Source organism: Actinobacillus delphinicola (assembly GCF_900638385.1).
GTDB classification, from domain to species: domain Bacteria; phylum Pseudomonadota; class Gammaproteobacteria; order Enterobacterales; family Pasteurellaceae; genus Actinobacillus_C; species Actinobacillus_C delphinicola.
In genome coordinates this window covers 1,614,802-1,672,472 of the sequence record NZ_LR134510.1, presented here as the reverse complement: position 1 = coordinate 1,672,472, position 57,671 = coordinate 1,614,802, and the positions used below count along the sequence as shown (strand labels likewise).

Here is a 57,671-nt window from a genome sequence, read left to right as displayed (position 1 = left end):
CAAATTACTGCTAAAAATGCTGATTTAAAAGATGATATTGTCACCTTAGATAAAGATGTACGTGTACTTAACTTACAGCCCGATCCAGTAGTCAAAACGCTAACTACTGAAAAAGCGTTTGTCAATCTTAAAAATGGTGACTATCAATCACCAAATATAACAACCATTACTGGTCCACAACTTAGTGCTGTTGGGCGAACTATGTCAGGGAATTTTAAACAACAACAAATTACCTTAGAAAATCAAGTAGATACCCATTATGAATTTAAACAACCGTAAATCTATTCTCTTACCGCTGGTATTAGCAACAACAATTTTAGCAATGGCTCCTCAAGCTTTTGCATTAAAGGATGATACCCGTCAACCAATTAATGTGCTTTCCGATAAGCAATCATTAAATTTGGCATCATCACAGGCAGTATTTACAAAAAATGTTTATATCACGCAAGGTTCAATCCAAATAAAAGCCCATAAAGTGATTGTCACACGTCCTAAAGACAAAAAGAAAAGTGAAACATTAGATGCCTATGGTTCACCTGTTTATTTTCAACAAACACTTGATGATGGTAAGGTCGTAAAAGGGTCGGCTGATTTTGTACATTACGATCTAAAAACAGAATTTATTACCCTTATCGGACACGCTAAGCTACGTCAAGCAGAAAGTCAAATTGAAGGACGTAAAATCACTTACGATGTGAAAGATCAACAACTCAAAGCTGATGGTTCAACTCAACGTCGTGTTCGTACAATTTTAATTCCATCACAATTAGATGATGCGAAAAATGCGCATGCTCACCAAGTTAAAGAGGAAGACGCACCTGTTATCAATTTCAATACTCGTGCCCCTCTCACTCAAACAGAAGATGTGCAAAAATTACATAATGAGCAAAAAATGGATGAGCAGTCCACATTGCCTATGCAAACCACGACAACAATGCAAACTACCTCATCCCAACAAAAATAAGCAAGGAATTATCTATGGCTACTCTTTCGGCACAACATTTAGCCAAAAGTTATAAAGGACGTCAGGTTGTTTCTGATGTAAGTTTTAATGTTCATTCTAATGAAATTGTTGGCTTACTCGGACCTAATGGCGCTGGTAAAACGACTTCTTTCTACATGGTTGTGGGACTCGTTAATAACGATGCGGGAAAAATCTTTATTGATAATGAAGATTTAAGCCAACTTCCTATGTTTAAACGTGCGCAAAAAGGTTTAGGTTATTTACCCCAAGAGGCCTCTATTTTCCGTCACCTTTCTGTATATGATAATCTCATGGCCGTTCTTGAAATTCGTAAAGAATTGACCCTTGAAGAGCGTCGTAAAAAAGCTGATGATCTTATTGAAGAATTTAATATCGGGCATATCCGTGATAGCTTAGGTCAATCCCTTTCAGGGGGGGAACGTCGCCGTGTCGAAATTGCCCGTGCTTTAGCAGCCGATCCTAAATTTATCTTGCTAGATGAACCTTTTGCAGGGGTTGACCCAATTTCTGTTATTGATATTAAAAAAATTATCCTCGATCTACGTAATCGTGGATTAGGCGTTTTAATTACTGACCATAATGTACGCGAAACACTAGACGTTTGTGAGCGTGCCTATATTGTGAGTGCAGGGAAAATGATCGCAACTGGTACACCGGATGAAATTTTAAATAATGAACACGTGAAACGTGTTTACCTTGGTGAACAGTTTAAACTTTAATTAGAGAACTTTATTTTGTTATTTACACAATTATTAACTTTAGAGAATATCCGCCAAGGGATTACTTGTGCGAGTAAAAAACGGACTTTTGAAATTATTGGACAAATTCTTGCACCAGAAGCGGATATTCCCGTTGAGCATGAAGAATCTGAATGCCAAGAAGATGATATCGTTAAAGAAAAAGAAATTTGTTGTACAGATTGCCTTTTTACGCGTGAAAAAATTGGTAATTCAGCATTAGGTAATGGTATTGCCATGCCTAAAGGTCGCTTGCCGCAAGGAACAAAGCCACTCGCTGCATTTTTACAATTAACAAGCGGTGTAGATTATGATGCACCTGATCATCGTGATGTAGATTTAATTCTCGCTATTCTTATTCCAAATGAAATGTGCGCAGAATTTTCAACAAAGTTACAAGAAATTGCAAAACGTTTAGTTGATAAAACCCTATGTAAAAAACTACGTGCAGCTCAAAGTGCAGAAGAAATCTGGCAAGCCTTCAAAGAAAGTGATATTCAGTATCTAGAACAAGCTACTTTCGATCCAGATTTGGAAGAAGAAAATCAAGATACTACTGAAGAAACTGAGACGTTAAACTAAATTTAAATTAACGGAGGGAGAAAATGAACATCATTATTGTTAGCGGTCGTTCTGGTGCAGGAAAATCTATTGCACTGCGTGCCTTAGAAGATATCGGCTATTACTGCGTTGATAACCTCCCTCTTGATCTTTTGCCACAACTTGTAGATATGTTAGGCAAAAGCCAAAAATCTGTAGCTATCAGTTTAGATATTCGCAATTTACCTCGTTGTCCAGATACCCTCACGGAAATGATTAAACAGCTTGAGCAGAAAAATCATATCCATATTGTCTTTTTAGATAGTGATCGTAATGTACTCATTCGCCGTTATAGCGACTCTCGCCGTAGTCATCCGCTTTCACAAGCCCAAGATTTATCGCTTGAAAATGCTATCGATCAGGAGTATGCCTATCTCCTGCCCCTTCGTGAACAAGCGAATTTAATCATTGATACATCTAAATTATCCGTGCATGAATTAGCTAGTCAATTACGTCTATTTGCCGTAGGAAAAGACGATAAAGAGCTTAAAATTATCGTTCAATCTTTCGGCTTTAAATATGGACTTCCTTTAGATGCTGATTACGTTTTTGATGCTCGTTTTCTTCCTAATCCACATTGGATTCCAGAATTACGTCCACACACAGGCTTGGAAAAAGAAGTACAGGATTATTTAGCCGCTCAAACTGAAGTACAAGAATTTCTACATAAAACAGAAGCATACTTAACAGAATGGTTACCAATGCTCGAAGCCAATAACCGTAGCTATTTAACCATTGCTATTGGTTGTACTGGTGGAAAACACCGTTCTGTTTATTTAGCAGAAAAACTTGGCGATTATTTCAAAGCCTTAGGAAAACACGTTAAAGTTCAACATGCAGCATTGGAACATCAGAATAAGAAAGCCTAATTAGGCTTAATCTTATTTGCCATGTAGTGCTTTTAAAATTGAGCAATTTGGATTTTCATCACCGTGACACCCAGCATGGAGGTGGCGCAGAATATCAAGCATTTCTTGTAATTGTGCAATTTTTTCTTCGATTTTGCTAATCTGCTCTGCGGTGATTTCTTTCACTTCACGACTCGTACGATTTGAATTGTCATTAAGCATCAATAATTGCTTAATCTGCAATAATGAAAAATCGACTTTGCGTGCATTACTAATAAAAATTAAACGGGTAAGATCCTCTTCCGTATAAATTCGATATCCGCTTTCAGAACGTTTTGCATGTGGGAGTAATCCCATTTTTTCATAATCTCGAATCTGTTTTGCGGATAAGCCACTCCGTTTTGCGACTGCGCTAATGTTCATATTAACCCTCAAAAAAATAGGACATCAATAACTCATACTGATGTCCTAATTAAAATTATAAATTTACGAGTGCTTGTTCAAAAGTATGTTTATGTTCAAGTAATTGCGCTTTAGTTAATGCAAAAACACCTAAGCCACCATTACGTAGTTCAACCCAATTAAATGGCACATCTGGGAAAATTGCCATTAATTCAAGCATACTATTACCCACTTCACACACTAAAAGCCCGTCATCATTGAGATAATCGCTTGCTTTAGCCAGAATTTCTTTGGTAATGGTTAAACCATCTACACCAGAACCTAATGCAATATCAGGTTCATTATGGAACTCTTCTGGCATATCTGCTAAATCTTCTTCATCTACATACGGCGGATTGGTCACAATGAGATCGTAACCATCTGTCAATAAGTTTTGGAATAGATTGGATTGTAGTGGAAAAACACGATCACCTAATTGATAATGCTCAATATTAATTTCCGCAACATTTAACGCATCAACCGAAATATCTACCGCATCCACTTCCGCATCAGGGAACGCATTTGCACACGCAATCGCAATACAGCCACTGCCCGTACATAAATCTAAAATACGTTTCGGTTCTTGAGAAAGTAGTCCTGCGAATTTATCTTCAATCAACGCACAAATTGGCGAACGTGGCACAATAACACGTTCATCTACATAAAATTCTAAACCACAAAACCATGCTTTATTGGTTAAATATGCCACTGGAACACGTTGCGAAATACGTTCAACCACAAGTTGAATTAACTGATTTTTTTCTGATTTGGTTAAACGTGCATTAAAAATATGTTCAGGCGTATCTAAAGGTAAAGATAAAGTAGATAACACAAGGTGAAGCATTTCATCCCACGCATTATCACTGCCCTGCCCAAAATAAATATCGGATTGGTTGAAGACGGTATAGCCCCAACGCAAAAAATCTTGAATAGTATGTAAATCTTGAGCCACATGATCTGCATAAATCTGTGCAACAAGTTCATCATTAAATGATTGCATAAAGATCCTTTATTACTTTATGATGATAAAAATAAGACGCCTTTATACCACAATGCCATAGGCGTTTTAAGTAAAATTTTATAGAATTAACCATAATATCAGCTATCCGCTTGCAATCCAATTATGTCAACACAAAACCAAATTCAAATTCTGCGTCAACATATTCAACAATGGCAAAATCAATTTAGCCATGAATGCGAACAAACTATTCATATGCCGTTTGAAATTGGGCTATTTAGCCAAAATTTTGAAACACTCGGCTATTATTTTGCTGAAATTATGCGTAATATCGATTACCTTGCTAAGGTAAGTACGGATGATATTCAAAAAGCCAATTTTATCAGTGAAAAAATTATTAACCAATGTGCCGCCTTACGTGAAGCCACTCAACGTCAATTCCGTGCTACACCAATCAAAAAAGCTCCACAACGAATTAGTGCGGAACGTGAAGCACTTTTAAAAAGAATTAATGCCCTACCGCCACGAGAACGCCTAGAAAAATATTACGAAGGATTAAATGCATTAAATGCATTGATTGAAAAAATCAAAGATCAACTTGCAACCTGCCCCCCACAACAGCAAGTGCAATTACAAAAAAATCTTGAATATCAACAACAAAGACGCCAAAAAGCCCTATCTGCGATTGATAATCTGGAAGAATTTTTAGCCAGAAAACGCTAAAAACACGACCCAATTTTCTGAAAAGTTTATTAAGTTTATATAAAAAACTGCCCTTCCAGGCAGTTTTTTAGTCCTTTCATCACTACTAAGAAATCTCATTTTCTAATTTAGATTGTTTTTTAGCATGATGTGCATAGTAAAAATATAAATAGATCCAGCAAATCGGAGCGAGAATAAAGCTAAGTTGTAAACAAATTACCATGGTAAATAGTTTTACCACTAAAAATATCCATGAATTAACAAGAAATGTGTTCTCTCCCAAGAAAAAGCCAACAATGCTTTCATAGAGAAATCGTGAATAAGGATACAATAAAGAACATATTAAAAGTACGCCCGATATTACAGAAATACGTGCGATACTACCAGCATCTGCGTGATGCATGTCTGAGATAAATTTTAAGATAATTGCTACGCAGACCAGTATAGCGAATATAAATTGACGAAAATAATATTCTTTACTTAATCCAAAGATCGTTCTGTTTAAAATTGTTTTTACATTCATAAGATTCCTTACTATAGGTTTAAACAGGGTTAAATTGTACAAAAAAAAAACAAAAAGTAACCAGTTTTTTATTTTGCCTCTTTAACCCTAATTAAGATCATCTTATGAAATCATAACCGCCTAAAATCAGAGGATATTTTTCCTCGCTTTAACGGCGGAAAAGGCGAGCAAATAAGCCGCCTTTATCGCTGTTTTCACCGAAACGATGATGGATTTTGTCCACTAATGAGCCTGTTAATTTTTCATCTAAGAGTGGTTGTTCAAACATAATTTCGCAGGCTTGATTGATGTCGGATACCGCCCATAAGGAAAAAGCATTATCAGCAACCGCTTGCTGCAATTCGTCAGATAAACTTAATTGCTCAAGGGTGGCTTTTGGAATAATTACACCTTGTTTCCCCGTTAAACCACGAGCTTTACAAATTGCAAAAAAGCCTTCAACCTTATCATTCACGCCACCAACAGTATGCACACAACCAAACTGATCGATAGCCCCAGTAACCGCAATGGATTGTGGCAAAGGTTCATCAGCAAGGCTACTTACTAGGCTTAGGAAACACGCTAATGATGCACTGTCACCATCGATTTCGCCGTAAGATTGCTCAAAGGCAACTGTTGCGGAAAATGGCAGTTGTGCAGGCAAATGTAAAACGTTGGCTAAGCAGGATTCAGCGATCATTAATCCTTTACTATGGACGTTCCCTGCAAGTTCATTTTTACGTTCAATATCAATTACTTCCCCATCACCAAATTGGACAAGACAACTAATACGAACAGGCTCGCCAAAAGTTTTCGGCACACCTGCATATTCCACCACCGACAAACCATTAATTTGCCCAACAACTTCCCCATCAGTGGCAATATAGACCTGATCTTGTAAAATAGCTTGATAGGATTGCTCACGAAGTTGGCTTTGTTGTTTATCCTTATGAATAAAATATTGACGTAACATTTCCTTATCTAATACGTCTTGTTCCTGTTTAAAAGCACTTTGTTGGAAAATTTTTGCAATCCGCCACGGCGATAAGCTCACCCAGTTTTTGCTTTCTGTTTCACGCACAAATTGTTGGTACAAAAGATTAATTGCATCATTTTCAATGCGTTTTTCTTGTGCGTCCGCTAAACATTGCACCCACCAGAACCATTTATTTGCATTATCAGATTGCGTTAAGTTAATCACCTGTTCCAATTCAGAATAATCCGCAAGGTGATAAAGATTTAATTCGGCATCGTGAAAACTTGCTAATTCTTCTCGTGTTCCAAATAAAATAACTTTTAAATTCAATGGATAATCTGCGATCTCATACGGGAAATAGCCTTGCATGTCCTCACCTTGCCACACAAAATTTTGTGTAACAAGCAGTGATTTTAAACGTTGCCATAAGCGGAAATTATTTAAAAATTCCGCCACATTAAGCATCAATACGCCACCGCTCGCCTCTTGCACCATACCAAGCTGAATGGATCCTTGCTGATGTTTTTCATCAAAATACAACTTCCCAAACAATCGTGCGCTATCAATATAAAGCCCTGTTACAACTTCTGGGGCTTGCGACTGAGTCGCACGAGTGAATACGGTTTGTCCCGTTTCAGTGCGTTCAGATTGATAATAAAATTTATCGATTTTTGTGGCGTGATTTTTTTGATAAAACGACTCAATAAATCCTTCTACAAATGGGGCATACTCTGCCATATTCTCCGTTTGTAAAACCAAGAGGCGTTGAGTATCAAGTTGTAAAAATTCTTCTAATACCTGCTTGCTTTGCGATTGAAAAGAAAAGAAATTCAATTCATTCGGAAATTCTGTCAGCGGAAAATCTTCAATATTCGGCGCTAAATCTGCTACGTTCAGTTGATAACGATGACGTCCTTGCGCCCTTACTGTATCTTTCTGTTTATCCACACTTGGTGTCTTCATGCACTTTCTTCTTAATCATCTTAAAAATTAAACGTAGCATTATGGCATATTTTTTGCTATTGCGGGCAATTTCTCTAAGATTTTATAAAATACTGTCTTAGATCATTGATTTCTGAGAAAGAGTTGCGGAGAATAAAATTTTCGCCCATTTTTTGGAGTATTTTTATGCAAAAAGTTTATGAAGTAAATCCCAAAGGCAGTATGGATCAACTTTCTCATTTAGAAGTTGAATCACTCGCCAAAACCGCAAAAAGTCCACTTTATCAACTTTATCGTAACTGTTCACTTGCCGTACTTAATTCAGGTATTGCAACAGATGATAGCCGAGCATTATTAAGTCGTTATGAAAATTTTGATATCGAACTGCTACGCCGTGAACGTGGTATTGCTCTCGCTCTCTACAATCCGCCTGAAAGCGCCTTTGTCGATGATAAAATGATCATCAATATTCAGTATCATCTCTTTGCTGTACTCCGTGATATTTTATTTGTCCATATTCTTAAACATCGGACTAATCCGTGGGATATTCAAGACAGTCGTTATTTAACTAACCAAGTTTTCGATATTTTGCGTAATGCCCGTGCATTGCATAGCAATGTCAAACCTAATCTTGTCGTTTGTTGGGGCGGACATTCTATTAATGAAGTAGAATACGCTTACTGCCGTGCTGTAGGTTGCGAACTCGGCTATCGTGAATTAAATATCGTGACAGGATGTGGGGCGGGCGTCATGGAAGCGCCGATGAAAGGTGCAGCGATTGCTCATGCAAACCAGCGCTACAAAGATAGCCGTTTTATCGGAATTACAGAGCCTTCTATCATTGCCTCAGAAGCACCAAATCCAATTGTTAATGAATTGGTCATTATGCCAGATATTGAAAAACGTCTTGAAGCCTTTGTACGTCTTGGACATGGTATTTTAATCTTTCCAGGTGGTCCTGGTACGTTTGAAGAGTTTCTTTATGTCTTAGGCATCAAAATGCACCCTAAAAACCAAGATCTTGTTCTCCCACTTATTCTAACGGGACCAAAAGAATGCGAAGGCTACTTTAATGCAATCAATCAATTTATGGTGGATGTATTTGGTGAAAATATTCGTCAATATTATGACATCATCATTGATGATCCAAATGCCGTTGCCAAAGCGATGAATAAAGGTATTGAGGAAGTCACGTTACAACGCCAAGATCGTAACGATGCCTATTGCTTTAACTGGTCACTTTATGTAGAAGAAGAGTTACAAAAACCATTTCAACCAACCCATGAAAATATGGCAACACTCAATCTTTATCTTGATCAGCCTGAAATGGCATTAGTGGCTAATTTACGCCGTGCATTTTCTGGGATTGTGGCGGGAAATATCAAACCTGCTGCGCAAGATGCGATTGCCAAATATGGCAAATTTAAACTTCATGGTGAAAGTGCATTGATGCAAAAAATGGATAAACTATTACGTGCTTTCATTCAACAAGATCGTATGAAACTCCCTACTGGCACTCCGTACGAACCTTGCTACGAAATCGTCCATGACCACTAAAATAATAAAAAAGGGAAAGCATCGGCTTTCCCACTTCACTACTTTATTTTATTGATTGATTAGAGCATTGGTCGCTTTGATTGCACTTCCTAAGTTTTTGGCAACCTCTTTAAATTCATCAATCTGTACTTTTTCAATATTTAAATCATCACAAATATTTTCTAAAAATTGGCGTTGATTTTCGGTTAAATCACCAGAACCATATGCAAACATAATCAATTCTAAAAGGAGATATTTTTTATCTTTTAACGTAAAGGTCGCATTGTCTTTTTGTAAACCTGCCAACGCATTGTCAATACATTGTTTTGCGGTTGCGGTGAGAATTTCAAAACGTACCTTTTCATATGAGAATAAATAAAGACTAAGCATATTTTCATTAATTGAGAATAAATCTGCTCCACTGGCTAAAATTTTCTGGATAATCTCATTTTTAAGGACAGGATCGTTACCGTAACGTGCAAAAATATGCGATAAAACCACAACTGCGGTGCGATTAATATTGGCAATTAACGCAACCAAATCCGTAACCACATCAACACGTGAGTATTTTTTCTCTGCAACACCAAAAATATCCGCACTTTGGTAGTAATAAACACTTTCATTGATAACGGCATCTAATAATGCAAGTTTGAGATCGTCAACACAACCATTAAAATAATGACTAAATTTTTCGAGTAATTCGTTATGTGACAATGCTTTCCACAGATTAAAGGTTGGCAAAGTATCAATATTATCGTTTTGCGAATACGCTTGAAAGAAAGCTTTACTTTCTTCATCAACTTCATTTAATAGACGATTCGTTGACACAAATTCATCATCCACTTGCGACAATAAAACGGCAAGTTCTAAATACAATTTTTTTATATTGAAATGCGATAACTCTTTTAAATACATAGAAAATTTCCTTGTGACTTTCCTCTGGCAACCGATTTTTCTCATTAACGCCATGCAAAGGGAATGGTTTAGTCATTTTATCGCTTTTTATAACTCTTTTGAATTATTTTTGTAATGTGGTACATTTGCTTTGGTTAAAAGTAACTCGCTTTTTAACCTGTCATGCTTTATAATATCATTAGTTACAACGTCACATTTATTATCTATGAAATACCAACAATTAGAAAATCAAGAAGCAAAATGGAAGTGGCTTTACCTTATGCGTAAATATCGTAATCAAGAAAATATTTGTCGCTATCAGGAAAGCAGTACGAATCAACAACTCATTCAAGCTTTAGTTGATAATGAAAATAATGCAGAATTTATTGAAAATTGGGTTAAGCAACACCTGCATCCTGATCTTAAAATAAAATTAGATCAGGCAATTCGTGCAAAACGTAAACGGTTTTTTAATGCTGAGCATCAACATACTCGTAAAAAATCCATTGATTTAAACTTTGCAGTATGGCGTCGCCTTTCCGAATATTCTAAAAAAATGAACATGACGCTCTCTGAAACTATTATTTATATGATTGATGAGCAAGAGAAAAAACATTTATATGCCAATCAAGTAACCGATATGAAAAGTAGTTTAGAGGCACTTTTAGATCACGACCATTAGAAAATCACGCCGTGTTTTTCGTAAAAATTTATGCAAAATCCCCTTTTAATACACGTTTAACATGTATAAAAAGGGGATTTTTATTAGATACGAGTAACGTCAAAATTTGCAATATCTAGGGTTTTATCAGTCCCATAAAACTCACATAATGCCTCACGTAATTTTGCTGTACGTGGCGGTAAACCATTTGCAATGTAAGTTTTGACTTGTTCATAAACCGCTCGTTTAAATGGTGCGGTATCGCCTGCATTGCCATTTAAATTATCGCTACTTGCAAAAAAACGATGCCCTGCAGCTTGCGCTAAAATTCATTCGGTTGCTTGCGGTTTGACTTCGACCTTTTCAAACTCACGTTGGCGTTCTTCAGAGCGTCCGTCTGGTTCATACCAATAACCAAAATCTTCTAATAAACGACGTTCTTTGCCAGCGATAAGCCAGTGAGCAATTTCGTGTAATGCACTGCTATAAAAGCCACGTGCAAAATAAATTGCATGATAAGGGCGTTCCTCATTTGCGGGCGAATAAAGTGGCTCATCGCCACCTTTTACCAAACGTGTATTAAATTCTTCACTAAAACATTGATTAAAAATTGAAATAATATCATCCAGTTGATGTACTTCTTTTGTCATAATTTCCTCAAAAATTGCCAAAGAAAAAGCAGGGACTTCCCTGCTTTTGGAAAATTTTCTTTTTATCTTATTGCATTTTTTGCAATGCTTCGATACGTTTTTCAAGTGGCGGATGGCTTAAAAATAAATCCATAACATTGCCACGTTTTCCATTAATTCCGAATGCAGCTAAAGAACCTTCCATTTCATGCGGTGCAGAAACTTGTTCTAAACGACGCAATGCATCAATCATTTTTTGTTTACCCACTAATTGGGCAGCCCCCGCATCAGCACGGTATTCACGGAAACGTGAGAACCACATCACAATGATACTCGCAAGCACCCCAAAAACAAGTTCTAAGATCATAGAAACAACAAAATAAATCCCATAACTCAACTCACCGTTATCTTCTTCATCGCTACGAGTTGTTGCCACCGCATTTGCGATAAGGCGAGATAAGAACGTTACGAACGTATTTACAACCCCTTGTAAAAGTGCCATTGTCACCATGTCGCCATTTTTGATATGGCTCATTTCATGCGCTAATACGGCTTGGACTTCCTCTGGAGTCATCCCTTCCATTAATGCAGTACTCACCGCAATTAATGATTTACTTTTGCTCGGACCTGTTGCAAAAGCATTCATATCTGGAGAGGCATAAATTGCCACTTCTGGCATTGGTAATCCATCTTTTTGTGCTAAATAGCTAATGGTTTGCATTAACCAATCTTCCATTTGGTTACGTGGCTGAGTAATCACTTCACCATTTACCGCACGTAACGCAATTCCTCTTGAAAACCAAAGAGAAATAAAAGATCCTACGAAACCAAATAATGCGGCGAGGATAAGTAATCCCATTGCGTCTTGCGAACGAATCCCCGTTAATGACAAAATAATGTTAAAAATAAACAATACCGCTAAGTTGGTTGCGAGGAACAATAAAATTCGCATCATAAAAAACTCCTTAATTTATAACTTTATAATATTCTTGCGGAATATAGCCTTTTTCCTAAAAAAATTTCAAGCAAAATTTACCAAAGACTCATTTGCTGACTATCTTTAACTTCGTTTGGCATTTGAACTTGTACACCAATTAAGCGCACTGCTCGCCCATGACTTCTTTGCCAAATTTGCGTTAATAAATGCCTAAAACTCTCCAGCTCAAAACTAAGACCCGTTTTTTCTAATGTCGTTTGGCTAAAATCATCAAATTTTAATTTAATACTCAATTTCGTGAAATGTTGCAAAGGAACATGAGGAGATACACGAAAAATCCGTTTTTTTAATAAATCAAAAAGTTCATCTAATAACGGTAATGCTTGCTCATAAGTAGCAAAATCATGGATAACCGTTCGCTCTACCCCTATAGATTTGCGTTGCCGATGCGGTTGTACCTCTCGTGAATCCAATCCATGACTAAATTGCCAGATACGTTGCCCTAATTTCCCAAATTGACTAAGAATTAAATGCTGTTCGACTTTCTGCACATCACCACAGGTATGCAACCCCATTTGATTGAGTTTGTCATTCGTTACCTTGCCTACACTTGGAATTTTTTTTAAGGGTAATTGATGAACAAAGGCATCTACGTCTTGTGGTTTTATCACAAAAATACCATTCGGCTTATTTTGATCCGAGGCAATTTTGGCTAAAAATTTTAGCGGTGCAACACCTGCTGAAGCGGTTAATCCTGTTGTTTTGAAAATCCGTTGCCGAATTTCCTCGGCTATCCACGTTGCAGAACCTTGACAACGTGTACAATCCGTAACATCTAAATACGCCTCATCTAATGATAACGGCTCAACTAGATCGGTATATTCACGGAAAATCTGCTGAATTTGTTGAGAAATCTGACGATACAATGGCATATTCACAGGCAATAACACCAAATCAGGACATTTTTTAAATGCCTGTGCAGTGGGCATTGCGCTATGCAAACCGTATTTACGTGCGACATAATTACACGTGGATAATACCCCACGCTCATAAGCACTTCCACCTACAGCAACAGGCTTATCACGCAAATGTGGCTTATCTCGAATCTCAATCGATGCGTAAAAACAGTCCATATCAATATGAATGATTTTGCGTTGTTTCTTAGTCATCGTACCTTATAGAAAAAGAAAATTTTGGAGTAGTTTAGCAGTTTTACTGTAAAAATAAACAGTACAATTTGAATATTTTTAATCCAATAAAAAACCGCTAACGAGGTAGCGGTTTTCTGCTTTTATGCGCTAAGCACGGATTAATGAAGATTTAATTGTTGACGCTCAGCTGGTGTTAACACTTTTTGAAGATCGGTCAACGCAATATTTGCATTTGAGCTTGCAAGTTGATCTTCAGATTGGCTTGCTTTAAGGAACCAATTGTACGCATCGACATTAGATTTTTTCACAAATTTACCAGTGCGATACATTTCGCCTAATGCGTAAGCTGCATCACCATCTTTTTTATCTGCGGCACGCATATACCATTTATACGCTTCTTCGTAAGATTTTTTCACGCCATAGCCGTGTTGGTACATGTAACCTAATTCATATTGAGCTTTAACCACACTTTGATCAGCAGCACGTTGGAAATATTTAAATGCTTTAGGATAAGATTTTTTCACCCCATACCCTTTCAAATATAAACGACCTGCCACGTATTGTGCTTTTGCAAAACCATTTTGGGCTGCACGTTCATACCAAATCGCCGCTTCTTTTTCAGAGGCATAAATTTGACCAAAACCGTAGTAATAAATTACGCCAAGTTCATATTGCGCTTTTGCGTAACCTGCTTCTGCTGCACGTGTAATCCACTCAAAGGCACGCATATCAGATTGTTCTACGCCTTCACCTTTATAATAAAGGTAGCCCAATGCATATTGTGCTTTTACATCACCATTTTCAGCCAAATGCGTTAATCTAGCATAACTATTTTCCGCCATAGTGCGCAATTTAGTGTACATATCTAAATTAACCGGCTTTTCTAAATAAAGAGAATTACCATTCTTAGTCATATTAGCAGGTTGGTTAATACCCAAAATAGGATCGGTTTTCACTGCTGAACTGTTATGCATACCTGCTGTGACGGCAACAGGTGCAGTTGCGGTAGTTGTTACTGTTTCTACTGCATATGCAGTACCCATCATTGCTAAACAAACAAGACTAATTGAACAAATTTTTTTCATCGTTGATTTCTCCTCATTCTCATTTCGCACAAAAATCAAACGAGCCATATTCTAGGCAAATAATTTCATCACATAAAGCTGTAACTCGCTTAATAAGTTCATTTTTTCTTCATTGCCTAAATTTTCTTGATGTAAATCGTAAAAACGGGCTTCAAATTCGGCTGCTTTTTGTTCGATTTTATTTAAACGGTATTTTTTCCACTTAATTTGTTCAGGTCGTGATAGATTTTTAAAGAAATAACGTGCTTTAAAATGAAATAAAAGTTGTGGAATACGTGGGTCTTCAAATTTCAATCCACAATCATCCCATTTTTCAACAGGTAACGTCCGTAAAATTGCTAAATTATTCATATCATTACGACTAAAGAACCCTGAATAAAGCGCGGTTTCTACATTTTCATCCGCAGGGTATTCACGCTCTGCACCACAAATATCTAACGTAAAATCACGGATATAGGCATATTCTCGCAATAATGCTAAATTCCGCTGACATTTTTCCATATCAATACCTAGCCGTTCCAGATCTTGCGGACGTAATGTATTTAATGGTGCGATAAATGGACATTTATTAATATGTACGCCTTTAAGCGGTACGGGCGCAATGCCTTGTTCTTCAAGCTCGGTTCGCTTGGTGTAAAGAATTTGTTGATTTTCTTCTGCAGGGCGCTGCAACATGGCTTCCACGTCACCCATCAAATCACAACAATGCACGAGGTTTTTATTTTTTAAATCCCACGCTAACGGCACAATGACGGATACATTTGAACGTGCATTACCAAACATGCCAGAAACATGCACTAACGGCGTTAATGTCGCCGTATCCATCATCTTTTCAACATTCTTCTTATCACGATTTTTAAAGTAAAAATCAAAAAGGCGCGGCTGTTTCTGCTTAATTAATTTCGCCATTTCTAAAGTCGCATAAACGTCCGCCATCGCATCGTGGGCATGGCTATGTTCAATGCCATTTGCTTTGGTTAAAAGTTCTAAACGGAAAGACGGCAAACCATCATCGTCATACACCCAGTTAATCCCTTCTGGACGTAACGCATAACACGCGCGCACGAGATCTAATAAATCCCAACGGGAATTCCCATTTTTATAACTATACGCATACGGATCACGCAAATTACGATAGAAAGTGTAGCGAGTCATTTCATCATCGTAACGAATATTGTTGTAACCCATGATACACGTATTCGGCTGGCTAAATTCGGCAAGGATCTTATCGGCAAATTCATATTCTGGAACGCCCTTTTCATTACATTCTTGTGGCGTAATCCCTGTAACCATCACCGCATCTGGTGACGGCAAATAATCATTGGTTTGCTGACAATAAAACATCACAGGTTCACCAATGATATTAAAATTCTCATCAGTACGGATTCCCCCAAACTGGGCGGGACGATCACGAGCAGGATCGATACCAAAACTTTCATAATCGTAAATAAAAAAACTAAAATCGTTACTCATAATAAATCTATATCTATTTTAATGAAAAGAATGCCCCATTTTAGCGGAAAAACCGCCATGAGGCATACTGATTGCGCCACTATTTTGGCAAAACGAATTGGCATTACGCCATAAATTTATCTAAATAGAATAAACACCAAATCGCTAAAACCCCTAATACAAGCCCTAGCCAATTGATTTTACTAATTTTTTCTTTGAAGTACGCTGCCCCAGCTAAGGTTGCCAAAATAATGACACCAATATTCATACTCGCAAATACTAATGTCGGATTGCCGCTAAAACTTTGGTGTGCTTTGATATAAAACAGAATATTTCCAAAGTTTAAGCAACCTAAGAATAAACCGCCTAGCACACTCGGAATCGTCCATTCCACACGTTTTAAGACAAGATAAATAAAGAGAATCCCGCCACCCAGTACAAATGAGGCAAATAAGGTATTTGGGAATGCCCCGCCCATTTTTGCGACTTCTTTAAACAGGATATCAATCACCCCATATCCTGCCCATACGAGTAACAGGCTCACTGCCCCTATAACACCCAATGCACCTTTTTCCGCATTCGGTTTTTTAACTAAACAGAAAAGCGCTAAAAACGCTAAAATAATGCCGATTAATCGAGCGTGCGTTAAGGTTTGCCCAAATAAAAGGAAAGAGGCTAAAATCGGTAAAATTAACGAAAGGCGTTGTGCCGCATCCGCCCGCACGATTCCCGCAACATTAATCGCCTTCGCCATAATGATAAAAACTGTTGGCAATAAAAAACCTAATGCAATAAAAATTGACATGTGGGAACTGGTCATCAAAAATTGATTAAACCCTACCCCATCAAAATTGGGCTTTAACACATAGTACGCCAACGCCCCCGCGGAAATATAATTAAACGCAATCGCTTGATCGATTTGGATTTTCCCCCGTTTCGCCACTTTCAAAAGCACCGACACCAAAACACTAAAAAGTACCGCAAGTCCTAAATTCTGCATAACTAAACCCTTTATAACTGTTTAAAATTACATCATTTTATAGAATCGCGGATTGTAGCACGATTTTTATCAATTTGGTTGTTTGGATAAGCAAGATAATGCATAAATTTTGCGGGAAATTGGGGCGTGATTTAGGGCGGAAAATAAAAAATCCCCTGGTGGGGATTTTTAAGATTATTCTGAAGGTAAGATTTCTATTAAATTGCTACGAAAGAGATTAAAGGTCAGAGAAGAATCCTCATTAATAATCTCTTGATACGCTTTCAATAAGTCTATTACCAAGTTCCAACTCTTATCTTCACCCTGTAAGTCTTCTAAGTGTTGTCCAACCCATTCTAGCATTAAAATTTGCTCTATATCTTTAAACATCTGTGCTTGAGGAATGGCATTTTTCTCACTAATTTTTCTTGCTTCATCGATAAACTCTTTAGCAAGTTGTTTTTCCGTATCCCATACTTCAGTAATTTCAATATCCGATGTATCGATATCACGTGCGCTAATTACAGAACGTTTAAGAGAAGTGATAAGCTTAACATTATACCCATTTCCAGAATTGAATATTTGAGTAATCACATCAACAAATTTAGTACTAATTTTCTGTAACGTTGTAAGATGTGCCTTTAATTTCTTATTCTCTTTAGAAAATTGACTAGAAATATCTTCCAAGCAATCATACACCCTAGACCTGCCTTCCGCGTAGTTGTCGGCATTCAGCTTAAAAGTTGCGTCTTCAATTGCATCTATATAGCGTTGCTTAATACAAATTTCGCGCCAAATAGCACGCTGATAGTGTTCATCAATCGCATAAATTTTAGCAATAAGTTTATCTAGCTTTGGCTGTGCGTGATTCAATGCCTTTAAAAAAGCGTGTAACGTTGCTGGTGTCTCTGAATTTGCGGGCTTTGCCAACTTCCTCGCTTTTCTAGATAGTTTTGATTTCACTGGCTTCGTATTCGTAAAAGAATATTCCTCTCTCATGCTCGAGCTATATGCGGTGATACCATAATAGGCAATTTCTGCATTATCGAGAACACGCTTAATTTCATGCAAAATGAGTTTAATATCCTCTTTATCTCGTTGATCAGCGCGATTTAAAACAATATAAAGCGGTACATCAGGTTTCTCATATTTGATAGTACTCAAAAATTGTAAATCACTATTTGGCAACGTCCCATTAATAGCACCATTGACCAACCAAATAATGGCATCAGCATCTTGCAAATATTGTAAAGCCGTTTTTTCATCGTCTTTAGTAGAAGATTGTCCACCGCTTGCAGGGTTATACCCAGGTGTATCAATAAAGCATAGATGTTTATAAGCTAATGGCGTCGGTAAAAACATATAAGGCATAATGCTTTTAAGCGGAAAACCGAAGGAATCCATAAATTGGTGAGTTAATTTCTCACTAATTTGTGGGTCAATTTCGCTAAGATTAACTTTCGCGCCCTCTCTATTCACCCCAATTAGTTGCCCTTGTTTACCATCTAACACAAAGGTAGGAAGTGCTGTCGTTGGTTCAATATTTGATGGTAAACTAAAGCGCTTATCTTCAAATAAGCTACTAATAAATTGCGATTTGCCCGCACTAAAACCCCCACCAACTGCCACAGTACATTTCGTATGAAATTCTGGGTACGCAGAAATGAGCTGTAATTCTTGCTCAATCGCTTGTAAATCTAAGAGGACTTGTGCCTCATCTGCAATAGACGATTCCTCGTTAGCAAACGCCATAAAATCGCTATACAGCATCTTTTGAAAAGCTTTAAAGGCTTCATTCGTGTTTTCGCTATCTAATAACGCCGCTACGACCTTGCTACGCAATTTTTCTTGAATTAAATCATCTTTTAACTTTTCCGTTTGCTGTGCGTACTCTTTTTTCTGGGCATCTAATTCATTCTGGGCTTTTTGAGCCTCAGTTTGCGAGTCTGTAAGTTTTTGCTTAGTTTTCTCTAAATCATACTCCAGCTCATCGATTTTATACCCTAAATCATCATTTTCATTTTCTAATTTCTTACACTTTCTTTTCCAAGGATCTAGATCTTCTGTATTTTCTTGAATCAACTCATCCTTTAACTTTTCATCAGTTTGTTGTTTTTTTTCCATATCTGTTTGCGAGTCCGCAAGCGCCTGCCCAACTTTCTTTAAGTGATGTTTCTCCTCCAACTCGTCATTTTTTTCTTGTAATTTATTATAATTTATCTTCCAGCGATCTAGTTCTTCCATATTTTATTTTACTCCATCATCCTATAACGCTTGGTTCACTTTATTGCTTAATTGTTGTGCCGCCACACGTATGCGTTGATAACGTGTAATATATTCTTTTTGGTTTTTGATTGCTTTATCAAGTTCCTCGGCTTGCTTTTGTAATGCAAATGTTATATCTGTGCCGAGTTTAACTGCTTCTAACTGCTGTGCTAAATCTGTAACATAATTGGCATTAGCATGTTTTAAGTTTTGAATAAGTTGATCGCAAATATAAGTTTTCGCTTCTGTATTAAAACGCATTGCGTCACTACCGCTTAAATTCCCAGATCGGTTTTTAATAGTATCAGGAATATTATCAGCTAACTGAATTTTACGGATCGGCAAATTCGTAATCAGTTCACGCAATATCGCATTAATTTCACTACGACGTAATCTTTCTCCGCCTACCTCTCGGTTACATTCACGGATAGTTGCCATCACTTCCCGTATTAAGTCATTTTCCCAGTCTATTTTCAAAGAGCCAATTTGAGCGTTTAAAGCTCTTGTAACATCATTTCTTACAGTCTGAATAGCGTCATTCACTTGCGTCGCATTGATCGTCACAACGGTATAAGATTCCTTATGCGTTCCTGCAAATAAGCCAAAACAATTCCAGAAACTTGCATCATTCCTGACTTCTCTAGTTTTCTTTTGCTCAGTAATCTGATTAACGTCAAAAAAGGCTTTGGTGGAGTTATCGGTAGTAATATCCAATTTATATGCCCAACCATTTTCAATCACAATGTCATAAATAGCACGTCGATAAACCGCATCAATTTCGCGTTTGGCAGCGTGTTGAAAGCGTTTAATGGAATCAAGTTGCGCTTCCGCCTCGGCAGACGAGGTGGTTTCAACTTTCATAATCATCTCATCGAAGTGATCATTGACATCGTCTAAAAGCGCTAACATATTAGTTTTTTTGGTTTCAATAAAGGTGTCTTGATTGCTAGCACGGATTTTATCTTTATTCGCACGCACTTCGTCTAACACCGTTTTCAATACGGCAATATTTGCCATTTTTTCTAAATGGTGTTTAGCTGTCGCATCCGAAGTTAAATAATCGCGATAATAATGAGTAAGATTTTTCCAAACCGTTGCTATATTTCCCTGCCAGCTAGCTTTATTACTAAAGTTTTTCAGCATATTAAATGCCATAGATGACGTGCAAATCACTTGGTGTTTTTCAAATAACGCACGCAAATTGCTATTTTGACTTAATACTTTATGCCCATTTAAGGCACGTTCTGCCTGATGTGTTAATTTTTGAGCAATCTTTTCAAGGACTACGGTAGGCGAACCACCATTGCCACCTTCACTTGGAGTACACATATCATTATCTACTTGGCTTGCCACCAAATAGACTTCCTGAATTCCCTCATTGACGGTAACGCGTTGCATCAATGCTAAATCTTCATTGCTTATAAATTGTGCTGATGGCGAGACCACAAACACTACGTCGCATTGTTTTAAAAATTCATGAGTCCGCTCTTCACGTGAAGCAACAGGATCGTTTACCCCTGGAGTATCAATGACTTCCAAATCCTTTAATGATTCTTCTTTTAGGTATAAAGTAACCGACTTGGTATAAGGCATATATTTCCCTGCTGCACCTACATAATCATTTAATTTTTGCATTAATTCCTGATGAGAGTTCGCAGTCAGTGTTTGCATAGTTTTACGCTCGCTCATAGAAAGTGGATGAGCATGCATGGCTTCGACTTGTTGATGTGCTGCAACCAGTATCGGATTAGCCTGATTAAACGCCTCGATAATTTGTTGACGGTATTCAGGATTATTTTTGCGCATCTGTTGTGCTACTTTTTTCCCCATATTTTTAGCCTGGTTACCTAAATTTCCAAACCATCCATGATTTTCATTCTCCGAGCTATCATTTTCGGATAATTGTGCTACTGAATCAGGGGAATTCGCTTCATTTTCAGGAATAATATTCGCTTCAATTGCTTTCTTTAATTCTTGTTCATAAAGACGACTATCCGCTTCTAATTTTTCAATATCATCATTGGTATAAAAATCGACTTCTGCTTTTTCCTTATCACCATATTTCATAACGGTAAGTGCAGCTGTCATTGGTGTTGCAGCTTGCGGTAATACACTTTCCCCATTAAACAATAAAGCATTTAAAAGTGAACTTTTCCCTGCTTTAACACGCCCAATAATCCCTACACGCAATTCGCGGGAGAGGTTATTTTTATCTTTCCATTCCGCTTCTAAGGTAGCGCTTGTGAGGACTCGATTTTTAAAACGTACATCGTCTTTAAGTTCGGGTTGGGTATTAAAAAAATGATTAATTTCATCATTTAATTCAAATAATTTGGCTTTACTCATAGTATATTCCTTCACGGTTGGGGCTAAAAAATCACATTTCGTGCATTGACACTTAACGCATCGCGTACCTGTTTTAACGCTTCTACTTGTTGAACACGTTGCGCTTTTTCACTAGCTTCTTTATCTAAAATTTGTTGAATTTCCGCCTGGTAACCCGCAAGTCGTTCTTCAAATTTTATAGTAATTTGACTCATCATCTCAGCTAGCCCTTGAGCAATTTGCGGTTGTAACGTTTCTCGTAATTTACTACGCAGCACGGGAATAATTTCATGATTTATTACGTCGCTAATACGGCGACGTTGATCTTGTTCTGAATTTCCACCGCTAAATAAACTGGCTAGTAACCCCAAAACTGTACTCACTACTGGGAGCATCGTATGAGAAACAATTTGGAGGATAAATTTCATGATGGTGCTTAACATGCCAGGTCCTAATACACCAATCAGCTGTGTTAAGACTTCTTGAACCACACCAACCGTAGAATTAATCGTACTGCCGAGGTCAGAGAGTCCTGATTCATTAAAGTCAAAGCCTTTTACATTGACAAGTGAAGCTCCAACAGTGCGTTCAATGCCTTGGAGCATTTGTTGGTTGGCTTGAGCAAAGAATTGTTGAATGCCCGCTAATAGGCTATCTTTAACAATCGCACTTAATTCATTTTCAAACTGTGGCATCCCACTACTGAGTACCGTAGAAACCAAGCGATACTCATGGCTCTGAATTGCGTTTACTACACCATCAATAATGTTGTCTATATAAAGTTTATTTTCATAACGCTTTAAGTTTTCTAACTCCGTATTTTTTTGTTGTTGAAGTTTACGAATCGTGGTTTCAAGTTGGGTTTTTGCCGCAATATTTTCTTCACGACTCGCATTTAAAGCGCTAATTTTTACATTAATATTTTCTTCTAATTGAAAGAAATTATCTTGCAATGTATTTAGAAATACCTTTTTAAAAAGGTCATCAGGATTGATACTTAATAAAATTTTATGAAGATTTTCCCCGCCATTATCATCAAGCAGAATAATTGGCTCATGATAATCGCATTGTGTCGCTAGCTGGCGTGCGAGTTGATCGCGTACTTCTGCTACGGTTTCTGGTGAGCGTAAATTGGTTTTACTAAGGCAAAAACTGTAGCCTTTACCAACCATCTGCGTATTGTGAATTTCTTGAAGCATAGAACGTGTAATCGTGCCATCTAGCACACTGGTTAAAAAGACAAAATACACGCCACGGTTTAGATAATTTAAAATTGCTTGATGATGGTTCGCAATTGGTGACTCAAATCCTGGCATATCAACCAGAACTAAAGGTTCAATTTCTTTAAGTTTGGGATTATTTAAGAAAAGTTTTAAGAATTGGTAATCTTCAGATTTATTTTTGATTTTTTCAAAATCAGTAAGAGCAAAGCGTTCAAAATCACTTTCTGTGGTGTAGGCTTCGATATATTCTTCCGTGCCATAGCGTAATTCGGTTGCGAGTGCTGTTTCTGCTGTAATATTAGTCGGTAATATGTTCCTTCCTAACATTGAATTGATTAAGGTACTTTTCCCCGCCGAAAATGCCCCAACTACGGGAACAATTAATTCTTTTTCCTTAATTTTGGTGATTAATTCATCAATATTGAATGGCAATTTGATGTCAACTGGTTGAGTAATGTGTTGAATATTTTGCACATAGTCAATTAGTATTTGTTTAGCTTCCATAACGACCTCTTCACGCTGGAGAAAATAGATATATCGCTAATGAGCTGATATACCATTAGGAATTTTATTGTGAAATAAAAGGGCGTAAATTGTGCAAAAAAAAAACAATCCGTCAATTTAATTAGCTTTTTTCCTTTATTTTTAAAAAGATATCCTATCTTTTTTTGAAGTAGATCAAAAAAATAAAATAAAGAGTCTTTTTTATACATTTTAAAATCAAAAATAAAACTCACGCCCCGATTTTCGTAAAATTTTATGGAGATTTAAGTAAACAGGGGTGAAGACAGTAAATTAGGTAGGCTTAGAAAGAAAAAATCCCCCGAGGGGGATTTTAAAATATTAGTAGGAAATAATGGCATTGTTTAAGACGAAGTAACACCCTACGATAGGCATACTAATAATCCCTTTTACATGTATTTTTTCCCCATTTCTGAGTTGACTTACATCAATACCCGTTACATCTTTTGCAATAAATTTATAACCATGTCCTTCAATACCTAAATTTAACCCACCGAATAAATCTTGAATAGATGTAATTCGACCACTTGTTGAGACGTAACGACCATCCCATTTACGTCGTGCCATCACTTCATTAGAACTATAATCTCGGCAAACTTGGCTTAAATTTTCAGGTTTTGCTGCTGACATAGCTTGTGCTTCATTCATCTTATCCTTAATTTGTCCCATAACCCCATCCATGGTACTACATCCAGAAATAAGGATTGGTAATAACATGACAGGAAGTAATTTAGTACGAAATTTCATATTTTCTCCTTAGGTTTATTTCTCAAATTGCAAAATAATAAATAGTCGTTATTAGTAACTATCAGTGGCGTGTAAAATTTGGTAGATTCTTTGAGCTATCTCATCGGGATTATTGGTAGTCGAATCAAAGCATTTTCCTTCTCTTGAATAGATTTCTAATTTATCTACAAGACCAGTGTTAAATACTTCTGATACGTTTTGAGGAAGTTTATCCACCACTAAATCGTGATGTTCTGGCGGTACATAACGAGGCTGAATACCTATTTTTTTATGTCCTTCTGCTCTTTCAAAGGTACTATCTAGACTGACTTCTTGCGGACAAGTACAAATAATAAGATCAACACTGTAACCATGTTTTTTAAAATTTGTTAACTCTCTAATCGGCGTTTCAGTCGTTCTGAATGTACCTTCAATAACAATATTTAATTTTTCTTTTAACGCCCGTTCTCTAAAAAGATGCACCATAATTCCTGCAAATTCACCCGTATATTTACTTGCATCTTTTCCATGCTGTTTATAAATTTCTTCATATTCAGGGTGCAATGCTCTAAATTCATCACCATTAATAACAACAATATTATTATTTAATTGATGTAAAGCCTGTTTAGCTCCAAATGATTTACCAGCACCAGGCTGACCGCCTAATAAAAATGCTTTAAGATTATCCGATTTTTTGATTTGTGGATTATCCTCTAGCATTTGTTTCCAAGCTTCTTCAAACTTACTGAGAATTAACATATCACCAGTTAATTCATTATGTAGGGATAAATCAGGAAGGGATAAAAGTGTTTCTTTTAATAGATTAATTTCTTGGAGTATTTCATTAAAATCAATCTGTTGAGGGGAACTTAAATAAATAATATTTCTTAACTGACCGAGCCTTTTTGAGGCTGGATGTTTTCCTTGATGTTTATTGATTGAAATCGCCTTAGCATTCGCCACCGCCTCAATCAACACATCTTTTTGCATAAGTGTACTCATAAATATTCCTTCAAGCTACAGATGCCGTGATCCTATACCTTTTTAAAGGTAGATGCTATAAATTTAATCTATGTAATACATCCAAAAGTTAATTATTTTTGATAACTATTTGATAGTATAATTATTTTAAAGAGGTACGACTTGTTATTAATGGATTATACAAATCAAATAATTAGGAATTGTTTATTTCATAAGTTTACTACTAAATAAGTAATTTTTAATAATATAACTTATTGATATATAAATATTTTTTATTTGATTTGTCTATGTGTGTTTGTTACTCTACTTAAGTCGATTACTTAGGTCATTTCTCATCAATATAACATTGAGTGAATAACTCGGAAACATTGTTTCCACCTAATCCCAATAGGCACCTTTAGGCAGTCATTAAGTAACCTTTAGGAAATCTTTTGGGCACAGCACTGTGAGTAGTGCTGTGCATTAGTTTAGCAGAGGAGAATGATACTGGAGCTATCATATTTTAGGTGAGGGAGCGAATTTATTCGCGGTATAAAATATGAGAAAAGGAGCTAATATGACTAATAAAATTAATCGACCTGTATCAGATACCAAAAAAAGTTTATCATCTAGACTAAGTAATTTTGTTAAGATACTTACTTCAATTTACTTAATCTTGAATGTGCTTGCTAGAGTTATCAAACGTCTTATTGATATTTGTATTCTTCTAGAGATGCTATGGCACGTTTTTCCACACGAAAAATTAATTGATATCCTAACGTGGTATACCTCTGCTTCCTACCCTACTAAACAGCCAGACTCAAAATCAAATTATGACTAAACTTAATACTAGAAATAAAAGCTATAATTTAGAAGAAAGTCCACTTTATAATATTCAGTATGAACAAAAACTCTTAAAGATACTTAATATTTCTCAAAACGATCTAATCTTTGTCCGTGAAAATTTAAAAGATTTTTATCATTCATTTTCAAAAAAACATCGTATTATTCAAACACCTAAAAATCTCTTAAAGCAAATTCATTATCGAATTGGTGATCTCCTTGCTCGAATAGCGATGCCAGATTATCTCATGTCAGGTAAAAAAGGTGCTTCTCACATTGAAAATGCCAAACTTCACCTCCAAGAGGATTTACATGTATTCACAGCCGATATAGAAAAATTTTTTCCATCTACTAAAAGACAAGCAATTTTTAAATTTTTTAAAAATAAACTTCAATGTTCTCATAACATCGCTACTATCCTCTCGGAACTATGTACCACACATGAAGGAAGGTTGCCTACTGGGAGTCAACTTAGTATGCATTTAGCTTTTTGGACAAATTTCAATATGTTTGAAAAAATCGCTAAGCTATCCAATCAATATGACTTACGTTTTAGTATTTTTGTAGATGATCTTACTTTTTCAGGGAAAACAATACCTCATAATTTTAAATATCAACTTAAAAAAATCATTACATCTTATGGTTATCAAATAAATACTCAAAAAATTTTGCTTTTCAAGCCATTTAAAATTAGAAGGGTGACAGGCATATATATAAAAAATGGTGATACTCACCTTCCAAATACTTTCCTACGTGAATTACATACCGCATTACAATCATGGAAAGATATATTAAAAACGTCACCTGATAAACTAGATAAGAAAAAGCTCGAAACCACTTATAACAAGCTTTTAGGCTCCATAAATTATGCAGCTTTACTAGATAAAAAGTATAAACAGATCCGTAAAAAAGTTATTGCAGAAAAACAAAAGATAACCCAATACCAATAATCCACACGCCCCGATTTTCGCAAAATTTTATGGAAAATTGGGGCGTGATTAAATCTAGTGGATACAAAAGCTCAATTATTCCTCATCAAAGAAATCATTATCTGGTCGGCAGATTTCTACGATGTAATCCGTTTCTACGCCTAGTTTATATTTAATCATGAGTTCTGCGAGGCGATCGCCGTCAATTAAGGCGATAGTAAATCGTTGGTGTTCACGCGCATATCTTTCGGCCTCTTTAGAAAAATAAGACGTGGTGATGAAGACACCTTTCGGCGTGTTTTTATCTGAAATAGCACCTGCAAATTTTTGTAGCTCAGGGCGACTAATTGGATTTTGCCAACATTTTGCCTGGAGATAAATTTTATTTAAGCCCAATTCATCTTCATAAATAATGCCATCAATGCCACCGTCCGCTGTATTTTGAGTGAGGCGATGATGTCCATTGACTCCATATCCCATTTTTACCAGTAGTTTGAGAACTAATCTCTCGAAAAATTGTGGGCTTTGTGCTTGAATTTTGGCTAATAATTCTGCTTTTAAATTCGCATGTAATTCCCCAGCACCTTGTTCAATTTGTTCTTGAGGTGTGAGAGGATACGCAACTATTTTATCTTCTGTGTCTCGCGATTTTGTTTTTGCCTGTCCATTTCCATAGGTTTTCTGATACCAGTTGAGATAGGCATTTTTATCTTGTGCTAATTTTTTCCCTAGTGGCGTAATTTGATAGGTAGCACGCTTTGTGCGTTGCAAAAGGCGTGTCGTATCATTGAGCGCTTTCGTGTAGGATAAATAGGTAATCGCCCATTCAATACGGCTCCGATAGGTTAATCCGCCAGAATTTAGTCTTTCTTCTAATTCTTGTGGAGAAAATCCAAAATGGCTTTTCCCATAGTCACAAGTTTCTGATTTGGTATGCACTTCCCCATCACTAAAAAACTGTAAAACGGGGAACATTAATTCGGTATGAGATTGCATTGTTACTCCATTAAAAACAAAAACTCACGCCCCGATTTTCGCAAAATTTTATGGAAAATGGGGGCGTGTTTTTTAAAGGTTATTCTTCTCGGGCGCCGAAGCCTCTTAGACCGACCACGTGGACGTGTTCGTGGTTGTTGGTGATTTTACGCACCAGTTTGTAGGTTGTTCCTTTTTCTGGGCTGATGTTTTCTGGGGCGGCGATAAGCAGTTGCATATCGAGGCGTTCGCAGAGTTCAAACAGTGTTGCGATAGATTTCGCATCTAGACGTGCGGCTTCATCGAGGAAGAGTAAACGACATGGCAAGATATCTTTCGCACGGATACGGCGACTTTCTTCTTCCCAGCTTTGTACTACCATTAATAAGATAGACATACCTGTACCGATAGCCTCACCTGTAGAGAGTGCGCCACTTTCTGCACGTAACCAACCGTCTGTACCACGGTAAACTTCAACTTCTAAGTCTAAGTAATTACGGTAATCAAGCAATGCTTCACCGATGGTTTGCGCAGAACGTTGCCCCATATCGATTTGTGGGTTGAGGCGTTGGTAAAGTTTTGCCATCGCTTCCGAGAACGTAATGCGGTTATCGTTAAACAAGTCTTGATTTTCGGCTTTATTGGTCAATGCATCTAATAATGCTGCATGACTTTCTCGAATATTCACCACCAAGCGTACTGATTTCACCTGACCAAATGCGATATTTTGTAAGCCTTGGTTCAGCATACGAATACGGTTTTCTTCCCGTTGAATCGTTTTACGCATGATGTTCGCCACACTTTCAGAACTAATTGCGAGTTTTTTCTCACGGGTTGTCAATTCTTCAGTTAAGCGTGCTAATTCCACTTCCATTTGTTCGATTGCATCAATCGGATCATCGGTTTTAATGATGTCTTGGCGGATACGTTCACGAAGATGTTGGTAAACCGCAATGAAGAATCGCACTTTATTTTCAGGCTTACGGTTGTCTTCTGAGGCACGTAAACTATCACGCAAGTATTCATTATCCGCTACCGCTGTGCGTAATGCCCCGAGGGCTTTATCCGACATTGAGCGAAGTTCTTCGCTAGAAAGATACGCAAATTCACGGCGATTGAGGCGTTTTTCCATATCGGCTTGACGAGAAAGGCGCAATACCACTTCCCAACTTGCTTTAGCCGCCACCACGATTTCACGTTGCGTATGGTAATCGCGTTCTGCTTTGTGAATACGGCGAGTAAGGTTTTCGCTTTCGCTTTCAATTAAGGTTAATTGTTTTTCAACGAATTGACGGCGTTGGCGATTGTTCGCTAATTGTTGATGTAAATTATCACGACGTTCGCGCGCCAATTCTTCTGAATTTGCATCAACACGTACACCAAGCTGTCCTACTTCGGTGATCAATTCTTGCAACATTTTATTTTTTTCTTGCAAGGCACTGGTTAATTCGATTAACACTTGGCGATATTGCGTTGCGCGTGCGTGTTTTTGGCGTACGTTTTCACGCAAGGTTTCACGACGTTGTTGTGCTTGCTCGAGTTGCGCACGTAATTGTTTATTTAATTCACTGGTTTCAGCGACAGCAACATCCGCATAGGCAAAGTGCGCTTGGCGTTGCACCACCTCGGCAAGTAAGAAACGATGTTGTTGTAAGCGTTTTTGTTGTTGCTGGATTTGAGCGTAATCGGCAACCAGTTTGTCATAATTTGCCGGATCGCTACGTAACGCATTGACGATTGGCATAAATTGTGACATTGTCACATTATTTTGACGAACAAATTGTTCATCTTCTTCTGCTTGAACTAGTTCTTCACGGCGTAGCTCATATTCTTCCATTAAACTTTCATCAGCGATAAGATCCAATGCAGGGGTAATTTTCGCAATAAGCTGTAATTGCCCTTTAATTGATGAAAGCTGTTGTTGAGCCTGTTGTTGTTGATTTTGTACGGCGGTTAAATCACGTTCCACTTCGTTGCGTTGTTGTTGGATAATCGCTAACTGTTCTTCTGGATTCGGTTGGAAAGCGAGTGCTAAATGTAGCCCAACAAATTGGCTGAAGTTTTCAGATAGGCGTTGGCATTTTTGTACGTCAAACGCAACGCTTGCGTATTCTTCTTGGACAATTTCACGTTCTGTTTGTAAAACTTCTAATTGTTTTTCACGTGCAGCTCGTCCAAATAATGGAATTTGTGGGAAAGTAGAATAACGTAATTCACGTCCAGATACTTGAACCACTACCCCATGTTCACATTCTTCTGAAGTGTAAACATTGTCATCAAAGCTTGCTGGATCGCCTTCGATAAAATATAGATCATCAGGGCAATCAGTTAAGGTCGCTAATTCATCTTTAATCGCTGCAAGATCGCGTACCACGATACCATGGCGAGCAGGTCCATAAAGTGCGGAGAAATATGGCGCGTCCTCAACAGGCACATCATCATACAATTCTGACAGCAAGACACCTTGGAAACGTTCTGCTAACTGAGTTAAGCGTGGATCATCTGCGCCATCTGGTAAGCTTAGGCGTGCGATTTGATCGTCTAATTGTTGACGTTTTGCGGCAAGCTGTTCACGTTTTAAGCCTAATGCACGTTCTTTTTCTAAAAGCGTTTGCATAAACTGGGTAACGTCTTGGCTTGAGGTAAATTGCGTACCACTTTGTTCACTTAAACGGTCTAATGCGGATTGTGCCACCAACCAACTTGGCGCAAGCGCAGATTTTTCTTGATATTGCGCATTCAATGTTGCTTGATTTTGGCGAAGTTCAGAGCGTGTTTCTGTTAATTCCACTAATTGCGCTTCTAATTCTTCCGCTTCAGCTGTTTTTTCTTCTGCATATTCAGCGAAAGCCTCAGCCGTATCAAGCGTTAAGCCTGTGCGTTGATTAAACTCACGTAATTGTTGGAGTGCATTTTTTTGTTGTGCAAGACGTTTATCAAGCTCTTGTAATTTCGCACGAAGTTGTGGCGCCAGTTGGGCTTGCATTTTTTGTTGTGGATACATATCCAACACTTCTTGCGCAATTTGCCATGCATCTTCACGAGCAACATCACCAACCATTTTACGCAATAATTGATATGCCTCGTCAAACTGATTTTTTGCGGTATTAGAGATTGCCATTTTTTGTTCAAAATCTAATAAGGTTTCCATCATCTCATCAAGTTTTTGTTCAAACTCGAAGTGGAAATCCGCTGCATTTTCTGGCGTAAGTTGTGGAAGACCACATTGTGTTTTAGCTTTTTCAAGCGCTTGTTGTGCTTGTTGATATTGCAACGCACGAGTTTGCTGAGCATCAAGCGCTTGTTGGTAGTCCGCTAATTCATCACGTAAATCATCAATTTGTGCCTCAAGGGTTTCTAATTCCGCTTGTTGCATTTCCTCTTCTTCGGAAACTTCTTCTAAGACGACTTGTTGCTCTTCAACTTTTTCACGTAATTCTTCAACATCTTCTTGATAGCGGTCAATTTTTTCTTGATGACGACTTGCGTTAAGTACTAAGTTTAAGAAATCAGATGCCGCTTGATATTCTTGCTCTAGTCCTTCTTCACTTTCAGAAAGCATTGCGGCTTCACGGCTAAAATCGATTAAGCGATGTTGCGCTAATTCTTGTTCTGTTTTAGCTTGGAAAAGCGCACGACGAAATTCTAAGGCTTTTTCAACATTACCACGGCGTTCATTCGCATTACGCATATAATCGGCAGCAACGTATTGCGTAGTTTCAGTGATTAAATGTTTAAATAAATCACGGTCGCCTTGCGTCATTTTGATTGCTTCAAGAGTCATGCGGTTTTCACGCAACGCAGATTCCATATCTGCAAAGGCCTTTTTCACGCCTTGGTTTTCTGGCAATAAATAATCACGCAAAGAACGGGTAATCGCACTAGAAATCCCCCCGTATAAAGAGGCTTCAATCAATTTATAGAATTTAGTACGGTCCGCAGAGCTACGTAAGCGTTTTGGCAACATTCCTAAGTCAAACATCACTGAATGATAATCTGCGATAGAATGATATTGTTTAAATTCACCACCTAATTTTTCTACTTTAGCCGCTAAATCGTTTAAGGATAAAACGCGCGCTTGTTGTCCATTAATAATATCGGTTAAAAGTGCAGTTGGTGTAATATCGGCACGGACTTTTAATAATGAAAATGGTTTGATATCAACTTTCTTATCACGCCCCGCCACTTGTTGCAGACGTACGCCCATAAAAATACGTTCATGGCGGGAATTTTCTGCCTCTAAAACCGCATAACACACGCCCGGGCGTAATTTACCATGCAAGCCTTTATCACGGGAACCGCCACTGGCGCCTGCTTCCGTGGTATTACGGAAATGTAGTAAAGTTAAATCAGGGATTAATGCGGTAACAAACCCTGCCATCGTGGTTGATTTCCCTGCCCCGTTACCACCAGAAAGCGTAGTAACTAATTCGTCAATATCAAAAGTACGGGCAAAAAAACCATTCCAGTTCACTAAGGTTAGGGAACGGAATTTGCCACGCGATAATTGGGTTACGTTATTATTTTTGTTTTCCATTATTCATCATCCTCTTGGAACGCGTCTTCTTGCTCTGCATCAGTGTCAATTTGTTGGTTAAGTTGTTTTAATTCAGCGAGAGATTGTGGATTTGCCCCTTCGCCATCACGAATTAAGCGTGATTGTGCCTCAAGCGCATCGTCACCCGCACGCACTTCTGCCCCAAAACGGAATACCGCTTCGGTAATGGTAAATTTACCACTATATTGATCGCCTACAGTAATGATCATGCCTAAGCGACGTAAGCGATTAAGTGAAGAACGTACTTTTTCAGCAAGTTTTTGTTTATCTAAATCAGAACCCGAGGAACGTTGGTTAATCGCTTTTAATAATTTGTCTTTGTCAGCTAGATTTAACAATTCATCATACACTTCTTGCGTGCTGAAAATCCCTTGCTGAGCTAAACGCTCTGGGCTTAAATAGAGGTAGCACAACACTTTACCGACTAGCATTTCTAATTCGGTTAAAACGGATCGTGCAATCAGTGTATTTGCTCGTGGGCGAAGATAGAAAAATCCTTCAGGCGCACGAATTAATTCTACGTGATAGCGACGATAAAATTCGTCCAGTTCACGATGAAAATCCAGTAAGAAACTATGATTATCAAGTTGTTCGATACAAATATGTTTGCCCATACGCAATTGGCTATCGACCTCAGGGAAAAGGGGGTTGGCTAATGCTTTGGCTAAATTAGGAGGTAACATTTCTTGTTGTTGGTTATCTAACATGTTTAACATTTTCCTGTTGAGGTTGATATTGGTTGATTGGGTTGGCCTGAACGGCTGCGCCTTCGTCATTGACATCTTGCCATTCTGGATAAATCCCTGATAAATCGGCACTTGCAAGCCCGAGTTTTACAGCTTGATCGACAATAATACGTGCCACATCAAAATGTTGGCTTAATGGACGCTCTGCCAGTTGTTGTTGCAATACAATACTGAGATCAATCGGCTCATTTTTGTCACGATAAGTGGCAAGCAGAACTTGCATTTTTTCTGCAATTTCGTCTTGTAAAAGAGAGATGCTTTCATATTGTAAATCTTCTGGCAATTCACCGAGCGCTTCTTCATTATGCAACACTAATTCTTCATCACGCATATCGACAAGGCGTTCTGCTTGTGCGGTCCATAAATACCACGGTGCATCAAAATAATTTGCAATAGATTGGCGTAGGCGTTGTGAGAACACACGGTTTTTATCTAAATCAATTGCGGTACGGATAAATTTATGTACATGGCGATCGTAACCTATCCAAAGATCGATAGCTTGTTGTCCCCAACTAATGATTCGGTCAAGTTTATTTTGTAATTCAATCACAAGATTATCGATAAAATCTAAGTCGGAGCGTTCGATTACGCAACTTTGGATACGCAATAATTCTTCTTGCAGTTTATCACCTGCAGCATTGAGGGTATCTTGTAATTCACGTAAATTACCTGAGGTTTCATCTAATAAACGTTCACAACTTGAGATCGCTGCTTGCCAGTCTTTACTTAGTAAATCAGCAATTTCTTCTTTGATAGCGTGTTGATTTTCATCCATGACACGTTGTGAAAGATCGATACTATCGAAAATTTCCGCAACGGAATATTTGAGTGGAGCAAAGACGTTACGATGCCAATAAGTTTCATCGCCATTAGTTTCAGCAGCCTCTGCGGCTTTTTGGATTTCATCTGCCACAATAGAAAGCTGGACAGAAAGGCGTAAAGTAGAAAATTCGCGTTGGCGAATATAATAATTCGCTATCCCAACGCCCAGTGGGGTTAAACGATAGATCGCTAATCCTTCGGTAAATTCGCTGGTGAAACGATTGATTAGGCGTTGTTTAACTAATTCATTAATCGCATTGTTAGCACGCTGTGTAAGCGTGTCTTTACTTTGCTGGAATTCACGTGAAACGTGGCGGAATAAATCTACGAGATCCGTTTCAAGCATTTCACCATCTAGACTTTCATTATTATAAATAGCGATGGTCAATAAAAATGCGAGGCGCTCTGTTGTAAGATTCAATGAAAACTCACGTTCTCTTGTCCAATTCACTAGCTCTGGAATGGTTTGAGATGTGTCAAGCATGCTTCTTTCCTACTTAAAAATGGGCAAAAAATTGCTTTAATTATACTTGATTTTCGCCTTTTCAAGAATGGATAAAAGTCTGTTTTTGTGAAAAATTTTTAAAATTTCCGAATTTTTTTCGCTTTTATAAAATTACGCCCCAATTTTCCATAAAATTTTTGGAAAATCAGGGCGTGATCGAAAAAATGTCCTTTAGATTATAGACGTTCTTTTTCTCCACCAAATGCATTGAGCAAATGGTCAGTCAATTGGCTTAATGTCCCTGTCATTAAAATAAAATCTGCATCAAGGCGTTGTGCGATATCCTCTTTATCGATATCTGCATTTTTATCACGTAATTCATCCGCAAATTTTAAACGTGCCATTGTTGCGTCATCTTTTAGAACAAAGCTCACGTGTTCATCCCAATCTAGGGCAAGTTTTGAAATCGTTTTGCCTGATTGTAAGAAAGCGATAATTTCATCTGCGCCAAGATCTTGTTTTTTACAACGAATCACCGCTTCATCAGAACCGCCTTTAATTTCGGCATCTTCTAAAATCGTTGCCCATTGTGGTGCGTCGTTATTGATAATCCAATGGCGCATCACTTCGCTCATATCGTTCGCAAAAGTTAAAGGCACAACAGGAAGTGAGCCTAAACTTTTACGCAATAATGCCAATGCGTCTTCGGCACGTTTACTGGATGCACTATTTACATAAATTAATTGATTTTCCGTATCCACCCAAAGCGTTGTGGTTTGATTTTTACTAAAGGCACGCGGTAATAAAGTCGCAATTACGTCTTCTTTTAAAGATTGTTTTTCTAATTTACGTAATTTGCGTCCTTCTTTCTTCTCAAGTTCAGCAATTCGTGCGTCTAATTCCTGTTTAATCACCGCAGCGGGTAAGATTTTGTCTTCTTTTTGTGCTTTCAGTAAAATATTTTTTCCGCTTTGAAAATAAAATAATTCGCTATCTTTGAGCGGATTTGTCCAACCGAAATGTGTCATCTCCCCTTGTGAACACGGCGTAAAACTCTCTTTTTCTAAATTTTCTTGTAGTGCTTCTTCAGACCAATCTAGGTTTTTGGTTAAGCGATAAATCATTAGGTTTTTAAACCAAAGCATAGTAGTTCCTTAATAATTTCGGTAGAATGAGCCCGTATTTTACCTTTGTTTTCATCGTTTAGGTAATAATTCAAAGGTTTTATCGTAATATTTTTAGCAATAACAGGATTTATTTTAATGAAATTACGTCCATATCCGTGGCTGATCCTTAGCTTTTTCGGTTATTTTTGTTCTTATGGCGTATTTATGCCATTCTTCCCAGCTTGGCTTAAATCTCAGGCTTATGCCGCTGAAACCATTGGTTTTATCATGGCATCCGCTTACATTTTTCGTTTTGCAGGAAGCATGTTCTTTACCCGCTTTATTAAAGCCGCTCCTCAACTTCTTACCGCCCTGCGTGGAATCGCTTGGGGTAGCTGTGCCATCATGGTTTATATGAGTTTCACGGTACAAAACTTCTGGCTACTATGCGCGGGATTATGGTTATTCTCCTTCGTTAACTCAGCAGGTATTCCATTAAGCGATACCCTCGCTACGACCTGGCAATTCCAAGTAAAATTAGATTATGGTCGTGTGCGTTTAATCGGTTCTCTGGCATTTATGATCGGAGTAACGGTATTCGGTGCCTTTATCGGTTATATCGGTGAACAATATGTCGGCTGGGTAGTAACGGCGCTATTATTCTGTTATGCATCCGCACAAATGCTTCCGCCAAGCATAATGCCAAAAGATCACCATGATCCAGATACTGCTCATATCGCTCCGCCTTCTCTGGTAGAATTACTTAAAAATCCAATCACAACACGTATCATCATTGCTGTTGCCCTTATTCAAGGTTCACATGCTGCTTACTACGTTTACAGTGTTATCTATTGGAAACATCTTGGTATTCCAGTTGAAACCACCAGTGTGCTTTGGGGTTTAAGCGTACTTGCCGAAGTGATTTTCTTCTTCTTCGTAACGAAATTATTCGGCAAATGGCAATTACGTAATTTATTCTACATCTCTGCGATTGCCACAGGTATTCGTTGGGCATTATTCCCATTTGCACACACTTTTGCAGAAATTCTTCCATTGCAATTAATGCACTGTTTAACTTTCGCATTAAACCACTACGCTATCGTACGTTACATCTCTTATCAATCACCAAAAGCCTTTGCTAACTTACAAGGACTTTACAACGCGATTGCAGGTTGTGGTAGCTTAGCGATTTTATCCATCCTTGCAGGTTGGTTATATGGCGTTTCTCCAACAGATACGTTCTTAGTAATGGCGGCTTTTGCATTCCTAGCAATTCCATTCATTCCACGCAAAATGAAAACCATTGCGGTCACCTCTGTTGATACGGTTATAACGGAGGAATAAAACCATGCAGACTTTTAGCCTACTTGATCAGTTTTTAAATGAATTATGGTTAGAAAAAGGGTTATCTGAAAACACGGTGCAATCTTACCGTTTAGATTTAACTGCTTTTTTCCAATGGCTCGAAAATCAGCAAATTGATTTGCGAGAAGTGGACAATGTGCATTTACAAACCTTTTTAGGCGAACGCCTTGAGAAAGGTTATAAAACGACAAGTATGGCTAGAATGCTCAGCACACTGCGGAAATTTTTCCATTATTTATATCAGGAAAACTACCGCAGTGATGATCCAAGTGCGCTTTTAACCTCACCTAAATTACCCGCTCGCTTACCTAAATCATTAAGCGAAAATCAGGTAACGGAATTACTTAATGCCCCAAATACCGATGATCCGCTTGAACTGCGTGATAAAGCAATGTTAGAACTGCTTTATGCAACGGGATTGCGGGTAACGGAATTAGTGTCGTTGACAATGGATAATATCAATCTTGAACAAGGCGTAATTCGTGTAATCGGTAAAGGTAACAAAGAACGCATTGTGCCAATGGGCGAGGAAGCAACATATTGGACCAAAGCCTTTTTAGTCTATGGGCGCCAATTATTAGTAAACGGCATCCACATTGACGTGCTTTTCCCAAGTCGCCGTGGTAAACAAATGACCCGCCAAACCTTTTGGCACCGCATTAAACTTTACGGTATGTTAGCAGATATCGACACCGATCAACTTTCTCCACACGTCCTACGCCACGCGTTCGCCACTCACCTGGTAAACCACGGCGCCGACCTGCGTGTCGTACAAATGCTCCTCGGTCACAGCGATCTCTCCACGACGCAAATCTACACCCACGTCGCCAAAGAACGCCTCAAACAACTCCACCACCAACACCACCCAAGGGCGTAGGTTGATATTTAGATTAATTATCTATTACTTTTTAGAAAAATAAGCTATTCTAGCTAGGTCAGTAAAGCGCATTTAATAGCTCATCCTTTATAGGATAATATTAACATTTATTAAAATTTGTAAAAATTAGTTTTATAATTTTGTATAACAAAATAAATTTTCTCTGGATAATCTTATAACTATGGAAAAAATAACATTCAATAACCAAATAATTTCAGGTAATTCTATAGAATTAATAAAAAAAATTGAATCTAGATCAGTCCATGCCATTATATCGGACATTCCATACGGCATCGGATATGATAGTTGGGACGTGTTGCACAATAATACCAATTCAGCCTTAGGTGGAAAATCCATAGCTCAAGAAAAATGTTCTCTTTTTAAACGAAGAGGTAAACCACTAAATGGATGGTCTGCAGCTGACAAACTAATATCCCATGAATATCAGCTTTGGGTTACAAACTGGGCTGCCGAATGGTTACGAGTTTTAAAGCCAGGTGCAAGTGTCTTTATTTTTGCTGGTAGGCAATTCACTCATAGAGTTATTATTGCTCTTGAAGATGCAGGATTTACTTTTAAAGATATGCTATCTTGGGAACGAGATCGAGCTCCACATAGAGCCCAAAGAATTTCGAAGATTTACGAACGTCGTGGAGATCTATGTAACGCTGAAAAATGGAATTCATGGAGAGTTGCTAACCTGAGACCAATATTTGAACCTATCTTATGGTTTCAAAAGCCATATAAACTCGGTGATACACTATCAAATAACGTAATTAATTATGAAGTTGGTGCATGGAATGAAAATGCACTGTCTAAATACAACATTAATCCTAATACTCTTACCCATTCTAATATGCTAAAAATTTTAGTTGAATCTAATGATAGAGGATTACATCCTACTCAAAAACCTTTAAACTTAATGAAATTATTAATAGAATTAGTAACTTTACCTGGACAAAACATATTAGATCCTTTCGCAGGAAGTGGTACAACAATTTTAGCCTCCAAAATACTGAATAGAAATGGAGTAGGATTTGAACTAAACTCAGAAATGGTTGAAATAGCAAATAATAGAATTAAAAATATATAAAAAAATTAACCCAATCTATTATAACAATAAATTGGGTTATTTTTTTAAAATTTTCTAAAAAGATTAATATATTTTAAGGATTTTATTGCATCTTTATTGTATTCTTTATCAAGATCTCTTATAAAACGCCTTTTTAATTCTCTAATATCTTGAATATAATTAATTTCAGAAATAATACGTTTTCTATTATTAAATATATCTTTTTTTATATTTTTGATATATTCTTCCACAGCCTGAATAATATTATTCTGATAACTATTTAATTCATTATAATATTGATTATCAGTTAAGTTTAATAAAGTCTGTAATTTATTATTAATATAATTCCAATAACTACTTTTACTTTCAGAACGGATTAATTTATTACCTCTATAATTCCAAATTTCTATAAAATCATCTAAACAATATCGATCTTTATATTTTAGAATTAATGCCAACAATTCATATGGTAGCATAATTACTGGCATATCCAGTGTAGTACATGCTTTATAGACCGCACTATTTTGTGCCCATTCATGTAGAGATGAATAGGTAATTATCCCTCCAATAATATTTTGGGAAATTCCCTTTTTAATATATTTATTGTTTAAATTATCTTTCCAATCTCTAATACTTTCTAATTTAATAAAATCCTTAACATTTGGTGCTTTTTGACTACGCCCAAGCCTAAAAACTTTAACGTCACATATAATTGAATTATTCCCTATAATTAATTCAACATCCTCTGTTCCTGATTTCTTAGTAGGTAAATTATACTCACCACCTAATCTTCTCCACCATTCACCAACCATAAGTTCGGTAAGTTTCGTAAATAATTTTTCCTCAACACCCATTCCTGGATATAAATCTGGTATAAAACATCCAATCATAATTTCCGAAAAATTTTTATCATTAATTTGTGTAAGCTGAGATTTTACTAAGTCAACAACCATCTTAATATCAATACTCTCCGTAGATCCGTTCGGATAATATTGATCAACAATATTTTTAAAATAAAAAATATTTCTAATATCCATCAGTTTTTATCCTATAAAATATAAAACCCGCCTTTCTGCGGGTTTTCGCGTGTCATGTTTTTTTGTTTATTCAACCACTAAAGTACGGCAGGTTGTGGTGCTTCCGAGTGAGAGTTCGTCGCCTTGGGTTAAGAGGACGAGGTCACCAGTATGAACATAACCTTTATCTTTAAGAAGTTGGATTGCGTCACGAGCGGCACGGGTGGTACGGCTGTTTGGATCGGTGTCTAAAACTGGGATAACGCCACGCAATAATGCGCAAAGATTTAATGTTTCTTCATGGCGTGATAGTGCAAAGATTGGTAAACCAGAACTGATACGTGACATGAATAATGGTGTCATACCACCGCTGGTCAAGGCAATAATTGCTTGTACACCTGGTAAATGGTTTGCAGAATACATTGCTGACATCGCAACTGCTTCTTCGATTGAACCAAATTCACGATCTAAACGGTGACGAGAGATGTTGATGCTTGGCATTTTTTCTGCACCAAGGCAAACTTTAGACATCGCTAAAACAGTTTCTTCTGGATATTGTCCAGCTGCGGTTTCTGCGGAAAGCATTACTGCATCAGTACCATCTAACACCGCATTTGCCACGTCCATTACTTCCGCACGGGTTGGCATTGGGTTGTTGATCATAGATTCCATCATTTGAGTTGCAGTAATTACCGCACGGTTTAATTGACGTGAACGGCGGATAAGTTTTTTCTGAACACCGACAAGTTCCGCATCGCCAATTTCTACCCCTAAGTCACCACGAGCAACCATGATAACATCAGATGCTAAAATGATGTCATCCATTGCTTCTGCCGTTGCTACTGCTTCTGCTCGTTCTACTTTAGCAACGATTTTTGCGAAAAGTCCTGCTTCTTCTGCTAAACGGCGCGCATAACGTAAATCATCACCACAACGTGGGAAAGAAACCGCTAGATAATCTACGCCAATTTTTGCTGCAGTAAGAATATCTGCTTTATCTTTTTCAGTTAACGCGTCTGCTGATAAGCCACCGCCAAGTTTGTTAATACCTTTATTATTTGAAAGTGGTCCACCAACCGTTACTTCGGTAAATACTTTATTACCTTCAGTGCTTAATACTCGAAGTTGTACACAACCATCATCTAATAAAAGGATATCACCTTCTTTTACATCATGTGGTAATGTTTTGTAATCAAGACCAACGGCATTTTGATCGCCTGCACCTTTTGGTAAATCGGCATCAAGGATAAATTTATCCCCAACACTTAATAAAATTTTGTTGTCTTTGAAGGTAGAAACACGAATTTTTGGACCTTGTAAGTCACCGAGAATTGCGACATGACGATTTAATTTTTTTGCCACTTCACGTACTCGACGTGCACGTTCCATATGATCTTCAGGGGATCCGTGAGAGAAGTTCATACGCACAACGTTCGCACCTGCCGCAATAATTTTTTCTAAGTTGTTATCACGATCAGTAGCGGGTCCTAATGTACAAACGATTTTGGTTCTTCTGAACTTTTTAGTCATTTTCTGCTCCATTCAAATATAAATTTTATTATTTTGCCCATAAAAATGGTTTTGCCATTCCCGTAGTGCATAAAATTGTCGATTATTGTACGCTAAAAATCCATAGAGATCGAGGAATGCAAATCAAATTTCCTTGCCTTTTTTGAGGTATTTTCATTAAAAATGAAATATAAAATTATCTTTTTAATCATATAAATACCATTAAAAAACATTTAATTTCTAACATATCCTCTCAAATACTCGCATCAATCTATCACTTTTTGCGTAAAGACAGATTATAAAAATCCGTGTTATCTTCAGAGATCTCTTCTCCATCAAGTTAAATGATGTTTGATTTGCTCAATATCATCACAATGCATAATATTCGTGATGCGTGTTTCATCTTGAAAAAAATTTGCAACGGCTTGAATTAATTGCATATGATTTTCAGCACCCGTTGCTGCTAACGTTAATGCAAGATAAACATTGCCATTATCTTTATCGCCTAAATCTACACCATGCTTAAATACTGTAAGTTGTAAGCCTTCTTTGACTACGCCATCTTCTGGACGCGCATGTGGCATTGCAATTCTTGGTGCAACTACATAGTATGGACCGATTTCATGTTGCAGACGTTTAATTGCTTCTACATAACTCGGTTTAATCACACCAGAATCCAATAATTTTTCACACATCTTATCCACTGCCACGTCTGGCAAGAGATTATCTTCTATTACGATAGAAATATTGTCACCAATTAACTTTTTTAAAATCATGACACCGCCCAACCGAGTACTAAACCAACAACACCGAAATCAGAGTCAGCAAAGGTAGTTGCTTGGAAACCTAACCCACCTAGCACAGGTAGCAATAACATTGGTAAGAATGAAATTAAAATGCCTTGCGTAAAAGCACCTAAAATTGCGCCACGCAAACCACCCATTGCATTACCATACACACCAGATGCTCCACCAACAAAGAAGTGTGGTACAACCCCAGCCACAATAACTGTCCAGCCTAAACTCCCCTGTAATAACATCACGAGAAGACCTGCGGTGAATGATGAAATAAAACCAATTAATACGGCATTAGGTGCATAAGGAAATACCATTGGGCAATCTAATGCAGGTTTCGCATTTGGCACTAATTTGTCAGAGATCCCTTTGAAAGCTGGCACAATCTCCGCAATAAACATTTTTACGCCTTGTAGTACAATATATACCCCACCAGCAAAAATAAATGATTGCATAAAAGTGAACACAATCCAGTTCTGTCCATTCGCAACAGTATCAACAAATTCTTTGCCCGCCACTAACGACGATAACATGAAAAATACAAGCATAGTTATAGCAATGGCAACAGGAGTATCACGTAAGAACATCAAACTTTTAGGTACATTTAAATCCTCTGTTGATTGGGATTTATTACCTAATTTACTCGCCACAAACCCTGACACTAAATAAGATAGTGTGGAAAAATGCCCCATCGCGAGCTGATCGGTTCCCATCACTTTCTTTGTATAAGGTTGAATAATCGCAGGCATAATCACCATTAACGCCCCAACAATTAAAGAACCTAAAACTACCATCCAGATCCCTGTAATGTGTGCCGTTGAAAGAATTACCGCAACTAACATAGACATGAACATCGTATGGTGTCCAGTCAAGAATATATATTTTAATGGTGTAAAACGGGCTAATAAAATGTTGACAACAAAGGCAAAAAACATAATTAACGCCATTTCATAACCAAAAGATTTTTGCGCTACGGCGACAATAGCCTCATTATTTGGAATAATTCCAGATGTGCCAAATGCGTGGCTAAAAACAGCAGAGAAATTATTTAATGCGCCAATTAAGGCAGCTGCGCCAAACCCAAGAATTAAATACCCTAAAACCGTTTTACTGGTGCCTTTTAAAATAGTCGAAAAATCTGCCCGTTGAGCAATTAAACCGATAAACGCAATCAATCCCACCATAATTGCGGGTTCTTTCAGAAGTCCGAGCATAAACTCAAAAAAAGTTTGCATACTAACCTCTCTAGATAAAATTCATTAATTGTTTCTGAATATCTTCCTTATCAAAAATATTCGTTAAACTGACAATATTTTGTTTGCCTGCAGTATCTAATTGCTTAGCTACATCCTTTGCTGCCACCCAAATATCAGCTTGACTAGACATTGCTGAAGATAAATCTTCATGGTTTACATTTGCGTCAACACCCATTTTTTTAAGCACTTCTTTCACTGCCATTTCCATCATGAGCGATGTCCCTAAACCATTTCCACAAACTACGAGAATATTTTTCATCTATGACTCCTTAAACCTAACTACAAATAATTTCCAAATTGATATAAAAAATGAAGTAATACTTCATTTATTATTAACTGTTGCCATTTTTTTACAATAGCTTTGTTTTTACTTTGTGACTAATATCACAAATTTTAGCTAATTACCCGCAATATTCTGCATTATTAGTACAATTAAATGATTTTAAAGCCCATATCAACAAACGCCCGATGGGAGAGCGTGGTCGTCAGGTGATACAAAAATTATTACCGCAAATCGTTGCCGAAATGCCCGAACCAGCACGCCCCTTTTTTGTGCGAATTTTACATATTTTACAAAGTATTCTGACACGTACCCCTTATCTAGAATTATTACTCGAAAATCCCCCTGTCCGTCAGCAATTAATTGAGCTTTGTAGCCGTTCGCAAATGATTGCAGAACAAGTCGCCAAACACCCTATTCTGCTAGACGAATTGTTAAATCGTACTGCCCTATTAAATCCGATTGCATATCGCGAGTATCCGCAGTTATTGCGTGAGTATTTATTGCGTTTACCGCCCCAAGATGAGGAAGTCTTTATTGATGCGTTGCGTCAATTTAAACAAAGTATGCTTTTCCAAATTGCCGCTGCCGATATTTTGGGTGCGTTGCCTGTGATGAAAGTCAGTGATCATTTAACTTACCTAGCCCAATGTCTGATGCAAGAGGTAGTGAATTTTGCTTGGCAACAAGTCACGCAACGTTTTGGTATTCCGCAAGGTTTAGCGGAAAATCAAAAAGGGTTTCTAGTGGTCGCCTATGGGAAATTAGGGGGCATTGAGCTTGGCTATAAATCTGATTTAGATGTAGTTTTCTTATTTGATAACCAATATCAAGGCGAAACCCAAGGTGGAAGACGTAGTATTGATAATGCCCTTTTCTATGCCAAATTAACCCAGAAAATCATTAGCCTTTTTACGTTAAGAACCACCAGCGGGCAACTTTATGATTTAGATATTCGCTTACGTCCTGAGGGCGATGCGGGGCTCATTTGTTGTTCGCTACAATCATTTGCCCGTTACCAACAACATGAGGCGTGGACGTGGGAAACGCAAGCACTGGTGCGTAGCCGTGCGATCTGTGGCGATACCGATTTACAAAGACGCTTTGAAGAATTACGCCACAACATTCTTATAACCCCACGTGATCAACAAACATTACGTAATGAAGTCCGTGAAATGCGTGAAAAAATGTGGCAACAATCACCGCACCAAACTGATCTTTTTCATTTAAAAACCGATCGCGGTGGTATTACGGATATTGAATTTATCGCCCAATATTTAGTACTTGCGAGTGCCCCACACTATCCGCAATTGGCAAAATGGTCCGATAACGTGCGGATTTTTGAAAGCTTAATGCAAGTCGGCAATATTCTATCAGAGGAAAATTGTCGTTATTTAACTCATTGCTACACGACCCTGCGCAATCGAATTCATCATCAAAATTTAATGGGGTTGCCTGCATCTGTTGACGCAAATGAATACGTTGCTGAGCGAGATTTTATTCAAGATTTATGGCAAAAACTGTTTAGCACCTAACATGAGGTAAATTTTATTTTGCATACAAAATAATTTGCAATCAGACTGGGTATCTTTTAGAATACTTATAAATTGAATGGTTATTCATATTAAAAATTGATAAATTTCCTACATAACAAGGAGTGAATTATGTCTATTTTAGATACGGCAAAACGTCGTTACTCAACCAAACATTTTGATCCGACTCGCAAAATTCCTGAAGATCAAATGCTTGCTCTTGAAGAAGTTGTACGTCTTAGCCCATCAAGCATCAATATCCAACCATGGCATATCATGGTAACTGGAAGCGAAGAAGGTAAACAAAAAGTGACTCAAGGAACTGAGGGCTTTTACCAATTTAATACACAAAAAATCCTTGATGCCTCAAACATTATGGTACTTTGCTTAAAAACAGATTTAGGCGAAGCACACCTAGATGCGCTCATTCAAAAAGAACTTGAAGATGGTCGCTACACAAGTGAAAAAGTGATGCAACGTGCTAAAGAAGTACGTGGTTGGTTCTTCAATCAACATGCTAATGAATTAAAAGATCTTGATTCTTGGGCAATTCACCAAATTTATTTAGCGTTAGGTAACTTATTACTTGCTGCTGCAGATATGGGTATCGACTCTCTTCCAATCGAAGGTTTTGATAAAGAAGCACTTTCTCAAGCACTTAACTTAAAAGAACAAAATTTAGAACCGGTCGTAATCGTTGCACTTGGTTACAGCACTGAAGATGACTTCAACAAAGCATTACCAAAATCTCGTTTTGCTGCGGAAGACGTTTTCACTCACTTCTAAACCCATAACTTTTTAGACAACACATAACGACTCGCCCCAATTTTCGTAAAAATTTATGAATTTTGGGGCTTTTTTTTAATTTTTTTCGGTCGCCCATCGGATTTTGATACTTTTTCCCTTATAATGAACGCATTTTTCTATCGACAAAAGTAAATGGCTATGAACAATTCAGAATTTAAAACCAATTTTAACGTAAAAACTTTCCAAGGTATGATTTTAGCCCTTCAAGAATACTGGGCAAAACAAGGTTGTACCGTTGTTCAACCTTTTGATATGGAAGTGGGTGCAGGAACTTCTCACCCGATGACATGTTTACGTGCGCTTGGTCCAGAACCAATGGCATTTGCGTACGTGCAACCTTCACGTCGTCCAACCGATGGTCGTTACGGTGAAAACCCAAACCGTTTACAACACTACTATCAATTCCAAGTAGTAATTAAACCTTCCCCAGACAATATCCAAGAATTATACCTAAACAGCTTACGCATGCTTGGTTTCGACCCAACTCAAAACGATATCCGTTTCGTAGAAGATAACTGGGAAAACCCTACTTTAGGTGCTTGGGGCTTAGGTTGGGAAGTTTGGTTAAATGGTATGGAAGTATCACAATTTACCTATTTCCAACAAGTCGGCGGTTTAGAATGTAAACCTGTAACTGGCGAAATCACTTATGGTTTAGAGCGTCTTGCAATGTATATTCAAGGTGTGGATAGCGTTTACGACTTAGTTTATTCTGATGGTCCATTAGGCAAAACCACTTACGGCGATGTATTCCATCAAAATGAGGTTGAACAATCTACTTATAACTTTGAATACGCAGACGTAGATTTCTTATTCCAATGCTTTGAACAATACGAAAAAGAAGCAAAAGCGTTATTAGAACTTGAAAGACCACTGCCACTTCCAGCATACGAACGTATTTTAAAAGCAGGTCACAGCTTTAACTTACTAGATGCACGCAAAGCGATTTCCGTTACTGAACGCCAACGCTACATCCTTCGCATCCGCGCCTTAACCAAAGCCGTCGCCGAAGCCTACTACGCAAGCCGCGAAGCATTAGGGTTCCCTGGGTGTAAGAAATAGTTATTTATTCGTTTAAAAAATTCGAGGCCAAGGTCTCGAATTTTTATTTCATATCTCTAAAATCCCATTATGAAGAAAATTAAATGCATAAAAAATCTTATCCAACCTTTTTCATATATAAAAAATATATTTTTATTTAAAGAGAATAAAAAAGATAATGATTTTATAAAAGAATTAAAAGATTTTATAAATACCCCATTCCTAAATTCATTACTTAGTATTGATAAAAATATAAATAAAATAATTTTAGTTCTATCTCCTTTATGGGGAACAACAATTGCTTATTTAGTTATAAATCAATATTTCATAGATAATAAAATAAATATTACTTTAAATGATATAGGTTTTGGGAACGGTTTTACTATTATCTCTATTGCTATTGGATTTACTAGTATACTATATCTACTCCCATTGTTATTGACTTACATTTATTTTAAATATACAATTAAATCATTCCTAAAAATAAGCAATAATATAACTTTATTTCCTTTTGTATTTACAATATATACTTTTATTTTCTACTGTATAATAATTTATTCCCTACCTTTTTTATTTCCTCCAGAATGGATTAATATTCTTAGAAGTATTATATTAATTTTTTATACGATAAGTATTATTTTTTCCTTTATATTGCATATAAAGGCAGATATGGGTGATTATTTTTTAATATTCACATCTATAATATTAGTAATATATTTTTATATATTATCAAATATAAACAAATATTTATATTGCTCCTATAACATAATTTTAATCATTATAGTGTTAGTATTCGCCACCTACTCATTAATTATTGCTAAACCTTATTTTATCTATATATTTAGTTATTTCTTTAAGCATAAGAAAATAACATTTTGTTTTAAAAAAATTATATCTATTTTAAAATTTAAAGAAATCATAACAATTCTAGTTATAATTCTAACTTTCTTTTTTATAAAAACAATTTCATTAAATGATATTTTATCATTTATTCTTGAAGACTTTAATTTTGTTGAAAATAAAAACAACACTAAAGTATACGTTATATCAAACAAAGTTAATAAACTCCAATTTCCACCAAATTTTGGCAAAAAGTATAAAGGATACTTTAAATGGAAAATAGGAGATAAATTTATTTTTTGTAAGTATGATAAAAACGAAACTCAGAACATAAATAAATTATCTCAAATAAATAATCAAAAGGATCAAAAGTGTAAAAAACTTTCTCCAACAGAAATCTCCCTTTGGAGTAACTAGATCAACTGTGGTAAACTATGCAACCTCTAAAAAAATGTAAAATTTGCGTTCCAGAACCATAATTAGAACGAGATATTTTGATAGTAAGAGTACATTCATCATGATGAACAAACACACTTTCCTCGCCGAGATCGGCACTGAAGAATTGCCTCCTAAGGCACTGAAAAAATTAGCTATGGCTTTTGCAGAGAATGTAGAAGCAGGTTTAAAAAAAGCAGATTTAAGCTTTGATAAAGTTGAATGGTTTGCAAGCCCACGCCGTTTAGCGGTAAAAGTTTTAGGCTTAGCGACTGAACAGCCAAGCAAAACCGTAGAAAAACGTGGTCCAGCAGTAAGTGCAGCTTTTGATGCTGATGGTAACCCAACCAAAGCAGCTCAAGGCTGGGCGCGTGGTTGTGGTATTGAAGTAAGCCAAGCAGAATGCGTTAAAACCGATAAAGGCGAATGGTTAATGCACCGTGCGCTTATCGAAGGTCAACCGACTAAAAACCTTTTAGTTGATATCGTAGCACAAAGCCTTGCTGCGCTTCCAATTCCAAAAACTATGCACTGGGGCGATAAAAATGAACACTTCGTACGCCCTGTTCACACAGTAACCATGTTATTTGGTGATGAATTACTTGATGGCGAAATTCTTGGCATCAAAAACGGTCGCACTATTCGCGGACACCGTTTCCTTGGTGAAGCAGAATTTGAAATTCAAAATGCAGACCAATATCCACAAATATTAAAAGATCGTGGCGAAGTGTACGCTGATTTTGCGGAACGTAAAGCGATTATCTTAGAAAAAGCTCAAGCAAAAGCAGCCGAATTAGGTGGTGTGGCTGATATTCAAGACGATTTACTTGAAGAAGTGACTTCACTTGTTGAATATCCAAATGTCTTAACGGCGAACTTTGAAGAACGTTTCCTAAAAGTGCCAGCGGAAGCGCTTGTTTACACCATGAAAGGGGATCAAAAATACTTCCCTGTTTACGATAAAGACGGCAAATTATTACCACACTTTATTTTCGTTTCTAACATTAAACCAGAAGATCCATCTGCGATCATTCAAGGTAACGAAAAAGTGGTTCGCCCACGTCTTGCGGATGCAGAATTCTTCTTCCAACAAGATTTAAAACAACCATTAGAAGCAAACCTTGCGCGCCTTGAAACCGTATTATTCCAACAACAACTTGGTACCTTACGTGATAAAACCGATCGTATCGAAGCATTAGCGGGTGAAATTGCAGAAACAATTGACGCCGATGTTGCCAAAGCAAAACGTGCGGGTCGTCTTTCTAAATGTGACTTAATGACTAACATGGTATTCGAATTTACCGATACACAGGGTGTAATGGGTATGCATTACGCACGTGCAAACGGTGAAGACGAAGAAGTGGCAGTCGCATTAAACGAACAATATATGCCACGTTTTGCAGGTGATGAATTACCACATTCACTTGTTGCGTGCAGTGTTGCGTTAGCGGATAAAATGGATACGTTGACAGGTATTTTCGGTATCGGTCAATTACCAAAAGGCGACAAAGACCCATTCGCACTTCGCCGTGCAGCTTTAGGGGTTTTACGCATTATTGTTGAGAAAAAATTACCACTTGATTTAGTGGCATTAACTGAAAAAAGTGCGGCATTATTTGGTGATAAACTTACCAATAAAAACGTGGTTAATGACGTTGTAGACTTTATGCTTGGTCGTTTCCGTGCATGGTATCAAGACGAAGGCGTAAGTGTTGACGTTATCCAAGCAGTGTTAGCACGTCGCCCTACTCGTCCAGCAGATTTTGATGCTCGTGTCCGTGCCGTAGCACATTTCCGTACATTAGATGCAGCAGAAGCTTTAGCCGCAGCGAATAAACGTGTAAGCAATATTCTTGCGAAAGTCACTACCCCAATCAAAGATATTGACGTAAATCTTTGTGTTGAACCGGCTGAAATTAATCTTGCAAATCAAGTAATTGCCCTTCAAAAAGAAGTACAACCTCTTATCGCTGAAGGTAACTACACTGCAGTGCTTGATAAACTTGCAAGTTTACGTACGCCAGTAGATACTTTCTTTGACAATGTAATGGTAAATGCAGAAGATGAAAACCTTCGCCAAAATCGTCTTGCGATTTTGAAAACCTTGCAAGATCTTTTCTTACAAGTTGCGGATATTTCACTCCTTCAATAAGCCGTTAGCGTAGCATAAACACGCCTCGATTTTATCCAAAATTTTTGCGGAAAATCGGGGCGTTCATCATATTTTAAACGATAAAAAATGACATCAACTCTCGAAAACCAATGGCTTTACGAACTTTCAACAGCCATTAAAGATCCACACGTTCTCGTGGAAAAATTAGCATTAAATACAGCTGAATTTGAAAAAGATTTTGCTGCACGTCGCCTCTTTCCCGTTTTAGTTCCGCAAGCATTCTTAGATCGCATACAAAAAGGCAACCCTCAGGATCCGCTTTTCCTACAAGTCATGAGTAGTGAAAAAGAATTTTTAGCTGCGGAGGGCTTTTCTAAAGATCCGCTTGATGAACAGCACCCTCCTGTGCCTGGAATTTTACATAAATATCATAATCGTCTGTTATTTATGATAAAAAATAGCTGTGCGGTAAATTGTCGCTATTGCTTCCGTCGCCACTTCCCCTACGCAGAAAATAAAGGTAATAAAGAGAATTGGCTGCGTGCATTAGGCTATATTGCCGATCATCCCGAAATTGAAGAAGTCATTTTCTCAGGGGGCGATCCGCTTATGGCGAAAGATAATGAGCTTGAATTTATTATTGATGAATTAGGAAAAATTCCACATTTAAAACGTTTGCGCATTCATTCTCGCTTGCCAGTTGTTATCCCTAGCCGAATTACGAATAAATTGTGTGAAATTTTAGAAAATACCCGATTACAAACAATTTTAGTCACCCATATCAATCATCCAAACGAAATTGATGGTCGATTATCGCAAGCTATGCAAAAATTATATCGCGCAGGCGTGACTTTACTTAATCAGTCCGTATTACTAAAAGATGTGAATAATGATGCTCAAATTTTAAAACAGCTTAACGACAAACTGTTTGATAGCCGAATTTTGCCATATTATTTGCATCTGTTAGATAAAGTTGAAGGCGCAAGTCATTTTTATATTTCGGATGAGCAAGCGCTCACTATTTATCGTGAACTTCAAGCCATTACCTCTGGTTATCTCGTGCCTAAACTCGCACGTGAAATTGGCGGTGAAAAAAATAAAACATTATTTTCGTAGGAAAAATCATCAATTTCCTTTAAAATATCCAAGATTATAAATTAAATGCTGATTTAACCACAGAAGGATTATCACCATGTTAAACGACGAGTCAAATACACAAGGCATCGCTCCCAATAAGATTCCACCAAAACAAACTTCAGTGGAAGAAAAAAATGCGCAAGATCCAGTAGCTGACGTAAGTGATCATTCCATTTTTGATAAACCTGAAAGAGAATTACAAAATCTGGCAGAAAGAGAAGCCCTCGAAAACCAAGATGTTGTAGTTCAACCTAATCCTGTTATTCAGGAAGAGTCCAATGAAATCAATACTCTTATCCAAGAAAATGCGGCAGCACGTAGTGAAGATGCTGAAGAATTAAAAGAAGAAAAGCCAACACTTTCTCCTGAACCGCATTTTTCACATTCAGAACATGACGAAGAATTGGTTTACCCTGAAATCAAACTAAAACCTCGCCCTGAAAATGAAATTAAATCAGAGGATAATGAGCCTGAAAAAGATGATGCCCAAACTCCTCCGCCCGTCCCACCAGTTGAGCAAAAACCAAAATGGTTACATCCTGAAAGTTGGCGTTGCCTTCAATCTATGCCGCCTAAATACCGTCGCCCACTCGCACTATTAATTTTGATTATCATCATTTTAATCATTATTAGTTTCTTAAAACCCCAAGCGCATTCTGTTCAAGCACTTGAAAAAGCAAATGTGGCGAGTACAACTACTTCCAATAGTGTGATTACTACGCCAAAATCAACACAAGGTGGTTTAAGTAATGTTTTAGATGATGCAAATTCATCCTCTACAAATACAATGAATACTGCACAAAATCATAGTGTTGCTATCGGTGCATCTCATGATTCTTTATCTAATAATATGAATACCCTTGCACCACTTACAACGGATGCGGATGCAAATGCGGATACGGCTACAATACAAACCCCTGATATGGCAACATCTGCAACGGTAGATAATACATCTGTTGCAATACCAACAGCGGGTACAACCACAGAGACTACTGCTCAACCAACACCAACTCAAGCAGAAAACACTGCTATGAGAAATGCAGAGGTACAGCCAACATCGGTACCAAATAATGATGTTTTTGCTGCTGCAGAAAAAGCAAATTTACTTCCACCTGTAAATGATGCCTTAGCTTCCCAAACAACTGGAAAAACTAAAGTATTAGTCATGCATCGTGGTGTATCATTAATGCAAATTTTCCGTAATCACCACCTTCGCCTTAGCGATATTATTGCTATGAGCAAAGTGGGTCATCATGGTCGTCTATTAAGTGAACTTAATCCTGGTGATAAAGTTACCGTAAAATTGACACCATCACGTCACGTTAGTGAATTAATTCTACCAAATGGCGAACGCTTTATTCGCCAAGCAAATGGTAGCTATATTTTCACAAAATGATAAGTAATACATAAATACTAAGCCCATCACATGATGGGCTTTTTTATTTTATTTGTTATTTTTTATACAAAATGTTTCTTGCATTAAAAATCTGTTGTGTTATTGTTAAAAAATCAGTCATGTGTTTTAGTTTTGCACAAAAAATTATGTGAGTGGTAAATATAGATAGGAGGCTTAAAATGAGCGACATCAAAAATACCTCAACAACTGACGCAACACAAAAACAACAAAACGTAGATAACACTAATCCTTTAGATAATCTCAGCGCTTCTTTTGAAAAATTTCAACAAGATGCTACTGAGAAAGCACAAGCAGGATTAAATAATCTTGCAAATTCTCTCCAAGATTTCAAAGAACACAGTTCAACCAGTACCAACCAAGCCATTAATAATATCGCATCTTCAATAGAAAATTTTCAACAAAAAACATCCGATACTATTGTTCAAAAACTTGAATCTCTTATTCAGTCGTTTGCTAAATTTGAAGAGGATTCTTCTGATAAGATTTCTACAAATGTTCAAGATTTAATTACTTCTTTGCAAAATTTACAAACACATTTTGCGGAAAAAATTCATGCCGATCCCAATGCTAGTTATTCTGAATTGTTTAATCAATTCAAAGAACAAGCATCTCAAAAAATTCAAGAACATATTTCAACTTTAAATACATCTATGGATGAATTTAAGAAAGAATCATCTGAAAAAGCACAACAAAATCTAGATACACTTAACGCTTCTTTACAAAATTTTAAACAAGAAGCCATTAGTAAAGCACAAGAAGAATTAACAACCTTGATTGCTTACTTAGATAAATTTCAAGATTCTGATAAAGATAAAAAGTAATTATCGAATCGGTGCTTTATCTTTCAGATAAAGTAAATATTAAAATTAATTAGCATAGTAAGAAATAAAATGACTCACTTGAATAAATTAAATTTAATAAAATTTGATATCACTGATTATTTAAAAGACGAAAATACGCTACTCGCCTACTGGCAACAATCCCTCGATTCGGATGATGAAGCCATGTTCAATGCCACTTTAGATAACATTATGCGAACAAGAAAAGGGCTTGAGATGAGTGATAATAATTAATCTCTTGATAAGTAGAAAGCCGCCGATAGGCGGTTTTTTATTTCGCAATATATTTTTTAATAAAAAATATACATATCCTATTAATTTATATAAAATTTTACATCATTCTAAATTTTAAAAATGGAGATTATCCAAATGAATGTAGATGAAATGCAAAACTTAACCTTTGAAAAGCGAGATGAATTTAATCGAAAACCTATGGCAGAAAAAATAATAAGAATCCTCAATACCGAAAATGAAGATTTTACACCAATGGTTATAGATGGAGATTGGGGAACAGGAAAAACAGAGTTTTGCTTTAAGTTAATTAATTTATATAAGGAAAATATTAGGGATAGTGTAGAAGATAAAATAAAAAATACTACAATAATTTATTTTGATGCATTTGAAAATGATTACTTAAATAATCCATTAATCAGCCTTTTAAGTACCCTTACTAATAGTCTTGAAAAATCTAATCTAAAACTTAGGAATAAATTTATTTCCGATATTAAAACTATCTTTAAAAATATTCCTATCGTCACCTTACAAACAGTATCAAATATTGTATTAGGTCAGGAGGTCACTCAGTTTAGTAAGGATTTATTAAAAAAATCAAACACCTAAAAATATAATAGATGTTTTTATTGAAATAAAAAATAATATGTCAAGCCTTAAATTTATTTTACGTTCAATAGCTGCAAATAATCCAATTATTTTATTTATTGATGAATTAGATAGATGTAGACCAGATTATACATTAAAATTTTTAGAAATAATTAAACATACTTTTGATATCCCCAATATTAAATTTGTATTTATAATAAATAAAAAACAGCTAATTCCTATCATACAGAATACTTATGGAAATGAAATATATTTAGATAAATTCTTTAAACTTGAAATTTCACTCCAAAATATTTTTTTTAAGACTATTAAGCGTACATATGTTAATAATTCTCTAGAATATTTTTTAACGTTAATTAAAAATGATAAAATTTTAGACTATAATATAGACAATATTCTTTCTATACTTTTTGATAACTGGAGTGTAAATTTTGATCATAAAAGCAAATTTACATTTATAACTGTTAATTTATTAAAAAACTGGATAGAAGATTGTTCTCTTAGAAAAGTAGAAAAAGTAGTAAATAATCTACGTCTTTATAAAATCATTACACAAAAAAATCTTATTGAGAATGGTTGGGTCACTACCAATTACGACTGTATTAAATTTGCAACTATATTACTTTTCACCCTAGATAAGGAATCTGCTTTAGGCTTTTATAAGATAAATAAAACTGAATTAAATCCTCAAGAATATAACGCCAATATGCTGTCATCTTTACTTAAATTACCAACAGATATTTTTTATGTAGAGGATGATGGCTTTTTTATCAATTTTCCTTTCGAAATAAAAAATATTTTAGATACATTAAATTTATCGGTATAAATTAGTACGCTTTGAAGCATTATAATTTTTTTACTAACAGCCCAAATCTTCGTACGGGCTGTTTTTTATTCCAAAAACTCAGACTTTATAAAAAAGAAAATTAAAAAATAAATAATTTTCCCAAACATCCAGCACCTAAATTAAGTCCATAATACCCCCGTATTTTATGTGGTTTTGGTGCAAATGCTTGGTGCAAATTTGGTGCACCAAAATATTGTACACCTATATATGTGATCTTCTGCGATCTCAAAATACTGTTTAAATATACAGGTAAATTTTTAAAAGGCAAAGAAAAACCCTAGAAATAACAACGTTTTCTTGATTTGGATCTTTTGAGAGTTATGGGAATAAATACAGCAGGTATGTAGATGTGTACAGTGAATGGTCCCCCCTGCCGGGCTTGAACCAGCGACCAATCGATTATGAGTCGACTGCTCTGACCAACTGAGCTAAGGGGGGAAAGGACTTGAATTATATGGAAAAATTTATATAAAGTCTAATTTTTTATCGCAAAAACAGCTTGTTTATTATGCAAATAACGTATTTTTTTCGTGTTTGTTGTGCATTTAAGCAAAGTACAAAAATGTTTAAAAATTGTGAAAAAGATTAGTAGGAATTTTTTTTGGTTTATCTATAATGAGAATTTCTACTCGGCAAACTTTAAGGAAATTTTTATGCAAAATGTAAAAGCGGTTGAAAGAGTGTTTTCATTAATCGAAGAAAACAATGTTAAATTTGTCATCTTACGTTTTACTGATCTACAAGGAAAAGAACACGGTGTTTCTATTCCTGCCCAATTAATCGATGAAGATTTATTTGAAGATGGAAAAATGTTTGATGGTTCGTCAGTAGAGGGCTGGAAAGCGATTAACAAAGCAGATATGTTGCTTATTCCAATTGCCGAAAGTGCCGTCCTTGATCCCTTCTGCCAGATTCCTACCCTCTCCCTCCGCTGTGATGTCTACGAACCCCATACCCTGCAACGTTATGACCGCTGTCCTCGCGCAATTGCTTTACAAGCTGAAGAATATTTGCGTAGCACAGGCATTGCTGACAATGTTCTTGTCGGTCCTGAAGTGGAATTTTTCCTCTTTGATGATGTGCGTTTTGGCGTGTTCAACAATGGCGTATCATACGAAATTGATGATATCGAAGGTGCATGGAATAGTAACAAAACTTATCCAGATGGTAATAAAGCTTATCGTCCAATGCGTAAAGGTGGCTATTGTGCTGTTGCACCGCAAGATCATGGTCAAGACTTACGCAGTGAAATGTGCTTGATTCTTGCCGATATGGGATTAGAAATTGAAGCGCATCACCATGAAGTAGCGACGGCGGGACAAAATGAAATCGCAACCAAATTTAATACGCTCGTGAAAAAAGCGGATGAAACCCAAATTTATAAATATGTTGTTCGCAATGCAGCGCTTGAATACGGTAAATCTGCATGTTTTATGCCAAAACCAATTACGGGCGACAATGGCTCAGGCATGCACTGTAATATGTCTTTAGGTAAAGACGGCAAAAACCTATTCCAAGGTGACGGCTATGCAGGGCTTTCAGATACTGCGATTTACTTTATTGGCGGTATCATCAAACATGCTAAAGCACTGAACGCATTTACCAACCCAAGCACTAACTCATATAAACGATTAGTCCCAGGTTTTGAAGCACCCGTTCTTCTTGCCTATTCTGCAAGTAACCGTTCTGCCTCAATCCGTATTCCTGCAGTAACAACACCAAAAGCAACTCGTATTGAAGCCCGTTTCCCAGATCCAATGGCGAACCCATATCTCGCATTTTCTGCGTTATTAATGGCGGGTATTGACGGTATTCAAAATAAAATTCATCCAGGCGATGCAATGGATAAAAATCTTTACGATCTTCCACCAGAAGAATTAAAAGATATCCCAACCGTTGCGGGCTCTTTAGAAGAAGCATTAAATGCATTAGCTGCAGATAACGAATTTTTACAAAAAGGTAATGTATTTACTAAAGATTTAATTGATGCTTATATCACGATTAAACGTAAAGAAGTAGAACGTTTAAACATGACGCCGCATCCAGTTGAATTTGAAATGTATTACTACTAATATTTTCTTAAGAATTAAGCCCTCATGAGAGGGCTTTTTTACGATTATCTAAATGGTTAGTCATACCCCATAATTTTTATAGGAGTGATAGTTCATGAAAAAAATTCTGTTTTGTCTATTCA

The 57,671-nt window shown here is 36.8% G+C and carries 49 protein-coding genes, 1 tRNA gene and 2 pseudogenes (2 of these 52 only partly in view); 25 read left to right on the top strand and 27 right to left on the bottom strand.

The genetic code is table 11. From position 1 onward, the window contains the following. From lptC to rapZ, 5 genes and pseudogenes are all read left to right on the top strand, one after another. Positions 1–279: the end of an LPS export ABC transporter periplasmic protein LptC gene (gene lptC / locus EL259_RS07850; RefSeq protein WP_126600534.1), read on the top strand. It extends 303 nt beyond the left edge of the window; 279 of the gene's 582 nt are visible here — the last part of the coding sequence; its start codon lies off the left edge, out of view; its stop codon occupies positions 277–279. Then, positions 260–781 (top strand): annotated as a pseudogene (gene lptA, locus EL259_RS07845) (lipopolysaccharide transport periplasmic protein LptA); the annotation flags it as partial. The gene lptC and the pseudogene lptA, both read left to right, overlap by 20 nt. Before the next feature lie 197 nt (positions 782–978). Further along, on the top strand, positions 979–1,704 hold the full coding sequence (gene lptB, locus EL259_RS07840) for an LPS export ABC transporter ATP-binding protein (RefSeq protein WP_126600530.1): 726 nt from the start codon (positions 979–981) through the stop codon (positions 1,702–1,704). A 12-nt stretch (positions 1,705–1,716) separates the two neighbouring features. Then, positions 1,717–2,304, top strand: a complete 588-nt coding sequence (locus EL259_RS07835) for a PTS sugar transporter subunit IIA (protein ID WP_126600528.1) — start codon at positions 1,717–1,719, stop codon at positions 2,302–2,304. Positions 2,305–2,327: 23 nt separating this feature from the next. Then, positions 2,328–3,191: an RNase adapter RapZ gene (gene rapZ, locus EL259_RS07830; protein ID WP_126600526.1), complete on the top strand. Its 864-nt coding sequence runs from the start codon at positions 2,328–2,330 to the stop codon at positions 3,189–3,191. Positions 3,192–3,203: 12 nt separating this feature from the next. Here rapZ and cueR read toward each other — a convergent pair whose 3' ends face one another. Together cueR and prmB are read right to left on the bottom strand one after the other, a co-directional pair. Next, the gene (gene cueR, locus EL259_RS07825; protein WP_126600525.1) at positions 3,204–3,593 is read right to left on the bottom strand and encodes a Cu(I)-responsive transcriptional regulator; all 390 of its coding nucleotides are present in this window, start codon (positions 3,591–3,593) and stop codon (positions 3,204–3,206) included. A gap of 55 nt (positions 3,594–3,648) precedes the next feature. Then, positions 3,649–4,611 carry a 50S ribosomal protein L3 N(5)-glutamine methyltransferase gene (gene prmB, locus EL259_RS07820; protein WP_126600523.1) on the bottom strand — a complete coding sequence of 321 codons (963 nt, stop codon included), beginning with the start codon at positions 4,609–4,611 and terminating at the stop codon, positions 3,649–3,651. A gap of 123 nt (positions 4,612–4,734) precedes the next feature. On the opposite strand from prmB, the gene priC reads away from it, so the two are divergent. Next, positions 4,735–5,292 carry a primosomal replication protein PriC gene (gene priC, locus EL259_RS07815; protein ID WP_126600521.1) on the top strand — a complete coding sequence of 186 codons (558 nt, stop codon included), beginning with the start codon at positions 4,735–4,737 and terminating at the stop codon, positions 5,290–5,292. A gap of 85 nt (positions 5,293–5,377) precedes the next feature. Here priC and EL259_RS07810 read toward each other — a convergent pair whose 3' ends face one another. Both EL259_RS07810 and EL259_RS07805 read right to left on the bottom strand, forming a co-directional pair. Continuing rightward, the gene (locus EL259_RS07810; RefSeq protein WP_126600519.1) at positions 5,378–5,794 is read right to left on the bottom strand and encodes a hypothetical protein; all 417 of its coding nucleotides are present in this window, start codon (positions 5,792–5,794) and stop codon (positions 5,378–5,380) included. A 148-nt stretch (positions 5,795–5,942) separates the two neighbouring features. Further along, entirely contained in the window at positions 5,943–7,712 is a 1,770-nt protein-coding gene (locus EL259_RS07805) for an AAA family ATPase (protein ID WP_126600517.1), read from the bottom strand. A 165-nt stretch (positions 7,713–7,877) separates the two neighbouring features. Between EL259_RS07805 and ppnN the strand changes: the two genes are divergently transcribed. Beyond that, entirely contained in the window at positions 7,878–9,248 is a 1,371-nt protein-coding gene (ppnN, locus tag EL259_RS07800) for a nucleotide 5'-monophosphate nucleosidase PpnN (RefSeq protein WP_126600515.1), read from the top strand. A 48-nt stretch (positions 9,249–9,296) separates the two neighbouring features. On the opposite strand, the gene EL259_RS07795 is transcribed toward ppnN, so the two are convergent. Beyond that, positions 9,297–10,142 (bottom strand): hypothetical protein, encoded by an 846-nt coding sequence (locus tag EL259_RS07795; protein WP_126600513.1) that lies wholly within the window; start codon positions 10,140–10,142, stop codon positions 9,297–9,299. A gap of 205 nt (positions 10,143–10,347) precedes the next feature. Between EL259_RS07795 and matP the strand changes: the two genes are divergently transcribed. Then, positions 10,348–10,803 carry a macrodomain Ter protein MatP gene (gene matP / locus EL259_RS07790; protein WP_126600511.1) on the top strand — a complete coding sequence of 152 codons (456 nt, stop codon included), beginning with the start codon at positions 10,348–10,350 and terminating at the stop codon, positions 10,801–10,803. 83 nt (positions 10,804–10,886) lie between these two features. On the opposite strand, the pseudogene EL259_RS08695 reads toward matP, so the two are convergent. From EL259_RS08695 to EL259_RS07735, 11 genes and pseudogenes are all read right to left on the bottom strand, one after another. Further along, positions 10,887–11,432, bottom strand: a pseudogene (locus tag EL259_RS08695) (elongation factor P hydroxylase). A gap of 67 nt (positions 11,433–11,499) precedes the next feature. Further along, on the bottom strand, positions 11,500–12,366 hold the full coding sequence (gene htpX / locus EL259_RS07780) for a protease HtpX (RefSeq protein WP_126600509.1): 867 nt from the start codon (positions 12,364–12,366) through the stop codon (positions 11,500–11,502). A 77-nt stretch (positions 12,367–12,443) separates the two neighbouring features. Continuing rightward, positions 12,444–13,517 carry a DNA polymerase IV gene (gene dinB / locus EL259_RS07775; protein ID WP_126600507.1) on the bottom strand — a complete coding sequence of 358 codons (1,074 nt, stop codon included), beginning with the start codon at positions 13,515–13,517 and terminating at the stop codon, positions 12,444–12,446. A 140-nt stretch (positions 13,518–13,657) separates the two neighbouring features. After that, positions 13,658–14,584, bottom strand: a complete 927-nt coding sequence (locus tag EL259_RS07770) for a tetratricopeptide repeat protein (RefSeq protein ID WP_172594239.1) — start codon at positions 14,582–14,584, stop codon at positions 13,658–13,660. 51 nt (positions 14,585–14,635) lie between these two features. After that, positions 14,636–16,057, bottom strand: a complete 1,422-nt coding sequence (sbcB, locus tag EL259_RS07765) for an exodeoxyribonuclease I (RefSeq protein ID WP_126600503.1) — start codon at positions 16,055–16,057, stop codon at positions 14,636–14,638. Between the two features lie 103 nt (positions 16,058–16,160). Beyond that, positions 16,161–17,036 carry a DMT family transporter gene (locus tag EL259_RS07760; RefSeq protein WP_126600501.1) on the bottom strand — a complete coding sequence of 292 codons (876 nt, stop codon included), beginning with the start codon at positions 17,034–17,036 and terminating at the stop codon, positions 16,161–16,163. A gap of 174 nt (positions 17,037–17,210) precedes the next feature. Continuing rightward, entirely contained in the window at positions 17,211–19,259 is a 2,049-nt protein-coding gene (locus tag EL259_RS07755) for a dynamin family protein (protein WP_126600499.1), read from the bottom strand. A 21-nt stretch (positions 19,260–19,280) separates the two neighbouring features. Next, complete coding sequence (locus tag EL259_RS07750; RefSeq protein ID WP_126600497.1) at positions 19,281–21,626, bottom strand: dynamin family protein; 2,346 nt, start codon at positions 21,624–21,626, stop codon at positions 19,281–19,283. A 23-nt stretch (positions 21,627–21,649) separates the two neighbouring features. Beyond that, complete coding sequence (locus EL259_RS07745; protein ID WP_126600495.1) at positions 21,650–23,332, bottom strand: dynamin family protein; 1,683 nt, start codon at positions 23,330–23,332, stop codon at positions 21,650–21,652. A gap of 339 nt (positions 23,333–23,671) precedes the next feature. Continuing rightward, on the bottom strand, positions 23,672–24,097 hold the full coding sequence (locus EL259_RS07740; protein ID WP_126600493.1) for a hypothetical protein: 426 nt from the start codon (positions 24,095–24,097) through the stop codon (positions 23,672–23,674). A 51-nt stretch (positions 24,098–24,148) separates the two neighbouring features. Then, positions 24,149–25,078: a zeta toxin family protein gene (locus EL259_RS07735; protein ID WP_126600491.1), complete on the bottom strand. Its 930-nt coding sequence runs from the start codon at positions 25,076–25,078 to the stop codon at positions 24,149–24,151. Positions 25,079–25,869: 791 nt separating this feature from the next. Between EL259_RS07735 and EL259_RS07730 the strand changes: the two genes are divergently transcribed. Further along, positions 25,870–26,829 (top strand): reverse transcriptase family protein, encoded by a 960-nt coding sequence (locus EL259_RS07730; protein ID WP_126600489.1) that lies wholly within the window; start codon positions 25,870–25,872, stop codon positions 26,827–26,829. 75 nt (positions 26,830–26,904) lie between these two features. Here EL259_RS07730 and EL259_RS07725 read toward each other — a convergent pair whose 3' ends face one another. The 5 genes from EL259_RS07725 to rdgC all read right to left on the bottom strand — a co-directional run bounded on the left by EL259_RS07725 (position 26,905) and on the right by rdgC (position 35,499). Then, complete coding sequence (locus tag EL259_RS07725) at positions 26,905–27,804, bottom strand: restriction endonuclease (protein WP_126600487.1); 900 nt, start codon at positions 27,802–27,804, stop codon at positions 26,905–26,907. 79 nt (positions 27,805–27,883) lie between these two features. Continuing rightward, positions 27,884–32,320 carry a chromosome partition protein MukB gene (mukB, locus tag EL259_RS07720; protein WP_126600485.1) on the bottom strand — a complete coding sequence of 1,479 codons (4,437 nt, stop codon included), beginning with the start codon at positions 32,318–32,320 and terminating at the stop codon, positions 27,884–27,886. Further along, positions 32,320–33,048, bottom strand: a complete 729-nt coding sequence (gene mukE / locus EL259_RS07715; protein ID WP_126600927.1) for a chromosome partition protein MukE — start codon at positions 33,046–33,048, stop codon at positions 32,320–32,322. Before mukE ends, mukB begins: the two co-directional genes overlap by 1 nt. Continuing rightward, complete coding sequence (mukF, locus tag EL259_RS07710) at positions 33,038–34,393, bottom strand: chromosome partition protein MukF (protein WP_126600483.1); 1,356 nt, start codon at positions 34,391–34,393, stop codon at positions 33,038–33,040. Before mukF ends, mukE begins: the two co-directional genes overlap by 11 nt. A gap of 197 nt (positions 34,394–34,590) precedes the next feature. Next, complete coding sequence (gene rdgC / locus EL259_RS07705; RefSeq protein ID WP_126600481.1) at positions 34,591–35,499, bottom strand: recombination-associated protein RdgC; 909 nt, start codon at positions 35,497–35,499, stop codon at positions 34,591–34,593. A gap of 117 nt (positions 35,500–35,616) precedes the next feature. On the opposite strand from rdgC, the gene EL259_RS07700 reads away from it, so the two are divergent. The 3 genes from EL259_RS07700 to EL259_RS07690 all read left to right on the top strand — a co-directional run bounded on the left by EL259_RS07700 (position 35,617) and on the right by EL259_RS07690 (position 38,795). Beyond that, entirely contained in the window at positions 35,617–36,804 is a 1,188-nt protein-coding gene (locus tag EL259_RS07700; RefSeq protein ID WP_126600479.1) for a 3-phenylpropionate MFS transporter, read from the top strand. A gap of 4 nt (positions 36,805–36,808) precedes the next feature. Further along, positions 36,809–37,702 (top strand): site-specific tyrosine recombinase XerD, encoded by an 894-nt coding sequence (gene xerD, locus EL259_RS07695; protein ID WP_126600477.1) that lies wholly within the window; start codon positions 36,809–36,811, stop codon positions 37,700–37,702. A 181-nt stretch (positions 37,703–37,883) separates the two neighbouring features. Continuing rightward, positions 37,884–38,795, top strand: a complete 912-nt coding sequence (locus EL259_RS07690) for a DNA-methyltransferase (protein ID WP_126600475.1) — start codon at positions 37,884–37,886, stop codon at positions 38,793–38,795. Between the two features lie 44 nt (positions 38,796–38,839). Here the strand turns inward: EL259_RS07690 and EL259_RS07685 are convergent, their stop codons facing one another. From EL259_RS07685 to EL259_RS07665, 5 genes are all read right to left on the bottom strand, one after another. Continuing rightward, entirely contained in the window at positions 38,840–39,811 is a 972-nt protein-coding gene (locus tag EL259_RS07685) for a HindIII family type II restriction endonuclease (protein ID WP_126600473.1), read from the bottom strand. 66 nt (positions 39,812–39,877) lie between these two features. Next, positions 39,878–41,320, bottom strand: coding sequence for a pyruvate kinase (pyk, locus tag EL259_RS07680; protein WP_126600471.1), 1,443 nt, complete (start codon positions 41,318–41,320; stop codon positions 39,878–39,880). Positions 41,321–41,634: 314 nt separating this feature from the next. Then, a complete protein-coding gene (locus tag EL259_RS07675; RefSeq protein WP_126600469.1) occupies positions 41,635–42,075 on the bottom strand; it encodes a PTS sugar transporter subunit IIA in 441 nt (146 codons plus the stop codon). After that, positions 42,072–43,328: a PTS ascorbate transporter subunit IIC gene (locus EL259_RS07670; RefSeq protein ID WP_126600467.1), complete on the bottom strand. Its 1,257-nt coding sequence runs from the start codon at positions 43,326–43,328 to the stop codon at positions 42,072–42,074. The genes EL259_RS07675 and EL259_RS07670 overlap by 4 nt, the downstream gene beginning before the upstream one ends. A gap of 10 nt (positions 43,329–43,338) precedes the next feature. Beyond that, entirely contained in the window at positions 43,339–43,608 is a 270-nt protein-coding gene (locus EL259_RS07665; RefSeq protein ID WP_126600465.1) for a PTS sugar transporter subunit IIB, read from the bottom strand. A 122-nt stretch (positions 43,609–43,730) separates the two neighbouring features. Here EL259_RS07665 and glnE point away from each other — a divergent pair, with 122 nt between their 5' ends. The 11 genes from glnE to EL259_RS07610 all read left to right on the top strand — a co-directional run bounded on the left by glnE (position 43,731) and on the right by EL259_RS07610 (position 55,456). Next, positions 43,731–45,164 carry a bifunctional [glutamate--ammonia ligase]-adenylyl-L-tyrosine phosphorylase/[glutamate--ammonia-ligase] adenylyltransferase gene (gene glnE, locus EL259_RS07660; protein ID WP_126600463.1) on the top strand — a complete coding sequence of 478 codons (1,434 nt, stop codon included), beginning with the start codon at positions 43,731–43,733 and terminating at the stop codon, positions 45,162–45,164. Between the two features lie 129 nt (positions 45,165–45,293). Continuing rightward, positions 45,294–45,947, top strand: coding sequence for an oxygen-insensitive NAD(P)H nitroreductase (nfsB, locus tag EL259_RS07655; protein ID WP_126600461.1), 654 nt, complete (start codon positions 45,294–45,296; stop codon positions 45,945–45,947). A gap of 159 nt (positions 45,948–46,106) precedes the next feature. Further along, the gene (glyQ, locus tag EL259_RS07650) at positions 46,107–47,030 is read left to right on the top strand and encodes a glycine--tRNA ligase subunit alpha (RefSeq protein WP_126600459.1); all 924 of its coding nucleotides are present in this window, start codon (positions 46,107–46,109) and stop codon (positions 47,028–47,030) included. Positions 47,031–47,099: 69 nt separating this feature from the next. Beyond that, on the top strand, positions 47,100–48,266 hold the full coding sequence (locus tag EL259_RS07645) for a hypothetical protein (RefSeq protein ID WP_126600457.1): 1,167 nt from the start codon (positions 47,100–47,102) through the stop codon (positions 48,264–48,266). Between the two features lie 103 nt (positions 48,267–48,369). Beyond that, complete coding sequence (gene glyS, locus EL259_RS07640) at positions 48,370–50,436, top strand: glycine--tRNA ligase subunit beta (protein WP_126600925.1); 2,067 nt, start codon at positions 48,370–48,372, stop codon at positions 50,434–50,436. An 87-nt stretch (positions 50,437–50,523) separates the two neighbouring features. Further along, positions 50,524–51,513 (top strand): EF-P beta-lysylation protein EpmB, encoded by a 990-nt coding sequence (epmB, locus tag EL259_RS07635; RefSeq protein WP_126600455.1) that lies wholly within the window; start codon positions 50,524–50,526, stop codon positions 51,511–51,513. Between the two features lie 76 nt (positions 51,514–51,589). Further along, positions 51,590–52,930 (top strand): LysM-like peptidoglycan-binding domain-containing protein, encoded by a 1,341-nt coding sequence (locus EL259_RS07630; RefSeq protein WP_126600453.1) that lies wholly within the window; start codon positions 51,590–51,592, stop codon positions 52,928–52,930. A 179-nt stretch (positions 52,931–53,109) separates the two neighbouring features. Beyond that, positions 53,110–53,772 carry a hypothetical protein gene (locus EL259_RS07625; protein ID WP_126600451.1) on the top strand — a complete coding sequence of 221 codons (663 nt, stop codon included), beginning with the start codon at positions 53,110–53,112 and terminating at the stop codon, positions 53,770–53,772. 69 nt (positions 53,773–53,841) lie between these two features. Beyond that, positions 53,842–54,024, top strand: coding sequence for a helix-turn-helix domain-containing protein (locus EL259_RS07620; protein ID WP_126600450.1), 183 nt, complete (start codon positions 53,842–53,844; stop codon positions 54,022–54,024). A gap of 135 nt (positions 54,025–54,159) precedes the next feature. Next, positions 54,160–54,630: a P-loop NTPase fold protein gene (locus EL259_RS07615; RefSeq protein WP_172594238.1), complete on the top strand. Its 471-nt coding sequence runs from the start codon at positions 54,160–54,162 to the stop codon at positions 54,628–54,630. 4 nt (positions 54,631–54,634) lie between these two features. Then, positions 54,635–55,456 carry a P-loop NTPase fold protein gene (locus EL259_RS07610; protein ID WP_331855425.1) on the top strand — a complete coding sequence of 274 codons (822 nt, stop codon included), beginning with the start codon at positions 54,635–54,637 and terminating at the stop codon, positions 55,454–55,456. A 382-nt stretch (positions 55,457–55,838) separates the two neighbouring features. Here EL259_RS07610 and EL259_RS07605 read toward each other — a convergent pair. After that, positions 55,839–55,915: transfer RNA gene (locus tag EL259_RS07605), tRNA-Ile, on the bottom strand. A 215-nt stretch (positions 55,916–56,130) separates the two neighbouring features. Between EL259_RS07605 and glnA the strand changes: the two genes are divergently transcribed. Next, complete coding sequence (gene glnA, locus EL259_RS07600) at positions 56,131–57,549, top strand: type I glutamate--ammonia ligase (protein WP_126600444.1); 1,419 nt, start codon at positions 56,131–56,133, stop codon at positions 57,547–57,549. A gap of 94 nt (positions 57,550–57,643) precedes the next feature. Next, a protein-coding gene (locus EL259_RS07595; RefSeq protein ID WP_126600442.1) for an excalibur calcium-binding domain-containing protein crosses the window boundary here: on the top strand, positions 57,644–57,671 show its beginning. 269 nt of this gene lie beyond the right edge of the window; only the first 28 of its 297 coding nucleotides appear in the window; its start codon is at positions 57,644–57,646; its stop codon lies beyond the right edge, outside the window.

Excerpts from the sequence above, each read along its gene's own strand:
- EL259_RS07810 (WP_126600519.1), bottom strand. The coding sequence starts at position 5,794 with ATGAATGTAAAAACAATTTTAAACAGAACGATCTTTGGATTAAGTAAA.
- EL259_RS07805 (WP_126600517.1), bottom strand. The coding sequence starts at position 7,712 with ATGAAGACACCAAGTGTGGATAAACAGAAAGATACAGTAAGGGCGCAA.
- EL259_RS07625 (WP_126600451.1), top strand. The coding sequence starts at position 53,110 with ATGAGCGACATCAAAAATACCTCAACAACTGACGCAACACAAAAACAA.
- xerD (WP_126600477.1), top strand. The coding sequence starts at position 36,809 with ATGCAGACTTTTAGCCTACTTGATCAGTTTTTAAATGAATTATGGTTA.
- EL259_RS07690 (WP_126600475.1), top strand. The coding sequence starts at position 37,884 with ATGGAAAAAATAACATTCAATAACCAAATAATTTCAGGTAATTCTATA.
- prmB (WP_126600523.1), bottom strand. The coding sequence starts at position 4,611 with ATGCAATCATTTAATGATGAACTTGTTGCACAGATTTATGCAGATCAT.
- EL259_RS07745 (WP_126600495.1), bottom strand. The coding sequence starts at position 23,332 with ATGGAAGCTAAACAAATACTAATTGACTATGTGCAAAATATTCAACAC.
- glnA (WP_126600444.1), top strand. The coding sequence starts at position 56,131 with ATGCAAAATGTAAAAGCGGTTGAAAGAGTGTTTTCATTAATCGAAGAA.
- EL259_RS07725 (WP_126600487.1), bottom strand. The coding sequence starts at position 27,804 with ATGCAATCTCATACCGAATTAATGTTCCCCGTTTTACAGTTTTTTAGT.
- EL259_RS07615 (WP_172594238.1), top strand. The coding sequence starts at position 54,160 with ATGAATGTAGATGAAATGCAAAACTTAACCTTTGAAAAGCGAGATGAA.
- ppnN (WP_126600515.1), top strand. The coding sequence starts at position 7,878 with ATGCAAAAAGTTTATGAAGTAAATCCCAAAGGCAGTATGGATCAACTT.
- mukF (WP_126600483.1), bottom strand. The coding sequence starts at position 34,393 with ATGCTTGACACATCTCAAACCATTCCAGAGCTAGTGAATTGGACAAGA.
- EL259_RS07620 (WP_126600450.1), top strand. The coding sequence starts at position 53,842 with ATGACTCACTTGAATAAATTAAATTTAATAAAATTTGATATCACTGAT.
- EL259_RS07795 (WP_126600513.1), bottom strand. The coding sequence starts at position 10,142 with ATGTATTTAAAAGAGTTATCGCATTTCAATATAAAAAAATTGTATTTA.
- priC (WP_126600521.1), top strand. The coding sequence starts at position 4,735 with ATGTCAACACAAAACCAAATTCAAATTCTGCGTCAACATATTCAACAA.
- rdgC (WP_126600481.1), bottom strand. The coding sequence starts at position 35,499 with ATGCTTTGGTTTAAAAACCTAATGATTTATCGCTTAACCAAAAACCTA.
- EL259_RS07760 (WP_126600501.1), bottom strand. The coding sequence starts at position 17,036 with ATGCAGAATTTAGGACTTGCGGTACTTTTTAGTGTTTTGGTGTCGGTG.
- cueR (WP_126600525.1), bottom strand. The coding sequence starts at position 3,593 with ATGAACATTAGCGCAGTCGCAAAACGGAGTGGCTTATCCGCAAAACAG.
- EL259_RS07645 (WP_126600457.1), top strand. The coding sequence starts at position 47,100 with ATGAAGAAAATTAAATGCATAAAAAATCTTATCCAACCTTTTTCATAT.
- glyQ (WP_126600459.1), top strand. The coding sequence starts at position 46,107 with ATGAACAATTCAGAATTTAAAACCAATTTTAACGTAAAAACTTTCCAA.
- rapZ (WP_126600526.1), top strand. The coding sequence starts at position 2,328 with ATGAACATCATTATTGTTAGCGGTCGTTCTGGTGCAGGAAAATCTATT.
- EL259_RS07735 (WP_126600491.1), bottom strand. The coding sequence starts at position 25,078 with ATGAGTACACTTATGCAAAAAGATGTGTTGATTGAGGCGGTGGCGAAT.
- EL259_RS07700 (WP_126600479.1), top strand. The coding sequence starts at position 35,617 with ATGAAATTACGTCCATATCCGTGGCTGATCCTTAGCTTTTTCGGTTAT.
- EL259_RS07670 (WP_126600467.1), bottom strand. The coding sequence starts at position 43,328 with ATGCAAACTTTTTTTGAGTTTATGCTCGGACTTCTGAAAGAACCCGCA.
- matP (WP_126600511.1), top strand. The coding sequence starts at position 10,348 with ATGAAATACCAACAATTAGAAAATCAAGAAGCAAAATGGAAGTGGCTT.
- nfsB (WP_126600461.1), top strand. The coding sequence starts at position 45,294 with ATGTCTATTTTAGATACGGCAAAACGTCGTTACTCAACCAAACATTTT.
- epmB (WP_126600455.1), top strand. The coding sequence starts at position 50,524 with ATGACATCAACTCTCGAAAACCAATGGCTTTACGAACTTTCAACAGCC.
- dinB (WP_126600507.1), bottom strand. The coding sequence starts at position 13,517 with ATGACTAAGAAACAACGCAAAATCATTCATATTGATATGGACTGTTTT.
- EL259_RS07665 (WP_126600465.1), bottom strand. The coding sequence starts at position 43,608 with ATGAAAAATATTCTCGTAGTTTGTGGAAATGGTTTAGGGACATCGCTC.
- EL259_RS07730 (WP_126600489.1), top strand. The coding sequence starts at position 25,870 with ATGACTAAACTTAATACTAGAAATAAAAGCTATAATTTAGAAGAAAGT.
- pyk (WP_126600471.1), bottom strand. The coding sequence starts at position 41,320 with ATGACTAAAAAGTTCAGAAGAACCAAAATCGTTTGTACATTAGGACCC.
- EL259_RS07685 (WP_126600473.1), bottom strand. The coding sequence starts at position 39,811 with ATGGATATTAGAAATATTTTTTATTTTAAAAATATTGTTGATCAATAT.
- mukB (WP_126600485.1), bottom strand. The coding sequence starts at position 32,320 with ATGGAAAACAAAAATAATAACGTAACCCAATTATCGCGTGGCAAATTC.
- glyS (WP_126600925.1), top strand. The coding sequence starts at position 48,370 with ATGAACAAACACACTTTCCTCGCCGAGATCGGCACTGAAGAATTGCCT.
- EL259_RS07750 (WP_126600497.1), bottom strand. The coding sequence starts at position 21,626 with ATGAGTAAAGCCAAATTATTTGAATTAAATGATGAAATTAATCATTTT.
- EL259_RS07740 (WP_126600493.1), bottom strand. The coding sequence starts at position 24,097 with ATGAAATTTCGTACTAAATTACTTCCTGTCATGTTATTACCAATCCTT.
- htpX (WP_126600509.1), bottom strand. The coding sequence starts at position 12,366 with ATGATGCGAATTTTATTGTTCCTCGCAACCAACTTAGCGGTATTGTTT.
- EL259_RS07755 (WP_126600499.1), bottom strand. The coding sequence starts at position 19,259 with ATGGAAGAACTAGATCGCTGGAAGATAAATTATAATAAATTACAAGAA.
- EL259_RS07675 (WP_126600469.1), bottom strand. The coding sequence starts at position 42,075 with ATGATTTTAAAAAAGTTAATTGGTGACAATATTTCTATCGTAATAGAA.
- EL259_RS07770 (WP_172594239.1), bottom strand. The coding sequence starts at position 14,584 with ATGAAAAAAATTTGTTCAATTAGTCTTGTTTGTTTAGCAATGATGGGT.
- mukE (WP_126600927.1), bottom strand. The coding sequence starts at position 33,048 with ATGTTAGATAACCAACAACAAGAAATGTTACCTCCTAATTTAGCCAAA.
- lptB (WP_126600530.1), top strand. The coding sequence starts at position 979 with ATGGCTACTCTTTCGGCACAACATTTAGCCAAAAGTTATAAAGGACGT.
- sbcB (WP_126600503.1), bottom strand. The coding sequence starts at position 16,057 with ATGAGTAACGATTTTAGTTTTTTTATTTACGATTATGAAAGTTTTGGT.
- EL259_RS07630 (WP_126600453.1), top strand. The coding sequence starts at position 51,590 with ATGTTAAACGACGAGTCAAATACACAAGGCATCGCTCCCAATAAGATT.